Origin of the sequence: Sphingobacterium sp. R2, assembly GCF_040760075.1 — a bacterium.
In the GTDB taxonomy this organism is placed as follows: domain Bacteria; phylum Bacteroidota; class Bacteroidia; order Sphingobacteriales; family Sphingobacteriaceae; genus Sphingobacterium.
In genome coordinates this window covers 519,045-576,715 of record NZ_CP142884.1, presented here as the reverse complement: position 1 = coordinate 576,715, position 57,671 = coordinate 519,045, and the positions used below count along the sequence as shown (strand labels likewise).

Sequence of the window (57,671 nt, the reverse complement as noted above, 5' to 3'; positions counted from 1 at the left end):
CTTTGGCCTGATGGATGGCGCTAACTATTTTTTTAGTATTTGCTTCAAAATTACCGATATGGTAATTTAACTGTGCTAAAGCTATTTTCATATGCTATTGATCGTCTAAAAATAAGATACCTGCTTATGGAGGATCTTCTCACAAATTTATTTCTTTTTTTTGATACTAAGCTTCCTCTTATTCGAATAAAGAAAAGTTAACCAAGAGAAATCGATGTTTGCAACCTGTATGTTACCGATGTGGCAATATATAGGGGTATTTGTAAGGTATACATAGAAATAAGCTAGGGCAATTGAATCGAATGGGGCCGCTTCTTTAAGGCAGCAACAGCCTGTATGCAAATCGGGGGGGCGCGAATGAATAGTTTTAACAGTATGAGATATGCTAAATTGTTTTAACATAATTTTAACAACGTTAAATGCTGTTAAATTTCTTGACATGAAAGCAGATGTATAGTACCTTTGATATATCAAAAGAAACGAAAGATATTAAAAATAATATATAAAGAACTTTTCATAATTTAGGTTAATAATTGGTTAGGTAAAGCTCGGAGTTCCCCACTTCGAGCTTTTTTATTATAAATATTTCATATTCGGTTTTGCCCCAATTCATTTCCATCCCAGCTAGATTTGTTCATGTATAAGAGTGATCCATTTGTTATTTTTTATTCGGAAGTACTAGAATTAATCAAGGTAGCATATCGAAAGTTTGTAGGAAATTACTTCGATGACGAAGATGTAGCTTACATATTGTCTTTGGATAGGTAGCTATGAATCTAGTTAGAATGCATACCGACACATTTAACTTCACGCTGCTTTCAGGCTGAAGTTTTTCAGATCCGATTAATTGGGGGCTGATTGATAGCCGAATCGACTTCTTAAATGCAGGAATTTTTTAAAAGCTATTGGATATTAGAAGGTCAATAGGTATAGTGATTTACGTTCGAGGTGTTGTAAGGTAAATCAGGCTTTTTTCCGAACACGGGTTGATGGATTTAATAATAAATAGCAATGGTGCTTGGATTTTGAATCCTAACACCATTGTATAGAATAGAACTTATCTAGTTAAAATATTTCTATTTTATGTCTACCACTTCAATCACGAAGTCCAAGGGTGAGTTTGCAGGAATTGGTCCTATCGCGCGATTTCCATAACAGAATTTAGAAGGCGCCATGATATGAATTTTAGCACCTTTTTGAAGCCCTTTCGCTGTCAGTCCACCGAGATCTACATCACCTATTTTTTTAGGAGCAAATGCGAATGTCCAAGCTGGTATAAGCGTGCTCTCGAAAGGATAATTATAACCGGTATTGGTGAGGAGCTCAAAGCTAGCCGTTTTATCGGTTCCAGTTTGGTCGAAAATACTGCCATTTAATAAGCGACCAGTATACTTTACAGTTGGATTAACTTTAAAGACTTTAGCATTTAAGGTGTCAACAATTTTATATTGATAATTTCCTGTGCCTTCAGCTAAAATTTCATACCAAATGCCTGTCTCGCTATTGTATTGGGCATCGGGATACTTTTGGCTAACATAATTTTTAAGTGCGACGGAGTCTGTTTTAAATTGTGCAGCTGCATCGTAAATCGGCGCATCATCACTTTTGGAACAGCTAATAACAAGGAAAGCGATCGCTGTAATTCCTAAAAATAATGGTGATAACAATTTTTTCATGGTATTATTTGTTTGTTTTTCATTAAGTAGCCATTTCATTGTAAAATTGGCCTAGCAAATGTATATGATTTTTTTCTTTTTGTATATTTACCCCTAAATAATTAACAAATTGATACAGTAATTTACATTTGTGTATTAAGATCTGCTAAAAAAAGCCATTCTCATTAAGAAAATGGCTTTTTTTTGTACGGCTTATTTGTTTAGTTGGAGGTAGCAGCTCCAATACTTAACAATTCGATTGTATACACAACTGGTGTATTCTTAGGTACTGTCACCTTCTCACTTCCTTTGGTATATTCATTTTGATCAAACGAATAATATGAAGGCGCAATAAAAGTAATTTTATCTCCTTTTTGTAATCCTTTTGGAAGTAATCCGTGTGGATAATAATCTATGCCATTCTGTTTAATTACAGGAGGCGTAAAGGCTCTCATCCATCCTACATTATATATATTGATGGCTTTGTATATATCAGTATAAACAGCTGGTGAACCAACTGGATTTTTATCAAAAACTCTTCCATCCATTAACTCTCCTTGAAAATTGAAAGTTGCCGCAAAAGGTGTAATCGCAGGACCGTTATTTGTTAAAGTGATACCATATGTATAAGGTGTAGCGGTTTCTTTAGCATATTCGATTTTGTACCAAATACCTTTTGATAGCAAAGAGTCTGAACGCTTAGCGTCGTTACCCCACTTCTGTTTCGCGTAAGCTTCCAATAGAGGTGCTTGATCTTTATATAAAGAATCTTGTCTTGCTTTTTCCTTTCTTATTGCTTCTTCTTGTTGTTTGTAATAAGCGTCCCAATCAAAATTATCTTTATTACAAGCTGTAAAAAGAATACCAAGACACAAAAACGCCATTAAAAATTTTGTGATATTTTTCATAATTTCTTAAAGTGTGTATTAATTATAAAACTCAAAACGCAGACTGGACAAACTTCGCTACATCAAATGTTAAATTATTCTAAAAAAGCATATAACTCTTTTGAATTCAAGTATTTTTGTCGTATGCTTTTTAAATGAAATTTAGAGTCCAGCCTTAAAATACTCGGAAATACAAACTGTTTTCCCCGCAGTAATTGTACTGCTAATGGATGGTATTTCCCTACTTTCTTTTTTCTGCTCAGTGACTTCCATATGCTGTTGTCGAAAACAATCTCTTCGGTAGATTCGGCATCGTACTTCACCGCATAGTAACGCCGGTTAATTAATTCAATAATTTCTCTTTTTGTAAAGATTTCTTGCTCCATTTTTCTGCAGTAGCTACACCAATCGGTATGGATGAAAAGCAGTGTTTCCCTTGGCTCAACAGCAAGTAAAGAATCAAGCTGTTCGAAGCTGATCCAATTAATCCGCTCTTGCCCAAAGTGACAGAGCGGATAAAATAGCATCATCGACATAATGTATATTTTGCTGAATTGCTTCATAGATCAGTTATTGTTTTTTTAATGGAAATGGCCAACGCGCAAGCCAAAGGTAAATGTCCGAGGACGAGTCGGACCATAGATATAGTCTGAGTCTCTCAATGGTCCCTTGTCAAAGTCTTTCTGAAAAGCATTGAACATGTTTTGTATACCGCCGAAAATTTCAATACTAAAATCTTTATGTATGGGTAAGGTATAACCCAGCCGCAGATTTAACTCGACGAAGTCGCGTGCGTCTTTCAAGGTCATCATATCGTTTTGGATATGAGGAACAATCATCTTTCCGGTGTAGACTCCGGTCAGATCGATCGCAAATTGTTTGGTCGCTTTTAAATTACTATTCATATAGCCATAAATATTGGGTGTACGGACGTATTTCTTGGTCAGGATATCCAGTCCGGCTTCCCTTCCCTCGTAGATAAGTTGATCTTTTTTATAGCGTGAGCGCTGAATGGTCCCACCGGTTTGGATAGAAAACCAAGATGATGGTGCAATATTGATCTCAATATTAGAGCCATATACCCGGGCACCCTCACCGTTTTGCATCTCCTGGATGATCAATCCGTCTTTTTCTGATGCCATGACATTGACAAATTGATTGTTTAGATCCGTATAAAACCCCTCCACAAGCAGACTCGTCTGTACATTTCCAAAATTTTTGTTGTAGCTAAAGGAACCTGTATACGCATTGGAATACTCCGTTTTTAGATTTTCACCAATCAACACAAATACTTGATTTCCACCAATGGAAGTGACATGCATATCCTCGTTAAATGCCTGGGGCGCACGGAAACCGCGGGCATAGCCCCCTCTAAATTGAAGGTCCTTGGTGATATCATATAAGATGGTCAACCGTGGGCTAAAGGTGCCAAAGCGCTGATCTGAGTTTCGGTCTATACCTGCAAGACTGTATTTGCCATCGACATAGGTATAATCGTATCGCGCTCCGATCAAGGTTTTAAAATTGCTTAAAGGCTTCCATTCGTATTGGGCATAACTGCCTAATCCCCTGTTTTGCTGATCAATGGTTCGTTTGTATCCCGGTATGTCGTCTTGGGTATCGTTGTACGAGAACTCCACTCCGGCGGTAAATACATCGTTTTCAAAGTTGTAGGTATACTGTCCTCCTGCGACCAGCGCGATATCATTTGTCTTTCCGTATGCATTGGCAGCTAATATGCTGTCGGCGAGTGTTGATCCGCCCCCTAGGCCGCCATAGTAGCTGTCACGAACGGTTTTCTGTACAGAGCCGTAAAGCGACATTTTCTGCTTGTAATCGGTAGAGTAATGATCATAGGTGATTCCGCCAACAAGCGAACTGGTTTCCAATTGCTCTGTGATTTGCGTCAAGTGGGGTACTTTATCAAGCTGATCACCACCGCGACGGAACTCATTCACTGTGCTAAAATCTACCGTTATTTTATCTAGATCACTCGGTTTGTAAAATATTTTTGTGCCAAAAGTAGTGTTTCGAAGTTTGGTCATTTCCGAAAAACCATCTCCATTAGCATCATATGCTTCCCGATTACGGTGCATGCCGTAGAACGTCGCACCTCTCTTGAGGTCTTCTGCGACCGTCGAGGTGTTAAAATCAACCGTATTGTCCCAGCTTCTGCCACCTATGAGTGAGTTGGTTGATTTTACCTGCCAGTCATTTTCTACCGGATCTTTTGTAATAATATTAATTGTCCCAGCAATCGCATTGGCGCCAAATAATGCCGAACCGCCACTTCTTACCACCTCAATACGATCGATCATACTGGTGGGAATCTGGTCTAATCCATATACGCTATTCAATGCGGAGAATACGGCTCTGCTATTGATCAATATTTGTGAATAAGGACCTTCTAGACCATTCAGCCGGACTTGTGAAAAACCGCAATTCTGGCAATTGTTTTCTACGCGTACCCCCGGCTGATAATTCAGTGTTTCAGACATGGCGACAGATTGTGTTGCATTAAATAATTTGGGACCTATGACATTCACAACCACGGGAGCATCCTTTCGTTTGACGCCGTAACGTGTAGCAGAAACAACAACCTCATCCAAATTGAGGTTGTCTTCCTCCAGTTGAATATGTAATGGAGCCTTTATTGTATCAAGGGAGATAAGCTTGCTGATTGAGCGGTAGCCTACTGCAGATATGTTTAAGGTTACTTTTTGCAGGGGTATAGCAGACAACTTGAAGTAGCCCGCTGTATCAGATGTGGTCGCAAGCTTGCTGTTTTTTAAAGTCAGGGTGCCGGATGGAATTGCTTGATGGTTTTTATTGAATAAATAGCCTTCAAGTTTCGATTGAGCATATATAGTGGATGTACCCGCCAGTAATGCGGCGAATAAAGTGTATTGATTTAGCATAGTAGTTTTATAAAAATTTTAAAAATACCAGCCTCTCATCCCATTGTCTATAGCGCGCTATGAACAGCATTCAAGGTGTTGAATACGGATAGGAAACAAGAAAATAACTTGTTCTTATATAGGGCTATTGTACCAAGGAGTTCATTGAAACCAATGTAAGGTAGTCCAACGAAGGGTGTCGCCTTGGCATCAACGACAATTTTGGAAAAGGAGGCCAATAAGAAATTGTATCAAAGACGTCGTACCGATATAGACATTCCGTGGTTTAGCAATGCGTTACTGGACGCATACGGTATGTTCCGTTTATTAGCGTCGAGTACTGCCATTACAGACCACTGGTCTTCGAAATCTCTGATGTTGGTTTTATACTATGCTGGGGGGACCACGTAAGTGGTAATGATTGATGGTTGACCTAATCGCTTCCGGACAAAAGGAACTATAGTACGCCTGTCTTACTTCGCGGGGAATTGGAAGTTCAAGGACGGTAAATTCGGTTTGTACGTAGCTGTTGTGATAGATGACATTCAGGTATTCGATTTGGTCATCTGTTTCTTGGGGCTTTTGTTTCTTGGTAAAATCATAAGGGTGGGTGTGCATGACAATTTCACCTGTAGATTTTACCTCTTTGTGCATAAAAACAACACCTGAAATAATAATCAGCGACATTAATACCAATTGGCATAATGCGATAAGCTGACGTGGACTTCTGGTTGTTTTTCGGTACATAAAAAAGCGTTACTTTTTTAGGGTAACGCTTCAAAATTACGATTTTATTTTATCAGTATAAAGCTGTATGGATTAAATAAATATTAAGTATGCCTATTTTTGAAACCTTAATGTTCTCCATCCTTACATTCTAACTATTTAATCAGATGATTGTTGTCGTCTGGAAATACAAGCGAGGGTTGAAATTGTTTAGCTTCTTCAAAATCCATGGTTGCATAGGAAATGATGATGACGATATCGCCAACTTGAACCAAGCGGGCCGCGGCACCATTCAAACAAATTGTTCCCGAACCGCGTTGGCCAGGGATAACATATGTCTCAAAACGTGCTCCATTGTTATTGTTTACGATTTGAACTTTCTCGTTAGCGATGATATTTGCGGCATCCATCAAATCTTCATCTATTGTGATACTACCCACATAATTCAATTCCGCTTGTGTGACCTTAACGCGGTGAATCTTGGATTTCATTACTTCTATTACCATGGCGCAAAGTTAGGGCTTTCTACTGAATTTGAAAGATTTGTCAATTAATTTGACAAATTATTCAGAATCATATTATCAATCAGACGGACCCCCTCAACCCACGCAGTGACCAGGGCAACATGTTGTTTGCTGAAATCGATGTGATCGACCTCCTTTAAGCTGGTACTTTCACATATGGCAAAGTATTCAACGCTCATTCCATCTGTATCTGTTAAAATCTTCAGCGCTTGGTCTTTTATTTCCCCGAGTGCTATAGCATCATTGATGTGGTCTTTTACGTATGTCAAGGAACGTGAAAGGGCCAACGCTATTCTTTTTCCTTCTTCACTTAATCGCATGTTTCTGGAGCTCAAAGCTAAGCCATCTTGATCTCTGATGATGGGGCATATCGCCAATTGAATAGGTAGATTCTTCATTTCAATCATGCGTTTAATAACCATGACCTGCTGAAAGTCTTTTTGTCCGAAACAGGCAATATGCGGTTGTACCAATGTAAATAATTTATAGACGACCTGAGTGACGCCCTGAAAATGTCCTGGACGCTTTTCCCCTTCCCAGATTTGATCCAGTTCGCCCAAATCGATATGCCAGTGTTCGTGTTTGTCGGGGTACATTTCGTCAATGGTTGGCAAGAAAAGAATATCACACCCCACAGCTTCCAATAGTTTGATATCGTTCTCGATTGGGCGTGGATATTTCTCGAGATCTTTTGGGTCATTAAATTGCGTAGGATTTACAAAGATGCTGCAGACGCGAATGTCGCTCAATGGTTTTGCATAATTTAATAAGGATAAATGTCCTTCATGTAATGCCCCCATGGTAGGAATTAAGGCGATTTTTTGATCGGATTTTCGTGCTTCTTGCAGGTATGCTTGGAGAGAGGCTTTCGTTTTGAAAATTTCCACTTTGCTATTTAGTTTTTGTTGGCAAAGTTGCATATTATTTTGGGAATATAAAACGATGATTAATAGTAAATTGCATAGTAAGTATTTTTTTTGTACCTTTGTAGACCGATTTTACTGTTCGAAAATAATAAATAAAAATAACTGGAGATGGCAAAAACGAAGATATTGTTTATTACTCACGAGATGTCGCCTTTCCTCGAATTAACTAAAATTTCTGAAATCACACGTCAACTTCCGCAAGCGATGCAAGAAAAGGGTTTTGAGATCCGAATCTTAATGCCGCGTTTTGGGAATATCAATGAGCGTAGAAATAGATTACATGAGGTTATTCGTCTTTCAGGCCTGAACATTGTTGTGGATAATAATGATAATCCGCTAATTATTAAAGTTGCTTCATTACCTGCGGCCCGTATGCAGGTGTATTTCTTGGATAATGAAGACTACTTTCAGCGTAAAAAAGTTTTTAGTGATGAGCATGGCGAGTTCTTTGCAGACAACAATGAGCGTTCGGTGTTCTTCTGTAAAGGAGCGTTGGAAACTGTGAAGAAATTGGGTTGGTCCCCAGATGTAGTGCACTGTCATGGATGGTTCTCTGCTTTGGTACCGGCGTATGTCAAGACGACTTATAAAGACGATCCGACATTCAAGGATGCAAAAGTGATGTACTCTTTGTTCAATGAAGAGTTTAAAGGTACATTAGGTACGAAGTATGCGGAAATGGCACCAGAGGGTTCATTCAAAGCTGAGGATGCGCAGGTTTACGGAGATGGTAGCTATGAGGCTATCTATAAAGGTGCTTTGCATTTTACCGATATGGTTGTTGTGGCGGATCAAAATGTCAATACCGAAATAGTTGATTTTGCAAGATCAAAAGATATTCAGGTTTTTGAGCCTAACGGCGATCAAGACTATGATGCCTTTGGTGAAGTATATGATCAATTTGCGCCGGAAGAAGTGGAAGTGTAGGCTGTACTTTTCTAAGCGTTAAAAAAAACAATAAAAAAAGGTTATTTCAAAAAAATAGCCTTTTTTTATTCCGCTGGTTTTCATCGAGTCGAATTACTATTTGATTGACTTTAGTCGTGATGCCGATTCCCTAAGTCATTTGTAACAATAAATATAGCTGCGAATTGTTATCTTCGCAGTAATCTGTTATTAGGTATATATATTGATATTTGGAGATTTTAGAGAAGATTTCCTAAGTTTGATTTATAGCGGTTATATGCGCCCCTGACAGCATGTATTGGCTTTGTTTTAAAGGTATATCAATCGTGTGTCTCGGAATCTGCTTCAGGAGGAATAGACACCATAGTTATAATTATTGTCATGAAAATTAAGGTAGGATTTGGATTTGATGTCCATCAGATGAAAGAGGGACATCCCTTTATTGTTGGAGGCGTTCAATTGGAGCATTATGCGGGGGCCTTTGGCCATTCTGATGCAGATGTATTGGTGCATGCGATATGTGATGCCATTTTGGGTGCTGCCAATTTGGAAGATATTGGCTATCACTTTCCAAACACTGATATGCGCTGGAAAGGTATCAGTAGCTTATTGTTACTGAAAGAATGTGTGGCGCTGATTGCGAAGAAAGGGTACACACTCGGTAATATCGATTCAATGCTGTGTTTGGAGGCTCCTAAGATCAAACCTTATATCCCGCAAATGAAAGTTAAATTGGCTGAAGCCACTGGTTTGGATATCGATGATATTTCCATTAAAGCAACGACAAATGAAACCATGGGATTTATCGGCCGTCAGGAAGGAGCCGTTGCCTATGCGGTTTGCTTGATCGAACGTGCGTAGTTCTGCTCAATATTTTCGCGTTTAAATTCTTGCTTTTGGTACAATTAGTAATACCTTTGCCAAGTAAGGATTATTGGCACACTATCTGATAGAGTGAGCATTAATGTCTTAATTGAAGTCTACAAGGGCTAAAATAATGCAGTATTCGAGTGTTAAAATAGCACAGTGGGTGTAAAACCTGAATACGCTTCGTGGCCTTTAAAATGAATAATATTTACGTCTGAAATTTAGTAAATAGATGAAACGAGTATCAAAAAAAAATCAACTGACGGAAGCTGATATCAAACGATATACGTTCAATTTTTGGAAGATTATCGTTGGAATTGTTGCGATAGGTTTTCTTTTCATATTGAGTATACGTCTTGGATTGTTTGGGAAACTGCCATCCTTCAGTGATTTGGAGAATCCAAAAAGCAATTTAGCTTCTGAAGTTATCACTGAAGATCATAAAGTACTGGGGACTTATTATGTTCAAAACCGTTCCAATGTAAAGTATAGCGAATTGTCCCCTTATTTAGTCAAAGCATTGGTGTCTACAGAGGATAAACGTTTCTATGATCACTCTGGTATAGACTATTCGCGTACATTCACAGTCATCTTCCATACCTTGACAGGTAATAAGCAAGGGGGGAGTACGATTACACAACAGCTGGCACTCAATCTCTTCTCGGATGGACGTCAGAAGAATTTTTTAAAACGTGTCATCCAAAAATTTCAGGAATGGATTACGGCCGTTCGTCTGGAAAGAAATTATACCAAGGATGAAATTATTACCATGTATTTCAACACGGTAGACTTTGGAGCCTATAATACCTACGGAATCAAATCTGCTGCGCGGACTTACTTTAATACGACTCCCGACAAATTGACAGCGGAACAGGCAGCCTTGTTGGTGGGTATGTTAAAAGGGCCGGGAGCATATTCTCCGGTGCGTTACCCTGATAGATCTCGCACCCGACGTAATACGGTGTTGAACAATATGGTTGCCGCCAATTTTATCTCGGCAGAAGAGGCAACAAAAGCAAAAGAGAAACCACTTGGTTTAGAGCTTAAGATCGCAAATTACGGCGAAGGATTGGCTCCCTATTTCAGAGCGGTACTAAAAGACGAGATCAAAAAGGAATTTGCCAAGCTTTCTATTACCAAGCCGGATGGTACGCCTTATGATCTTGATCGCGATGGATTGAAAATCTATACGACAATCAACATGTCTATGCAGCAATATGCAGAGGATTCGCAAAAGGAATGGATGAAGCAATTGCAGTCTAAATTTTCCGCGCAATGGAAAAATAGGGATCCCTTTAAAGGCGATAAAGCGAAGCTATTAATCAGCGGGATGAAGCGCTCAGATCGTTACCGGATTTTGAAGGAAGAAGGCTTGAGTGAAGACGAAATCAAAAAGGCTTTCAATGTAAAAGTTCCTATGAATATTTTTACATGGAAAGGAAGCGTCGACACCATGATGACGCCAATGGATTCCATTAAATACAATAAACTCATGTTACGCAATGCGATGATGTCAATGGAGCCGAAGACAGGACATATTAAAGCGTGGGTAGGGGGTATTGACTTTGATCACTTTAAATATGATCAGGTAAAAATGGGAACGCGTCAGGTGGGATCGACGGCTAAACCATTTACTTACGCGGTTGCGATTGATAATGGCTATTCACCATGTTATAGTATTCCAAATTACCAACAAACGTATAACGGATGGACACCAAGGGGAAATGCGCAAGGAGGAAACCCCATTACGTTGGCTAAGGCATTGGCTTATTCTCAAAACTATGCAACAGCCTATTTAGTACACGAAGTTGGTGCTGCCGAAGTCGCCGCATTGACGAAGCGAATGGGTATAACAAGTGATGTGCCTAATTATCCGTCGATTTCTCTTGGCGCTTATGAAGCGTCGGTGTTTGATATGGTAGGTGCCTATTCGGCATTTGTAAACCAAGGAACCTGGATTGAACCGACTGCGATCTTACGTATTGAAGATAAAAATGGTACACCGATCTATGATAAAGCACCAAAGGTCGTAAAAGCCTTAAATAGTGAATCTGCTTATATTATTGTTGATATGTTGAAAAAGGTGGTATCCCAAGGTACGGCGAGACGTATTCAATGGATGTACAAGCTCACCAATCCAATCGGTGGTAAAACGGGTACAACGAATGACAACTCGGATGCTTGGTTTATCGGTATTACGCCCGAATTGGTTACAGGTGTGTGGACCGGGGCGGAAGATCGGGGCATTAGTTTCGATCGCATGGAGTACGGTCAGGGGGCTGCGGCAGCTATGCCAGTATTCGCTTATTACATGCAGAAAGTATATAAAGATTCGAATTTGAAATATACTAAAGGTGATTTTGAACAACCTCAAGGTGGACTCACCCGTGTGATAGACTGTAATCAGTACTGGGGTGGCGGAGGCTCTGATGTAGAAGATGGATCTACCGATTCGAGCAGTAAAGACGAAACTAAACTAAAAGATGACCGCTTAGGTTTCTAAGTTATTTTAAAAAAATACCAGTGGGCCAGACAATAAATTTTTTCGAAATTTGTTGTCTGGCTTTTTTTGCTGAGCGTGCTTGATATTAAAACATAATGGACGTATTTGATTATAGAGAGGAATTAAAGAAGATACCGCATCGGCCTGGAGTCTATCAGTATTTTGATAAAAATAACGAGCTGATATATATTGGGAAAGCGAAAGATTTGCGCAATCGGGTCGGATCTTATTTCGTTAATGAAAATCAGCTGAATGGCAAAACACGTGTTTTGGTCCGTAAGATTAATCGGATATCCTTTACTATAGTTGATACGGAGATTGATGCTTGGTTGCTTGAAAATTCATTGATCAAGAAACACAAACCGAAGTATAATGTCCTTCTTAAGGACGATAAAACCTATCCTTGGATTGTTATCAAGAACGAGCCTTTTCCACGCGTTTTTTGGACCAGGCAATATATTAAAGATGGTTCTCGCTATTATGGGCCCTATCCTTCGGTGGGGATGATGCATATTGTTTTGGATCTGATTCGTGAATTGTTTCCCTTGCGGACCTGCAATTTGGCCCTAACACAGGAAAATATACGGAAAGGCAAGTTTAAGATCTGTCTTGAATACCAAATTGGAAACTGTAAGGGGCCTTGCGAAGGGTATCAATCTGAAGAAGACTATGATCAGAATCTGAGTGATATTAAGGATATTCTGAACGGAAAGATTGCTATGGTGACCAATCGCTTGAAAGAAGGTATTGCTACTGCCGCGCTAGCTCTGGATTTCGAAAGAGCACAATTAATCAAGGCGAAGTTGGATAAGCTAGACAATTATCAGAGTAAATCCACCGTTGTTAACTCATCCATTACAAACGTCGATGTATTTAGCATCGCTTCGGATGAGGGGTATGCTTTTGTCAACTACCTGAAAGTGATGAATGGTGTGATTATTCAGACGCAAACACTGGAAATGAAACGACGTTTAGATGAGAGTGAACAGGAGCTCCTAGCCCTGGCCATACCAGAGATACGGGAACGTTTCAAAAGTCTGTCGCGGGAAATTATCGTACCATTCGCGTTAGATATTGAAGAGAACGAACGGATTCGATTTACAATCCCTAAATTGGGTGAAAAGAAAAAACTCCTGGAGCTTTCGCAAAAGAACGTAGCATTTTTTAGGAAGGAACGTTTGTTGCAATATGAGAAGCTTAATCCGGATGTCCGCACTGAGCGTATTTTAAAACAGATGCAAAAGGACCTTCGGATGAATGTCGTTCCGCAACATATTGAGTGTTTCGATAACTCGAATATTCAGGGCAATTACCCCGTATCTGCTATTGTAGTATTTAAGGATGCCAAACCTTCAAAAAAGGATTATCGCCATTTCAATGTAAAGACAGTGGAGGGGCCTAATGATTTTGCTACGATGGAGGAAGCTGTTTTTAGACGGTACAGAAGATTGTTGGATGAAGATCAGCCTCTGCCCCAATTGATTATTATCGACGGTGGTAAGGGGCAATTAGGGGCTGCTTTAAAGAGTCTGCGCTTATTGGGGATCGAACGGCAAGTAACGGTGATCGGTATTGCGAAGAGGCTGGAGGAGCTTTTCTATCCCGGTGACCAATATCCACTTTATCTAGATAAAAAATCTGAAACCTTAAAGGTGATTCAACATCTTCGGGATGAAGCTCACCGGTTCGGAATCACGTTTCACAGAAATCAGCGGAGCCGAAAAACTTTTGTTTCTGAACTTGAAAATGTGCCAGGCATAGGCAAAACAACAGTGGAGAAAGTGTTAACTGAATTTAAATCGGTAAAAAAGGTGAAGGAGGCGTCTGATGAAGACCTAAAAAAAGTGCTTAATCTCAAACAGATTAAAGCACTTCGTGAATATTTTGCAAAGTAACATTAAAATAGAATAGTGCATCAGCCGAAGGTTTATATATCAAAGTCTTCCGCTGATGTATTCCATACGAATTAGTCATCGTAACCGAAACGTTTAAGGTAATTTTTTTTGCTTCGCCAGTCAGGAATTACTTTAACGAAAAGTTCGAGAAATACCTTTCCGTCGATAAATTCCTCAATATCCTGACGTGCGTAGGTTCCTACTTTTTTGATCATGGCGCCCGCCTTTCCAATGATAATATTTTTTTGAGAGTCGCGTTCAACAATAATCTCGGCAGCAATACGCGTAATATTAGCTTCTTCTTTGTACGATGTGACGATCACTTCTGTACTGTAAGGAATTTCCTTGTCATACAGTTTGAACACTTTTTCACGGATCATTTCGGAGACAAAGAAACGCATGGATTTGTCTGTCAGTTCATCTTTTTCATAATAAGCTTCGTGAATTGGTAACTTGTCCTTTATGTATTGCATTACGGCAGCAACATTATGATTCAGTTTTGCTGAAATGGCAAAAATGGTGTCTGGATTTAATTTTTCCTGCCAGAATTCTATTTTTGCTTTGACCTCTTCTTCTGAAGATTTATCAATTTTATTGATCAGTACAGCAACAGGAGAATTTGTTTTGCGTAATTTCTCGAGGACATCGTTCTCATCGTATTTTTCGTTGATATCTGTCACAAATAGAATAATGTCTGCATCGATCAAAGATCCTTGGACAAAATTCATCATGGATTCTTGCAGTGAATAGTTTGGTTTAATAACACCTGGAGTGTCCGAAAACACAATTTGATGGTCTTCATCGTTTACAATACCGATAATGCGGTGTCTTGTCGTTTGCGCTTTGGGTGTAATGATAGACATTTTTTCACCCACTAAAGCGTTCATTAGGGTGGACTTACCAGCATTTGGCTTTCCGATGATACTTACGAATCCTGCTTTGTGTGACATTTTTCTAAATTTTATTAGGATTACAAAGAAACAAAATATATCTTTGTACTCCAATTCGGAAGGATCATAATCTTGTTTTTTCAAAAGAAAAAAGCAATTTTGTTCAAAAATATATTGCGGGGTGGAGCAGTTGGTAGCTCGTCGGGCTCATAACCCGAAGGTCACTAGTTCGAGTCTGGTCCCCGCTACTAAAAAAAGAGCCGGTTGCAATGGCCGGTTCTTTTAAAGAAATTCAAAATACATTGCGGGGTGGAGCAGTTGGTAGCTCGTCGGGCTCATAACCCGAAGGTCACTAGTTCGAGTCTGGTCCCCGCTACTAAAGAAAGAGCCGGTTGCAATGGCCGGTTCTTTTAAAGAAATTTAAAATACATTGCGGGGTGGAGCAGTTGGTAGCTCGTCGGGCTCATAACCCGAAGGTCACTAGTTCGAGTCTGGTCCCCGCTACTAAAAGGAAGAGCCGGTTGCAATGGCCGGTTCTTTTTAAGAAATTTAAAATACATTGCGGGGTGGAGCAGTTGGTAGCTCGTCGGGCTCATAACCCGAAGGTCACTAGTTCGAGTCTGGTCCCCGCTACTAAAGGAAGAGCCGGTTGCAATGGCCGGTTCTTTTAAAGAAATTTAAAATACATTGCGGGGTGGAGCAGTTGGTAGCTCGTCGGGCTCATAACCCGAAGGTCACTAGTTCGAGTCTGGTCCCCGCTACTAAACGAAAAAGCTGAGATGAATATCTTGGCTTTTTTTATGCGCTACTAATCTATTGTAGCGCATGGTATATCTTCCAAAATAGCTGCACTTTGCTTTCATCTTTTCCCATTGTTTGGTTGTCATCATTTATTTAAAGATCAATTTTTGATACAGCTGTATGCTTCTCCTCCGTTCATGTGTGATAGGTTGTATAATGCGTGTTTATGCAATCGTTTGTCTAATTGGCGCAATCGATTTCGTTGTTTGTAAATTTTGATATCCTGCCATCTTCCTTTAGTTTTAGCAATCATGTACCTAAATTTTGATTAGTAAGCTAATCAATTTTTAAACTAACTATAAAATATTATGATTTCAAAGATTCTTGAAAATCACAAGTTGAGTCTGTTATCAATAGCTTTACTCCTAACAAGTTCGCACAACTTGGCAAATGCTAATGATCTTACAGTTGCGGGCGATAATATATTGCTGCATGGCGCTGTTTATCAACAAAAAGTGAATGGAAAAGTGCAGTCTACGGACGGCCCATTGGCTGGTGCCACCATCAGCGTTAAAGGGAGCGCTAAATCAACATCTGCGGGAGCCGATGGACGATTTGCAATAGATGCCAACAATGGTGACGTATTGGTCATCACGAGTGTCGGTTATAAAGCACAAGAAGTGACCGTGACAGGACTGGTTGTTAACATCAATATGGAGTCCAATAGTGAGGCACTTCAGGAAGTTGTCATTGTTGGTTATGGAACACAACAGAAAAAAGAAAGTTTGACTGGCGCTCTTCAGGCGGTTAAAGGAAACAAATTACGTGATGTCACTACGCCATCGGTTGAAAACATGCTGAATGGTAAAGCTGCCGGGGTATATGTTGCCCCAGGAGCCGGTAAACCAGGGTCAAATGGCGGTGTTGTGATTCGTGGTCAGGCAACATTAAGCGGTACGACCAGCCCATTGTGGGTCATTGACGGTGTTATTGTTGGCTCAAGCCCAGGTGATATTAATCCAGACGACATTGAGTCATTAACCATCCTAAAAGATGCTGCTTCAACGTCAATTTATGGTTCTCAAGGCGCGAATGGTGTTGTTGTCGTTACAACAAAAAATCCTTCGGCATCCAAAACAAGCATTAGCTTTTCTACAAAAATGGGTGTCAACCAACTTTCCAATGGACACATGGAAATGATGGATGGTGCTGAACTCTATGACTACTTTGCGTCATTCTCCAATCAAGATAAAATTAAATTTCCACGCTGGAACCCTGAATTACGCAACAGTAATTTTGACTGGTGGAAATTAGCGACAAAAACCGGGTTTGTCCAAAACCACAATTTGTCTATTCAGGGTGGAAATGATAAATTACAGTCTTATTTATCTTTAGGTTACTACAACGAAGCCGGTGCTGTAAAAGGATATGATTACGATCGTTATAACTTTAGATTACGTACCAACTATAAGCCTTTCGATTGGCTGACCATTAAGCCATCTATTGCGGGATCAAGACGTGCTGTAGATGATCGTCAATATGATGTCAATGCCATGTATGGAAACCTGCCTTGGGACAGTCCTTACGATGCAAATGGAAATTTAGTGCCACATCGTTACAGCGGCTGGGTCAACAATGCAAGTACAAACTACTTGTACGACCTCCAATGGAATCATAGTGCCAATACCAATTATGAATTTATGGGTAACTTAGATTTCGATGTCAAATTAACGGATTGGTTGACCTTCTCTTCTGTCAACAATTATCGCTACAATACGTATTCTGACAGTGGTTATCAAGATCCGCGATCAAACAGCGGTGAAAGTGTAATTGGGCGTGTGACGGATTACCGCATGGAGTTTGCGCGTCGTTATACCAACCAAATCTTGCGTTTCAACAAGACCTGGGATAAACATAGCCTGAATGGATTGGCTGCATACGAATTTAACGACTATTGGACAAAAACCTTAGATGCTTATGGAACAGGTATTGTAAATGGTTTCGAGGTATTGGATGTTGTTGCAAAACCAGAGCGAACCAGAGGTGGAATTTCCGAATGGGCAGTACAGTCATTTTTGTCTAATGCAAACTATGCATACGATAATAAATATTTGGCACAGGTATCTTTCCGTCGTGATGGAGCATCCAATTTTGGTACCAATGCAAAATATGGAAACTTCTTTTCAGTTAGTGGTGGTTGGAATATCAATAAGGAAGAGTGGTTCAAGACTGATTGGGTAGATAATTTGAAACTGAGAGCGGCTTATGGCTCGGTAGGTAATAGACCAAGTTCATTATATCCGCAATATAGTCTTTACTCGGTGTCTGCATCATCAAGTTATAATGGTATACCAGGGGCATTAATTAGCCAAATTGGTAATAAAGATCTGACTTGGGAAAAAACCTACACAACTGGTTTTGGGGTTGATGCATCCTTGTTTAAGAATAGATTGCGATTCAATGTTGATTATTATGACAAGAAGACCGATAATGTACTTTATCAAGTGCCAATCAGCGGTCTGACCGGTGTTACTTCTATCTGGAAAAATATTGGTAAGATGCAAAACCGGGGGATTGAATTGACCATCGGTGGCGACATCGTTCGAAATGACAATGTACATTGGAGCTTGGATGTTAATTTGAGTCACAATGTGAATAAATTGACCGAGCTATTTGCGACAAAAGATGCCAATGGTAATCTAGTTTCAAAACCAATTATCGCAGGTGACGGATCGGGTATCGCTGGATCAGCGCAACGTCTGCTTCAACCTGGTTTTCCGGTAGATACCTATTACTTAAAAGAGTGGGCTGGAGTTAACGTAGATAATGGTTTGCCAATGTGGTATCGATACGAGACAGATGCCAATGGCAATGAAACAAGGACAACGACGTCGAACTATTCCAATGCAACCTTCCGTAATGTAGGAAAAGGCAATCCGGATCTTTTCGGCGGTTTCAGTACGGCTTTAAGTTATAAGCAGTTTGACCTGAATGCAGCGTTCGGTTTCTCCTTGGGCGGTAAATTATATAATTACTCGCGTCAGGAATTTGATTCGGATGGAACCTATACGGATCGTAACCAGATGAAGTTACAGGATGGTTGGAGCCGTTGGGAAAAACCTGGCGATGTTGCCACTCACCCGATTGCAAGATACGATAACCAAGATAAAGGCAATTCACCGTCAACACGCTTCTTGGAAAGTAACAATTTCTTAAAAATGAGATCCTTGACTTTGGGTTACAACTTCGATCTGAAAAAGTATAACATCAAAAATTTACGTGTATTCTTAGCTGGAGAGAATTTGTTTACGATTACAAACTACTCGGGTGTTGATCCGGAGCTTCCATTGACTGAACCAGATGGTAAAGGCGGGGGTGGTCAAATGATCAGATCTACAGGCGTTTCTGTATATCCAATGGTTCGCAAATACATGTTCGGCGCAAGCGTAACATTTTAATTTTAACGTTTAGAAAATCAACAATGAAAAAGATATTAATAGGACTTTTGATCACAACGGCAGTATCCTCCTGCGATATCGATCGTCTTCCTTATACTTCAATGGACGAAGAAAATATTGCAAATAATCCTGATGCAATGGTAACAGGTACTTATGCGCAGTTAAAAGCTTGGTCTGATCCGATGCACCGTCTTGGTGAATACGCTGGTGATAATATGATGATCCGCGGGTCATCGACAGATGCGTTCTACGAATTTATCTCCTATGCGAGAACGCCCAATAATTACCGTTTGCAGAATTTTTGGGATAGCGGTTATAAAGCGATTGCCCAATCGTCGAACCTGATCAAGATGTTTGCTGAAGGTCAGAGTCCAGAAATGGACAATAAAATAGGTGAATGTTATTACATCCGTGGAATGATGTATTTTTACCTTTGTCGCGCATTCGGGAAGCCTTACTACCAAAGTCCAGAAACAAACTTAGGCGTTCCGATTGTCAATGGCACACCTGAAGATGTTTTCAATGATTTGAACTTACCGGACCGTGCGTCTGTAAAAGATACTTACGCGCAAGCGATCAGTGATCTGAAAAAAGCAGAAGCTTTAATGACACTTGATAAAGGGGCAGCATATGCGTCTAAGGGTGCAGCGCAAGCGATGCTTTCCCGTATATATTTGTATATGAGTGGTACGTATAAGAATCCAAATGCGGAATATGCGCGTCTTTCTGTAGAGTATGCAGATAAAGTGATTAACTCAGGTAAATATGTCCTGTTGGGCCGTGAGCAATTTATGAAATACAATACGTTTAGACCTGAAGATAACAAGGAGACCATCTTTGCGGTGAAACGTGTTGCGTCTGAGTTCTCGGGCGATGATCATTATTATGGTATCGGTGGTATGTATTCCAATATTGGTGGTATGGGCTGGGGTGAGATGTATTCCAGTGCCAAGTACATTGATTTATTGAATGAAACTGGTCGCAATGACTGGAGACCTGATCATTATACGATTGTCGACGCACGTGCAGCCTTTATTGAACCTACTTATTCAAAAGATGATGCGGGAAAATACACAACTGTTTTTCGGTTTATTAAACAGGATGTACCCAAAAAAGCAGGCGATCCGGTTACACTAAGCTATGTGCAGGCTCCTGCTACTATAAACGGGAATACCGTGACTTGTAAAGATGGTGATAATGTCTATACATTAACTGCTGTCAATGCTGCGCAGCAAACTTATAAAATTACCTATGCAGATGGTAAAACATATACAGGTATGATTGATTACTATATTTCCTTAAACCGCGCTTATCCGCAGTTTTATATTGTGAAATGCTCGCGTGAAGGGGAGGAGTCTCAATTGCACTCACCTGTAATCAGCCGCTTGGGTGAAATTTATTTAAACCGTGCCGAAGCTAATGCAAAATTAGGTAATTATGGCGCTGCATTAAATGATTTAAATACCATCAGAAATCGTTCTATTGTCAATGGCGGATATACTTCAATTGATGCGGCCAGTGCAAGCAAGCTGATTGACAAAGAGCGTCAGTTGGAATTGGCCTATCAGGCTGAACGCAGCTACGATGTATTCCGTAATGGAGACCCGTTAAACCGTACATATCCGGGGCCACAAAAACAATTTGAAGATATTTTACCGACAGATTTTAGAGTAACTTATTTTATTCCTCAGGATGCGATCAATTCATATCCGGGCAAATTGACTCAGAATCCAACGTCTAACTAGGCGAATATTGATAATTTAAACCGCATAAATGGCTTTACTTCACGGTAAAGCCATTTTTGTTTTTGTGTCGCGATAATCCCTTTTGAATCCGTATCTTTGTTCCCTTAAGTATATTTTTAGCATAAAAGTGCCATCTGCTGCGATAGTGGGTGGATCAAATAAAATAAATATGGCAAATATTGTTGCAATTGTTGGTCGTCCAAACGTTGGTAAATCTACCTTATTCAATCGTCTTACAGAAAGTAGAAAAGCGATTGTTGATGACTTTAGCGGGGTGACGCGCGACCGTCATTATGAAACAGCCGAGTGGATCGGAAAGAAATTTACAGTAATTGATACAGGTGGTTTTGTACATGGTTCGGATGATGTCTTTGAAGAGGCAATCCGTGATCAGGTCTATATCGCTATTGAAGAAGCATCGGTCGTGATCTTTATGGTGGATGTCACTACGGGCATTACCGACTTGGATGACGAAATCGCTGATATTCTGAGAAGAAGCTCCAAACCTGTTTATGTGGTAGCGAATAAAGTCGATCACGCAAAATTGCACCATGAATCGGCTGAGTTTTATGCCTTTGGATTAGGAGAGGTGTTCAATATTTCGTCAGCTACAGGATCAGGTACAGGAGAACTGTTGGATGCTGTTGTTTCTCATTTTGAAGTGGAAGAGGAAGAAGAAGAATCCTTACCAAAATATACCATCGTGGGACGCCCGAATGTGGGCAAATCCTCTTTGACAAATGCCTTGATCGGCAAAGATCGCAATATTGTAACGCCAATGGCAGGGACAACACGTGATTCAATCCGTATCCATTACAATCAATATGGCCACAACTTTTTATTGATCGATACTGCAGGTCTTCGCCGTAAGTCCAAAGTGAATGAAGATATCGAGTTTTATTCGGTTATGCGCACCATTAAAGCGTTGGAAGATTCTGATGTGACTATTTTAATGCTCGATGCTCAAGATGGATTAGAAGCGCAGGACGTTAATATTTTCAACTTGGCAGAGAAAAACCGTAAAGGCATCGTGATCGTTGTCAACAAATGGGATCTGATCGAAAAAGATAATAAGACCATGAAGGCGTTCGAAGATCGCATCAAAGAAAAAATAGCGCCTTTTACTGATGTGCCTATTATCTTCACTTCCGTAACCGAAAAACAACGTGTTCTTAAGGTGTTGGAGGTTGCTGATAAGGTATATGCTAACAAAACAAAGAAAATCCCAACGTCCAAGTTGAATGAAGTGATGCTGGATATTATTGAAAACTATCCACCACCATCCTTAAAAGGTAAATACATCAAAATTAAATATGTAACACAATTGCCAGGAAGAACACCCATGTTTGCGTTCTTCTGTAATTTGCCACAATACATCAAAGATCCATATAAACGCTTTATAGAGAATAAATTACGTGATAATTTTGACTTTAATGGTGTGCCAATTCAAATATATTTTAGACAAAAATAGCTTTCAAGCAGCGATTAAACATGGACCATAATCTCGTTTTATACAATACCCTTTCGCGAACAAAAGAAAAATTCGAACCCATTCATGCCAATCTCGTTGGTATGTACGTCTGTGGCCCTACTGTATACAGTGATGTACATTTGGGTAATTGTCGGACGTTCGTTTCTTTTGATTTGATTTTTAGATACTTGCGTCATCTTGGTTATAAAGTGCGTTATGTGCGCAATATTACGGATGCAGGACATTTGGAGGGCGATCGTGATGAGGGAGACGACAAGTTTGCAAAAAAGGCAAAATTGGAACAGTTGGAGCCTATGGAAATTGTACAAAAGTATACAATAGGTTTTCACGACGTATTGCGCCTTTTTAATACCTTGCCGCCAAGTATTGAGCCTACGGCGACAGGGCATATTTGCGAGCAGATCGAAATGATCGAGCAGATTATGGAAAATGGCTATGCTTACGAGCGGAATGGTACCGTATATTTTGATGTTGAGAAATACGTTGAAACGTATGATTATACGATATTGACCAATCGTAAATTAGAGGATATGCTCAATAACACCCGTGAATTGAGTGGTCAGGATGAGAAAAAGGGACGTTTGGATTTTGCCTTGTGGATCAAAGCAAAGCCCGAAACGATCATGCGTTGGCCTGCTCCCTGGAGCGTTGGCTTTCCGGGCTGGCATATCGAATGTTCAGCTATGAGCAGAAAGTACCTCGGCGATCAATTTGATATTCATGGTGGTGGAATGGATTTGGCTGCTACACACCATACCAATGAAATTGCACAGTCTGAAGCCTGTAACCATACGAGTCCGGCAAAGTACTGGATGCATACCAATATGCTGACTGTAAACGGCGCCCGTATGTCTAAATCTGCTGGAAATGGTTTCTTGCCAGGTGAGTTGTTTACAGGAAATCATCCCTTACTGAATAGAGGATATTCGCCAATGGCTGTACGCTTTTTTATGCTACAGGCGCATTATAGAAGTACCTTGGATTTCTCCAATGAGGCACTGGATGCGGCCGACAAGGGCTATAAACGCCTAATGACTGCCATAAGCTTGTTAGATAAATTGAAGGTGTCGAAAGGTGCTGATTCATTCAATTTGGCTGAAATCCGCCGCAAGTGTTACGCCGCTATGGATGACGATTTTAATAGTCCTGTGCTCATTGCCGAATTGTTTGAAATTGTACGTATCATCAATTCAATTTATGATGGTAAGGCAAAGGTTTCGGCAGAAGGATTGGAAAACCTGAAAGTATTCATGAAAGAGTTTGTCGAGGATATCCTGGGGCTTAGAAACGATCAGACATCCGTATCAGATGATATTGACGATGTTATGAATCTGGTTATTAAGCTACGTAATGAAGCAAAAGCAAATAAAGACTTCGTTACCTCCGATCGTATTCGTGATGAGCTTACTACTATTGGAATTCAATTGAAAGATAGTAAAGAAGGAACACTTTGGAATAAGATTTGATAGAGAAGAAATCGAATTTATTAAAGAGGAAATCATTTTGCGTATGAATTTTTGGAATAGGTTATCTGTTTTTACAGTGATGAGTGTTTTGGGTACAACACTATATGCGCAGATACCCGAGAAAGTTGGCAGCCTACTGCAGGCAGATAAGGATGCAGCAGCATTGGCTAAAGCCTCTACACCGCACCAAGCGTTTCTTTCGATTATTGATAAAGAATCTACGTTTTATGTTCCTTCGGCAGTAAATGCTTATAATTATCTGAATAATAGACCAAATATTCCGGATGTCTTAAACTGGCAACCTACGTTTGCGCTGATTGCGAAGAGTCAGGAGTTTGGCGTGACTTCGGGGTCTATGGATTTTCAGAAGGTGGGTGCGCGATTGCGACATGGAGAATATCTCACGGTATGGAAGCGGAATAAGAAGGGCAAGTGGCTGGTCGATATTCGCGCCGAGGTGGAAAACAATGGGAACGACGGTGAATTTGATTTAGAATATATCGAACCTACCGATTCATGGTATTTGAAACATCGTTCTAAAGTACGCTTAAATCAGCGGGAAGATATTGTTTTAGAAACAGACAAGTTAATGTCGACAGTATTGAAAGCCGATAACCAAACTGCATATAAGGAATTTTTAAGTGAAGATGTCCGGTTTTTGTTTCCCTGGACCAGTCCGATGGAAGGGAAGGCGAATATGATGGCCTATCTCAAAAAGCAACGAATGACAATAGAAACCGTTCCCGAAGAAGTAAAACGTTCTTACAGCGGGGATTTCGCCTATACAAAAGGCACGGCAACGGTGAGACAGAAGGATAAAGTTGTCAAGTATAATTATATTCGTATCTGGCAACTCAGCGAATTGGCGAAAGATGATGTCAAGAAGGCCAATTGGAATATTCTGATTGAGATGATGTTTGAAAAATAATAACGACGGGTGCAAAATAAAAAGGGCTTGAATATCAAATATTCAAGCCCTTTTTGGGTGATAAGTGTTTTAAACTTATTATTTTCTCCATTTTTTCAATTCATCACATGAACCAAATTCATCACTGATATCAATAAATGTTGTTTTGGATTTATCGTCAAACCATTTGCTCAGATTGCGATTGATTTTATCTTGTCTGGCCGCCTCTTTAATTTTGGTAAAATCTTCGTCCAAATTAGCTTTGTGTGGAGGAATACGTGTTTTTAAATAATTGAAGCGATAGCCAACATCGCCCATTTTGTCTGTAAACTGTGCTGGTTTGGAATATTCTCCAGGTTTTAGCTGATCAATTGCTGTAAATACTGATTTCTCCAAGCCATCCATAGGAATTACTGTTGTGCGGCTCGATCCGTCCTGATTGAGGATCATACCACCATTGAATTTACTTTCCTCTGCATCGGAATAATTTGTGGCAGCATGATAGAAATCCATTTTTTTGTCAACTACTAATTTATAAATACTGTCCAGTTTATTTTTGGTCCGTTCTAACGCTGCGGCACCAGGATTAATCTTCATTAGGATATGGCGTGTGTGAACCTCTTCGCCACGTCTTTCGAGTACCTGAATAATATGGAAACCATATTTAGATTCTACAATGGGCGATATTTCTCCAGGTTTTAATTTAAATGCCATCGCAGAGTATTCCTTGACGTAGTTGTCGCGAGTACCGAAACCCAAATCTCCACCGTAGGGCGCTGATCCTGGGTCTTGGGAATATATACGAGCCATTGTACCAAAATCCGATCCCTCTATAATCTGTTTTCGGATACCTTCAATTTTGTCTCGTTGTTCTTTTTTTTCCTCATCTGTCAACTTCGGCATCATGACAATTTCACCAATTTCGACTTCAGTATTGAAATAAGGAAGGCTATCTTGATTCAGGCCTTCAAAATAACGTTTTACTTCCAATGGTGTTACGTCAACTTTTTGAACAATGTTTTGTTGCATCTTGTTGGCTTTCAATTGTTCAAAAACACTTGCACGCATTTCTTCCTTGTATTGTAATAACGAGCGGTTGAGAAATTTCTCAAGACGTTCTTGACCTCCAGCCTGTTGCGACATATGGCGTAAACGGGAGTTAAGGTTGTCGTCGACTTCAGTTTCTGTTACATCAATAGAGTCAATTACGGCCTGCTGGGAAAGCAGTTTCTGAATGATTAATTGCTCAAGTACACCGCATTTAAAGTTTTCATTAGGTTTGTTTCCTTGCGCTAACCATTGCGAATATTGCATATCCACGTCGGACTGTAAGATAATGCCCGATCCAACTGTTGCGACAACACGGTCAATCACCTGACGTTGTGCTAGACTAGCCTGAATTGAAGCTATAAGCAATAAAAACAATATATAAATGTTTTTTTTCATTCGTATAAATTATTTATGATATTTATGAGTGTCCACCATTTGTTTAAATGGGCTCTTTTCACTCGGTCACTTGTTCATGATTTATTCATTATTAAAGGCTCAGGCCTTTGCAGACATGTATGCTAATTATATTCAATATATACTTTTTTGAACAACAGCACAAAATTATCAGATTATATGAATTATTCGTACTTTTATTTAACAATATTTTTGCATCCAAATACTTGAAATGGATAATTTTTGAATTGTTAAAATTGATGCGCTAAAATACGCATTTGACTATTAGAAAGCACTGTTTTAACCAAATTTAACAAGTCTATTGAGGATCTTTGTGGTGACAAGACAGTCGGAGTTTTTAGATCTTTGCGCCGAAGAGTGAATAGATAAGGTTCTGATTTGAAAGATATGTATCAACACGTATAAAGTAATTTCTATGAAAAAAACATTTATTTATTTGATGACAATTTTGCCGCTAGCGAGTTTCGCTCAGCAAATTCCTATGTTTGTGGGTACGTACACCAGTAAAACCGAGAGCAAGGGGATTTATATCTATAATTTTGATGTTAAAACCGGTGACGCAACATTGGTGAGTACACAGGAGAGTAAAGACCCTTCATTCCTGGCAAGGAGTAACAACTTTATCTATGCCGTTAATGAGCTTCCGAATCAAGAAGGGACAGTTTCAGCCTATTCTTTTAAGGACGGTCATTTAACTTTTTTAAATTCGCTTCCTTCAGGGGGTGGGGCGCCTTGTTTCGTCGAGGTACATCCTAATGGAAGCCTGTTGGCCGTAGCAAACTATACAGGCGGATCTGCGGCCCTCTTTGATCTAGAAAGTAACGGAGTATTAAGTAAAAGAGCGCGACTCATACAACATGAAGGTAAGGGAGTGGATCCCGTTCGGCAAGAAAAACCACATGTACATTCTACTTTTTTCTCTAAAAAGGGGGATAAGTTGTATATCCAAGATCTTGGTTTGGATGAGATTTCTATTTATCCAGTTAATAAAACTGGAAATACCCATAGCCTTGCTGAGGAATCGGAAGATATCTTTACACCTGCGGGCGGAGGTCCGCGACATATTGCATTTGATAAGAAAGAGAAATTCTTGTATGTTATATTGGAAATGACAGGTCAAATTGCATTTTATAAGAAAGATGGCAATGCGTGGATGTATCAAAGCACATTTGATATCAATCCGGAAGGTTTTAAAGGAAGTAACGGTGGGGCAGATATCAAGATATCTGCTGATGGCAAATTTTTGTATGCAACCAATCGGGGCGACGCCAATACGATAGCTACTTTTTCGGTAGAGAAAAATGGAGAATTAAAGAAAATAGCCAATATGGCGGTTAAAGGTAAGGGACCGCGTAACTTTAATCTTTCTCCCGATGGTAAATATCTTTTGGTAGCCAATCAATACACGAACAACATTGTTTTGTTTAGCCGGGATACAAAAACTGGTTTGTTAACGGATACCGGTAAAGAAATTGCTGTGCCATCTCCTGTTTGTATTCTATTTTAATCAAGCTAAGAAGATTTTTAAGAAAGGCTAAGTGCACTTTTCTTAAAAATCTTCTTTTCTGCAATCTAATTTACCCTCTTTTTCGAGATCATTTAAGGTGGTTCCCTTCCATGTTTTTACCCGTTGTATGTATGCCGCTCGGCCAATCATGTGTGCTGCAACTGGCGCTGTTAGGATCAGGAAGAAACCAATAGCTATGGCCTTCGTTGTTACAGATACATCCGGGAAAGTCACCGCAGCACAGATGAGCAATAGCCCAACACCCAATGTTGCCGCCTTGACGGTTACGGAAAGACGTAAATAAAAATCCGGCATCCGCAAGATGCCAATAGAAGCAAACAATATGGCCAGTGCCCCTATCGTGCTGAGTATGGCTAAAGTAATATCATTCATCTTTGCTTTGTTTTTCTAAATAAAATGAAAATGCAATTGTGCCGAGAAATGCGATAAGCGCTAATATCATGGCAATATCTAAAAATACTTCCTGGGAAGTTCGTATACTATAAACGGTAATAATGCCAATTCCAATGGTGATAATGAGATCTAAGGCAATGACACGATCAAATATTTGGGGTCCTTTATACAGGCGAATAAAAGCCAATATCACTGAAACAGTCAAGATTGGAAGGATTACATAGTCAAAATAGCTATTTAAAGTCATCTTAAGAGTTCTAAAAGTCTTCGTTCAACATTATTTTTAAGCGTAGAGACAAACTGTTCCCTGTTCTTCATGTACATTACATGAATAAAGATCGTTTTTTTATCTTCACTTACATCGAGAATAAGTGTTCCCGGTGTCAGCGAAATAAAGGTTGAAAGCAGGTTGATTTCTAAATCTGTTTTTGCATCCATGGGATATTTTACAATGGCCGGTTTGATGAAAAATTTTGGTGTGATGACATCATACGCAACCTGAACATTGGCAACGATCATTTCCCACAGAAAAAAAAGAATAAAACTCAGCGTTTTGGGTACCCGATAGAAGTAGCGCTGATCAGCCTCATTTCTGTTCATCAACCAGAGTATACCAAATCCGAGCATAAAACCGAATAGAAAGTTCGAGTAATACATCGACCCCGTCAGTGCAACCCAGATAAAGGATAACATGAGGTTCATTAAAAATTGCTTTATCATATTATTTCTGCCCTCCTAGTACAGCGTTTATGTAAGGTGATGTGTCCAATAATTGTGTGGCAATCTGATCCGCCACGTGAATGATAGCCTCGGCATTGAGTCCGATATACAGGGACGCAGATGCCAAAATAACGACCGGAAGTATAAGCATTGTTTTTTTATACCCAACCATATCTGCAAATTTATCTTCAACTATTTCTAAATCAGGTGTATCTTTCCAGAATACCTGTGCCCACATTTTGGCAATGACAAATAAGGTGATAAAACTACCGATGATCAGGGCTCCCGCAAAGGCATAATTTTCCAGCTGGAATGCGTCTCTAAATAGATAGACTTTAGGCCAGAACCCCGATAGGGGCGGTATGCCAACAAGCGAAAAAAGAACAAGGGCAAAAAGCAAAGAAATTTTGGGGTATTGGGCATATAGCCCGCCCAATTTATTCATATCCATGGTGCTGCGGAGTTGACGTACAACACCAGCAATTAGAAATAAATTGGTTTTAACCATGATATCGTGGATCAGATAGAATATTGCCCCCAGTAAGGCCCATTTACTATATAGGCCTAGCCCGCCAATCATAAACCCGATATGGCAAACGATTAAATAGGAAAACAACCTTCGGATATTGGTTTTGATCAAGGCACCAAAGGCACCAGTCAAAATTGTCAATATGGCTAGTGCGATCAGCAGCTCTTTTGTAAAATGATTAGGAATAAATAGTAAAGAAAATACCCTGAATAATGCGTAGATACCCACTTTCGTCAATAAGCCTCCGAAAGTCGCCGCTACTGCAGAGGGCGGGGTATGATAAGATGATGGTAGCCAGAAGTAGAGTGGAAATATGGCAGATTTAATACCAAAACCGATCAAAAAAAATGTTGCCGTAATTTCCACTAGCGCTTGGTTCTGTATCTTTGGAATACGTAAGGCCAAGTCGGCCATATTCAATGATCCTGAAATACCATAAAGTATGCCTATGCCTGTTAAGAAAAATGTGGAGGCCAGGATATTCATGGCCATATATTTTACAGCACCTTCCAGTTGCGATTTTCTCCCCCCAATGTCATGAGTACGAAAGAAGAAATGATAATTACTTCAAACCATACATACAGGTTGAAGATATCTCCAGTAAGAAAGGCTCCATTCAGTCCCATCATTAAAAAGTGGAAGATAGGGAAGTATCCGTAGAGAATACGCTGGCGGCCTACCCCGACACAGGAAAAGATAGAGACAGCAAGACCTGCAATTGATGTGAGAAGGACGAGGGTGCTACTGAATAGGTCAGCAACAAAGACAATTCCAAAGGGAGCTTTCCAATTGGCGGCATTCATGGTTAAAATACCACCTTCGTAGACCTTGAAGAATAATTTAAAAGCAAGAATAAGGACGAGCAAACTTCCACCAACGCTCAGAAAACGTTGTGCAGTAGATTTGCGCCAAAACATCAGTTGGACAATAGCAATAAATAGGTGCACGATGATCGTGGCAATAATGTGGTTGTCTATCATATATCTTCTTCCTCAGGGGTGTTCAAATCATCCAAATCGTCTGTACCCAGCAATGCATAGACACGTTTGAGTAGAACGATGGCAAAGGAGGTTAAGCCAAAGCTAATCACGATGGCTGTTAAAATAAGAGCTTGCGGAATTGGATCCGCATAAATATCGGTGAATACTTTCAGATCGGGTGCAATAATAGGCGGTTTTCCTTTAATAATATTCCCCAATAAGAAGATCAGTATATTGGTACCATTGCCCAGTAACATAATACCCAACAATAGTTTAACCATGCTTCGACGGAGGATAAGGTATATCCCAGCGGCATATAAAATGCCTATTAATAAAACAAGAATCAGTTCCATTATTCTTCTTCAGTAGTTAATGCAATTGTAAATAAAATTGTAAGTACGACGCCAATAACGACAAAATATACACCAAGATCAAAAAACAAAGCTGTTCCGATCATACCAATGACTGGAATTTTTTCCTCAAGCCACAGTCCCGTCATAACAGGATAGCCAAAGAAAACGGGTAGGAACATGCTTATCGCCGAAACGCCCAGTCCTATGGGAATGAGAGATAAGGGTTTATATTGAATTAATTTCATGGTGTTTTGTGGGCCAAAGGCAAAACTATGCAAAACAAAGGCAATAGAAGCGACCAAGCCTCCCACGAAGCCACCCCCAGGGTAGTAGTGGCCCCTTAATAGCAGGAATACCGAGAAAAGTAAGAGTATCGGTAATAGATATCGCGTAGCGGTCTGTAATATTGTACTGTTCATTTGTTACTATTTAGCTATGCATCATGCTATCCGTTTACGGACCCATAGCTGTTAAACATTTATTATTCTTTATCCGAAGGTTTTAAACGCAATTTTAATAAGCTGTATACTCCCAATGCTGCAATACTCAACACGACAATCTCAAACATGGTGTCGAAGCCTCTGAAATCTACAAGCAGTACATTGACTACATTTTTACCCTTAGCAAGCACATAAGCATAGTCGCCGTAGAAATCACTGATATTAGTCGTTGTTGGTTCATGCAGGACACGGAGTGCTACCATGGATAGCAAAACGCCAAAAATGACAGCGACTATGGCGTCACGAATGACGGTGCGTCTGTTTGCCAGATTCAAGAAGGAAGGGAGTTTAAACAGTACCAAGACAAAGAGTACTACCGTGAGGGTGTCTATGGTAAATTGCGTCATTGCTAAATCTGGAGCACTGTAAAACACGAAAATAAGACATATGGCATAACCTACGACACTAGTGGCTACGACTGCTGTCAACCGGGATGTGGTTCGTATCGTCAATACAATAGCGCCAATTAAAATACAGACCGTCGTTACTTCATAGAAGCTTACGGGCGATAGCGTTTCCCATTTGATGTGGAGTGGCCCCCCGAGATATAGCTGGTAGGCGATCAATACTTCCGCAAATAGGATGATTTTTAATAAATATGAACGCAAGTAGCCGTTGTGCATTTTGTTTGTAAAGAAAGCGGAGAACAGCGCAATTTCCTGTGCACACAGGTTGATCATATATTCTGGAGAAATCTTATTGAATTTCGCGATCCAGGTCAATTTGTTATTACTTGGCTTGTTTGCGAAATAGAGGAGCGTACCGGCAGCAATTGTAATCGCGCTTAGGAGCAGGATTAAATTAAAGCCATGCCAGATTTTTAGATGAAAAACTTCCGTTTTGGCCAGTATACTTACCGCGGTTGGCCCTGCAATCCATTCTCCGATAAGTCCGGGAATACAGCCGAAAATGACACCAAGAATGGCTAAAAGCAACGGGGGGATCCACATGGCTTTGTAAGGCAGATGGATTTTACTGAATTGTTCGGGCAACTTCCCCATAAAAGGTTTGATACCGGCCATAAATCCAGCGGAGACCAATAATATATTTGTTGCGACGGCAGCTGCTGTCAAATAGAGACACAAATCCGGCGCTGCGTGTAGTGTTGCCTCATAGATCAGATCCTTTCCGATAAATCCAAAAGTAAGCGGAATACCAGCGCTGGAAAGTGCCGCAAGAAAACCTGCGATAGCGACAGGCATCAAAACCTTACGTAGTCCCCGCAAAACCGTTAGATCTCTTGTGCTGGTTTCATGGTCTATAATTCCCGTAATAAGGAATAAAGCGGCTTTATATAAGGCATGTACAAGTATAAAGACACATGCTGCAATAATGGCCTCCTTTGTACCAAGACCCAATAAAAAAACCAAAATGCCTAGTGCGGAAATCGTTGAATAGGCCAAAACCCCTTTTAGGTCTGTTCTGAACAGCGAATGAAAGGCGGTGTAAAGCATCGTAAAGCCACCAATGGCCATCAGGGAGTACATCCAAATGGGGTTTCCTCCAAGAATCGGTGAAAAGCGGGCCAAAAGATAAATACCTGCTTTGACCATGGTTGCAGAATGAAGGTAGGCCGACACTGGCGTTGGCGCTTTCATGGCACCGGGTAACCAAAAATGGAAAGGGAACTGTGCAGATTTTGTAATTGCTCCAAGTGCCACCAAGCCAAATACCAAGGGGAAGAGTGGGTGTTGTTGAATGAGTGATACTTTGTCGAGCAATGCTGTAATATGATAAGTACCTGCGATATTACCCAGTAAAATGAAGCCTGCCAGTAGAAAGAAGCCACCTAGCCCCGTGATGGACAGAGCGGTCAACGCGCTTTTGCGTGACTCGTTGTTATCATTGTTAAACCCAATGAGAAAAAATGAGCTGATTGAAGTCAGTTCCCAAAAGATAAATAATAATAACATATTGTCCGATAGGACAAGCCCCAGCATCGCTGACATAAATAAGCAGAGGTAGCCAAAGAATCGATCGATATACCGATGACCTTTGAGATAGGCATTGGCGTAGAAAAAGATACAAGCTCCGATACCGGTAATGAATAGGGAGAAAAGGAGGGATAGCCCATCCAGTTTAAAATCCAGATTGATGCCTAACGAAGGCACCCACGAGGTTGACTGTACAAAATAGGAGCCTCGACCAATAGGTACAATATATTGAGCAAAATATAGAAATAGAAGTACCGGTAAGAATGCGAGAATAAAACCCCATTTGGTTTTTAGGAAACGACCAAATGGAACAATAAGGCTCGATGTTATTAATCCTGACAGAACAGTAAATAGCATTTAGTCTTTTTTTAATTTTTATTGAAGTGTTTGTTTTACTTGTCAATTAGCACCTTCAACATTTCATCTTAGTCAACGCTGATAGGGCGATGAAGGTTTTTTGAAAGTTTACAATATAGTAAAATAACTCGGAAAAACCGAGATTTTTATGTGTTTTGTATCGAATGAACGTAAAAAATATAAGAATGGATTTGCTCGTAATGGAATTTGTTAATGATAAAATGATAGCCGAGATAAATATTTTAGGTTAGTTAACTACGTATTTTCATTGTAATTATCTTGATGGTCTTTGCAAAATAGGTAATAAATATGTTAATAATTGTTAAAATAAGATTAAATCTCTATCTTTATGCTAGACTAGTTTATCGGACTCCGTTAATAGTAACTGATCAATTTTTTTATTACACCCACTTTCGCTTTATCGTATGGGACCTGAAGAAAAGTTATTTAGACAGCATTATAAAAGTTTATGTCATTTTGCATGGAAATTTGTGGGAGAATCTTCTGTTGCCGAAGATCTGGTACAGGAAGCCTTTGTTACCTTTTTCAGAGAAAAACAGCGGATGGATGAATCCGAAGCGTTTGTGCGAAACTATTTATATACTGCTGTGCGGTTTTCTTGTTTAAAGCATTTACGTCATGAAAAAGTAAAGGAAAAGTATTGGACGCGGGTTGAATTCAATGAGGAAGATGAGCATTCCGTTGAGCTTTCCATTATTCATACCGAAGTGATCAATGAAGTTTATCGAATTATTGCCCAAATGCCTTCGGCTTGTCAACAGATTTTTAAGATGGGCTATTTGGAGGGGTTGTCAAATCTTGAAATTACAGAACGACTTCAAATTAGTGTAAACACAGTTAAGACCCAAAAACAACGTGGGATGAAAATCTTGATGGAGAAGCTACATCCCGAGTTTTTACCCCTTATTATTTTTTTGTTAAAATAATTTTAATTTATTGTCACCCTTCGCCATTCTATAGGGTTTCTAACCTATAGATATGAACACCAACACCAATTACATTGCCAGACTCATTAATAAATTGCTTCGAGGTCACGAAACCATAGCGGAACGGGATGCAATTGAACATTGGCGAAAATCTGATAAGCGCAATGATGATTTAATTGAAAGCTTTCAGGACGCAAAGAATATAGAGGGAGATCTTACCTTTCTAGATAATCTGGATGAAAATGTTGCTTGGCGTAACATTCAGCGGACCCCAAAGAGAGTTAAGAAAAATTACATTTCTCTTTTTGGTGCTGCAGCCGTTATTTTAATAATAATGGCGACGTCGCTCTTTTATATCCTCCATGAGGAAGGAATAGTTTCTAGTCAAGCATCATCTGCTCGTTTGGTAAAAACAGATATCTCACCTGCAGAGTCGGGGGCTCTATTGGTTTTGGCTGATGGATCGATTATGCCTTTGGAGAAGACGCACAAAACTGTAGATCCAAAATTCGTTGCAGATAATATGGCTCGCCTGGACGTTCCGACAGAAGACGTACTATTGCAATTTAATACATTGGTTGTTCCCAAAGGAAACTTTTACAAATTATCTTTAGAAGATGGTACCCAAGTCTGGGTGAACGCAAACTCTCAACTTAAATTTCCTGTAAAATTTCCCGATAAAGAACGTCGTGTTATTTTGGAGGGTGAAGCTTATTTTGAAGTTTCCCATGATGCCAAGCGTCCATTTTTTGTAGAATCCAAGGGGAATGAAGTGAAGGTGTTAGGTACACATTTCAATATCAATGCTTATAGTAATAATGTTCGAACGACATTGTCTTCCGGAAGAGTACAAGTAAGTAACTCGGGAGATGTGATCATTCTGGAACCTGGAGAATATGCCAACCTTATTGCTGGCCAGCTTCATAAAGGAACGGCAGATTTAGAGCATGATCTTTCTTGGCATAATAATCAGTTTTATTTTAAGAAAGAGACAATTGTGGAGATCGCTTCCACGCTTTCGAAATGGTATGACATCCAGGTAAAATTTAAGCAAGATGTCGCGTTGAATAAAGTGTACACAGGTAATTTTAAGCGTGATGTCAAGCTATCGCAAGTTTTGGAAATGCTGACCTATGTTTGTGATTTGAAGTTTGAACTTCACGGAAAAGAATTAATTATAGAAAATAAATAAAAAGTGCTTATGTGAAAAATTAATACCTAACCTACGAGCCTTATACAAAAAAAGAACAGGAATGTTGCAGCATCCCCGTTCCGGAATGATTAAAAGGCCTAAAAAATTAAAAATGCGAATTAAGTAAACCCTATTAACCACAAAGAGTAAATGTATGAATAACTTACCATTTGGCAAAACGTGGCGACTGATACCTCATGACCCTCGGTTTTGTAAACCTTTACGTATTATGAAAATTAGTACCTGCCTTCTTTTCGCCTTTGTGACCGGAGTTCAAGCCAACGGCATTGCGCAGAAAGTTACGTTGAAAATGAAAAATGCACGGATTGAAGAAGCGCTCAGTGCGATTTCCAAGCAGTCCAACCTGCAGCTATTTTACGGAGAAAATATCGATTCTAAAGCACGTGTCAGTGTGAATTTGAAGAATGCCTCTGTTGAAGAAGCCTTGAATTCTGTTTTGCGCAATAATCATATCGATTATAAGATTATTGCGAATACGATATCTGTAAATGGTAAAACTAAAGGCGATGCATCTAGCAATATAATTCAGCAAGGGATTTCAGGGACAGTCAGGAGTAAAGAAGGGAGCACCTTAGCGGGAGCCACAGTGTCCGTGAAGGGGACAAATATTACTACGCAGACAGCAGCTGATGGTAGCTTTCGAATAAATGCTGGTTCAGATGCCACTTTGGTTGTTCGCTATGTTGGCTATGAGACTGCCGAAGTTGCTGTTAAAGGGCGAAGCAATGTTGCGATTGTTTTAGCGTCAAATGAAAAGCAGATTGAAGAAGTTGTTGTAACTGGTATGGGACAACGTCTTGATAAACGTTTATTTACCGGAGCTACCTCTCAAATCTCTGGCGAAGCGGCCCAAATTGGGGGGCAGATTGATCCCAGTCGTGGCCTAGAAGGCCGTGTTGCTGGGGTTTCGGTTCAGAACGTAACGGGAACTTTCGGTACAGCACCTAAAATCCGTGTCCGTGGGGCAACTTCTATTTATGGAAGCTCAAAGCCACTTTGGGTCGTTGATGGAGTAATTATAGAGGATGTTGCGGACGTAAACTCAGATGAACTGTCATCTGGTGATGCATTAACGTTAATAAGTTCTGCAGTAGCAGGTCTAAACGCGCATGATATCGAATCCTTTCAGATCTTAAAAGATGGCTCGGCAACCTCAATTTATGGAGCGCGAGCTATGGCAGGAGTTATCGTCATTACGACTAAAAAAGGTAAAGCTGGTCGCAGTTCGCTTAACTATACAGGAGAATACACGACGCGTGCGACACCTCGATATTCTGAATTCAATATTATGAATTCGCAGGAGCAAATGTCTGTATACGACGACATGTACAATAAAGGATATATTGGATTTGCTGATTTACCAGTTGCTAGTAATAGTGGCGTTTATGGCGATTTATATAGGCGCATCCAACGAAGCGAGATCCCAAATGATCTGTTCACCGATAGACATCATGTCAATAACTTCCTTAAAGAAGCTGAATTTCGAAATACAGATTGGTTTGGTCAACTGTTTCAACCAAGCTTACAGCATAACCATTCTGTGAGTATGTCTTCTGGAACTGAAAAATCGCAATATTATTCTTCCATTAGTGGTCTTGTAGATCCGGGCTGGACGAAACGTAGTAAAGTGAATCGCTATACTGGAAACTTGAATGCTAATTATAATATTTCAGATCGTCTTAAGCTTAATATTATTACCAATGGGTCATATCGTAAACAACAGGCACCCGGTACCCTCGGTCAATCTAAAGATGTGGTCTTTGGCCAAGTAAAGCGTGACTTTGATATTAACCCATATGCATATGCGATGAATACATCGCGTACGTTAGATCCAAATACCTTCTACACCCGTAACTACGCTGGGTTTAATATTCTGCATGAATTGGAAAACAATTATATGGATATTGATGTCGCTGATCTACGTTTTCAAGGGGATTTGAAATGGAAAGTTATTCCTGGTTTAGAGTTAGGAGCTTTTGGTTCAGTTCGCTATCAGTCTACGACTCAGCACCACTATATCAAGGATCGTTCGAACCAAGCAATGGCTTATCGCGCGGGTATCTCAGAGCCCGAAAATACGACCATTCGCGATAAAAATCCTTTCCTGTATACCGATCCGGATGATCCTTATGCAAGACCTATTTCGGTATTACCAGAAGGTGGAATTTATAATCGGACTGACTACACCATGTTTGAGCAGCTATTCCGTTTTACTGCTCAATATAATAAGACCTTTGATCAAAACAATATTCTTAATGTGTTTGCTGGATCCGAACTTACCTCATCGCAACGCAACAATACCTGGTTTAGAGGCTGGGGAATCCAATATGATTTAGGAGAAAGTCCTTTTACCGATTATAGGGTGTTTAAGCGTGGTCAAGAAGAGAATTCACCTTATTTTTCCGTCAACCGGAACAATAAAAATGACCCTTCAAATACGCGTTACAAACAAGCTGCTTTTTTTACAAATGTGACCTATTCCTATGCAGGGAAATATACATTGAATGGTACATTTAGATATGAGGGTGCAAATAAATTAGGTGAAGCAACCTCTGCGAGATGGATGCCTAGCTGGAACCTGTCCGGAGCATGGAATGCACATGAAGAAAACTTCTTTGAAAACTTGAAACCTGCTTTTTCACATTTTACTTTAAAAGGCTCTTATAGTTTAACTGGTGATCGAGGACCATCGACTGTCACTAATTCGTATGCGGTTTATCGTTCCTACACTCCATGGCGCCCTACGGCGGGAGATGCCGAATCTGGTTTAGAAATAGCGGATTTGGCCAACAATGGTTTGACTTATGAAAAAAAGCATGAGTTGAATATCGGAACGTCCATGGGATTTTTAGATAATCGGATAAATCTAGATTTTGATTGGTTTAAACGCGATAACTTTGATTTGATCGGTATTATCAATACCCAAGGGTTAGGCGGGCAGATTTCTAAATTTGGTAATGTGGCTGATATGAAATCGCACGGAGCTGAGTTGAGCCTAACTGGCCATATCTTTCGCGATCAGGCATTTAAATGGACGTCAAACTTTATTTATTCTAATGTGAAAACAAAGGTGACGCGTTTGGACACTAGAAGCCAAGTGATGGATCTCATCACAGGTACTGGATTTGCCCTAGAAGGAGGCCCCGTTCGCGGACTCTACTCGATACCATTCGTACGATTGAATGATGAAGGATTGCCGGTCTTTTTAAATACAAATAATCAGGAAACTGTTACGGATTTAAATTTTCAAGAACGGGATAAAATTGGCTTTTTAAAATACGAAGGGCCAAGTGATCCTATTCATACAGGAAGTTTGGGCAATATGTTTAATTATAAAAACTTTGGTTTAAATGTCTTTATTACTTATTCATTTGGTAATGTTGTACGACTTAATCCCGTATTTTCCAACGAATATTCAGATTTGACAGCATCAACCAAGGAGTTTGCGGACCGCTGGATGGTGGCGGGAGATGAAGCCTTCACAAATGTACCTATCATTGCTACGACTGGACAGAACAGAGCATACGCGAATGATTTAAAGTATGCTTATAGTGCCTATAATTATTCGTCAGTGCGTACGGCGAAAGGTGATTTCATTCGCATGAAAGATGTTTCATTAAGCTACGAATTCTCGAAGGATTTAGTGAAAGCGTGGAATATTAACTCCTTAGGATTACGTTTTAATGCAACCAATTTATTCTTGATTTATGCGGATAAAAAGCTGAATGGACAAGATCCGGAGTTTGTCAATGCTGGAGGGGTAGCTGCTCCAATTGCGAGACAATATACATTGACCTTACGTTTAGGCTTGTAACCAAAATTTTAAATCGTAATTGAAATGAAAAGAAATAGAAAATTATATATAGCAGTTGCATTGATTTGTGGCTTGGGTTTATCATCCTGCAATAAGTTTTTAGATGAAATGCCTGACAATCGTGCAACACTTGATACTGAGGCTAAAATTGATAAGTTGTTGGTCTCGGCTTATCCAGAGGTGGCCTATTTGATGAGTGCTGAACTATCATCAGATAATGTCGATGATTATGGCCCTACCAATCCCAATAGTCAGCGTTTTATGGAAGAGTTGTTCCATTGGAAAGATGTTACAGACAATCAGGATGAGGGACCTAAAGACGTCTGGGAAGCTTGTTATAAAGCGATTGCTAGTGCAAATGCGGCATTAAAAGCAATCGAAGAAATGGGGAATCCGGCCAGTTTAAATCCTCAAAAAGGAGAAGCCTTGGCTGTAAGAGCCTATAATCATTTTACACTCGTTAATTTATTTGCGCAGCATTATACGAAAGCAAATGCGGCAACAGATTTAGGAGTTACTTATATGACCACCGCAGAGGAAGATCTCGACCCGAAATATGAACGGAATACAGTCCAGGAAGTATATGACTATATCGTAGCTGATCTAGATGAAGCTATTCCGCTGATTGATGATTCTTCGTTCGGATCCACCCCCAAATATCATATGAACTCTAGGGCTGCAAACGCTTTACGCGCTCGAGTCGCCCTATATATGCAAGATTGGGAAAAAGCCGTCAGTTTTGCCAATGCAGCGATTGGAACGAATCCAACGAGTTTACTTCGTAATTATGAAAGGATTGCCGCTGACGCAGTAGGGAGCAGAGGATTTCCAAATGGAGCAATATCTTATACAAAAAGTGAAGAAAAGGCCAATTTAATGGTAGCGACTGCCGCAACGCAACATGGTGTAATATTTGGCCCCTATACCTATGGTTCGAGATATTCCCATGGCGCATTTTTGGCAAACAATGAAACAGCCATGGCGCAAGGGCCTTATGGGAAATTAGGTGCAACTGGCTATGTACTACGTGTTTCTGTTTATGCGGGAACAAATTTAGATAAAGTATTGTTTCCCCGTGTTTCGTATATGTTCGAGTATACAGACCCTGTCGCAGGAATTGGATATGCCCGTGGTGCTTATGTACCATTTACTACAGAAGAAACGATGCTGGTTCGTGCTGAAGCTCTTATTCACCTGAAACGATACGATGATGCTGCGGTCGATATGAAACGTTGGGTTGACAATACCCTAGTAAGACCGCCAGTAAACTTTACGGTAGCTAGTATCAATACATGGGCAAATGGAATAGATTATTCTTCTGCTCAATCACCCACAGCAAAGAAAGCATTGAATCCGCAGATGATTCCATTTGAGGTTGGTACACAGGAGAATATGCTCCATGCACTGTTGTTTTTACGTCGTGTAGAAACTCTTCATATGGGACTGCGTTGGTTTGATGTTAAACGCTATGGTATTGAAGTAGAAAGACGTGTATTGAGTTCTTCTGGTGCAGTAGCTTCCGTAGAAACAGATACAAAATTAATTGCGCGTGACAAAAGGGCGGCTTTGCAAATTCCTGCTGAAGTTATTGCCGCCGGTTACACACCTAATCCAAGATAATTATGAAAATATTAAATAAGATTAATGTATTGTTGTTTTCTTCGGTGCTCTTATTTTCGTGCTCTGAAGAAAAGCTGAACCCTGAAAGTATATTTGTGGATCAGAAAGTGGAAAAAAATGAACTGGACAATTATATAGATCAAACCTATACGAAGGATTATAATATTGCAATTCTTTATAAATTTGTTGAAAAGGAGTCTGATTTAGATTATAATTTGAGTCCTGCAAGTTATGAAAGTTCCGTCAGAATGACCAAATTATTATATCATCTCGGTATTGAGCCTTATGATAAAATCACTGGTAGTAAGGATTTTATTCGGAAATATTTTCCAAAATTATTGAATTACATTGGTTCACCGGCTTATCGAAATAATGGAACATTTGTATTGGGAACAGCGGAAGGTGGGGTTAAGATTACCCTCTATCTGTTGAATAAATTGGATGCCAACACAGGAAAGGATATTGCCTTTTTAAATAATACATACTTCCATACTATGCATCATGAGTTTGGTCATATTTTACATCAGACTAAAGGGTATCCCGCTTCTTTTGAACAGATTACAGGTAGGAGTTATGTATCCGATGCCTGGAGTGATGTCTATGAGAGTGAAGCAGAAGCTACCGCATTGGGGTTCGTTTCTCCATATGCTTCCAAAGAACCCAATGAAGATTTTGTAGAGACTTACTCCTTTTATATTACATTGTCGCCAGCACAATGGAACCAGCGTATCAGTAGAGGAGGAGAGGAAGGGAAAGCATTGATTGAGGCTAAACTTGACATCGTACGTACTTATTTCCAGAATGTTTGGAATATTAACTTAGATGAGTTACGTGATGAGATTCTAGCGAGGCAAGCGGATCTACCTAATTTTGATCAAACATCTTTAAAATAAGGAATCATGAAATTAAAATATTTAATTGTCTTAATATTACTTCCGTTTTTGTTAGTTACTTCATGTAAGCGAGACGAGGATCGGATATTTGATGCGAATGCAACAGTTAGGATGACCGAGGCTGTAGAAAAAACCTATACTGTTTTGCAAGCAAATAAAGCTGGTTGGATAATGAAGTTTTATCCAAGTAATAATCAGGAATTTGGAGGGTATACAGTTTTTAGTAAATTCATATCCAATGCTGAAGTTACGGTCGCTTCTGATCCTTTTTCTGGATCACAGACCAGTTCATACGCAGTTTCTCCGGAATCGGGACCTGTATTAACATTTAACGGTTACAATAAAAACATTCACTGGTTTTCTGAGCCGGGTAAAGATAACGGTGGGATAGGTGCCGATGATAGTGGTATGCGTGGTGATTTTGAATTCATTGTACTTAATGCAAGCGCAGACTCCGTGGTTTTGAAAGGTAAGAAAAGTGGTAGTTACTTAGTGATGTTACCTTTGAAAGATGGCGAGTTTGAAACCGAGTCTAAAGCTTATCAAGAGGCAGCGGCTAAGTTTAAGCAATTTGGCGTATTTAATTTGGAAACAAAGGATGGTAAAGTTGTACCTATGGGGTATAGTCCCAAAATTCGTGTCTTTACCAATCCGCTTGATCAGGCCGCTAAGGAAATGGCTTTTCGCGTTGTGCCTGGTGGGCTTGAGTTCTATGAAGAATATACAATGGCGGGGGCAAGCTTTGATCATTTAAATTATATTGAGCCAACAAGTGCCTATCCCTATGGATATTATTCGGATAAAGGAAATACATTTAAGATTGTTCCTGATGTAACCCCAATTAATTTATGGTTTAAAACTAATCTATGGTCCATGTCTTATAGTAATGTTGGCCCTACTGGTCAAGTATATTGGAACAATGCAAGGACTAAGCTGAATGCCAACGGTATTACCTTAAATAACATGTACATTGGAAATGCAGGAGTGGAAGTCGTATACTATGTTCTTCAGAATGGAGCTGTTGAAGGAGCTGTAGGACACAATATTACGCTTGTACCTGGAACGATAGATCAAGTCAGAATAATTTTTGCAGGCACATTATATGAGGGTGTAGGCTTTAGTGCGGCTTACTGGACTGGTGGATTAAATGAATTTACAACACCACTGAGTGGACGTACATTCAAAATTACAGCAGATGAGCTGAGTGAACCGTCATCAGTATTATTAACTGATATTGCTATTCCAACGAACACATTTAGGGTTTTCTTAAAGGATATTAATGATCCGTTAAATAACTAATAACAATATTGTTAAGCCAATTTTAGTTGTTAAACAGAGACATCCCCAACTGAATGTTGGGGATGTCTTTTACTTTATTTTAATATATATTATAAATATGTAATAAAAAGTGATTATAAATTGTCTTTCTCTAAAATATAGTTCAATTTAAAGTATTTGATTTAATGTTTCTGATTTTATGAAGTATACAATTAGCCTTTTATTTCTTTTTTGGGTAAGTGCCCTTACAGCACAACAAGACACGGTAAGAAAGATACGTCTGCCACTAGAAGTCATCTATTTCGGAGGAGTCCAATTTAATAACGCAAGTAATCTGAATAGAATCTTAAAGCAAGAAGGTGCTGGAAAATTCCCTGGATTTGGCTGGAATGCTGGAGCAGGCATAGCTTACCGTATTAAGCAAACATTAATCGGAGGGAGTTTTAGTTTATCCACAAATAGTAAAAAAGATAACATTTTGAACACCGGCGATTTTGTTTTGCACGTGGCAAGCAATGCAGCTCGCGCAGGCAATTTTATATTGAGTCCACAACTTGGTGTTGGAGTCCAATGGTCCACTTTTACAATTCAAAAGCATGGTCAATCTGGTTCATTTGATGACTTTTTAGATTCCAATTCTAATCAGACCCAGATGGAATATAACGCAGCTATTGTAGATTTTAATATTACACTGAAATCAATGAATAAAAACAGGACAGTGTTTTATCCTGAATGTAGAGTTGGTTATAAATCTGCTATTACGAAGAACGAATGGAAGCTTATTGGTACGAAAGCCACGAATGTACCTACAGATAGGCTAGGAAACCTCTATTTACAACTTGCTTGGGGAATTGGACGATAATGAATATTATGTTCTCTGTAGTGCTAATCATTCTAGCGTGCTTAAGAGAACTGTTGTGTTGGAAGGTCATGAAAACCTAGAGAAAACGGTAAAGTATGTTTCGGTAGGATAGAAGTATAGTTTATGTTTAATGGCTCTTCCAAAGACTACTTGGAGGGGCCATAATTTTATAAGATTATGCACAATATTCCTTTCTATTTTGAAAAACGGTGTTAGTTTTTGTTACTTTCTCTTATGGTGAGCATAAAACTATTTTTTTGACAACCTTTTTTCGATATCCTGATATATTTCGTTTTAATCGGGTTGACACTATTTTCTTTTGTTGCTTATTTTTAGAAAAAACTCTATTTATAGGTGCAAAAAATGTAATCCAAATAATATTTTTTATTTTTTTGCAAATAATAAAAAATATTAGCCATTTTTATAGCACAATTATTAAACATCTCAACGCAGGAGATGTCCTAAATATCCACCTATAGAATACAATAAGTGGCAACGAAGAGAGCTAGCGATGCAGAAAGAAGAAATATTATTCAAAACACACTATAATGGATTATGTCATTTTGCATGGAAGATATTAGGTGATCTTATAGTAGCGGAGGATCTGGTTCAAGATGCTTTTATTGCTTACTTTAAACATACGGATCAAGTAAGTGATAATGAGATTGCCATAAAAAATTATCTATATAGTTCTGTAAGATTTGCTTGTTATAATCACATTCGTCATGAGAAAGTTCGTCAAAAATATTGGAACGTCGTAGGTTTTACAGAGGAAGACGATACAGCTCTAGAGCTAAATATAATCCATAGTGAGCTTATTCAAGAGATTTATCGGATTATTGAAGAAATGCCTTTTGCCTGTCAACAAGTTTTTCGTTTAGGCTATCTAGAGGGTTTGTCTAATTTGGAGATTACCAAAGAACTACAGATTAGTATCAATACCGTGAAAACACAAAAGCAGCGTGGAATGAAAATGCTGTTAAAACGATTAAATCCTGAATTTATTCCCCTTATTATATTTTTGTTAAAAAATATTTAAATTCTTGTCACCCCTTTTTTTGTCTTGCGTTTCTTTAGTGTAGTATATGAAAGAAAACAAAGGACATATTTCAAAAATTATACAAAAGTTTTTGAGCGGTCGGCTTACAGCAGAAGAGCAAAAACAATTGGATGTGTGGCTGAACCTCAGTATCCAGAATAGAAAACTCTTGGAATCATTTCGCCAAGCGAAGAATATCGAAGAGGATTTATTCGTTGTTCGTAAATTGGATGCTAATAAGGCTTGGAATAAACTTAACAATAAACATCGTACTGGAATAAAATCAATTAGAAAATGGTCTTTTGGGATTGCCGCTTCCATTACATTTTTAGTTGGAAGCTTCGTGGTATGGCGAACAGAATTTGTTGCGGGTATCCCAAAAGAAAGACCTGTTTTGGCTGAACAAAAACAGGATATCGCGCCAGCAACAAGTGGGGCAATTTTAGTGCTTGCGGACGGAACGAAGATCGCACTGAATAACGATTCTACAAAAATACTCACTAAAAACAATAATCTTGTTGGTAATAACAATGAGCTTATTGTCAAGGGAACAGGCCAGACTATTCCTGTACAATATAATTCATTAATAGTCCCAAAGGCGAGTTTTTATAGAATGACGTTGGTTGATGGTACCAAAGTTTGGGTCAATGCTCTTTCCCAACTGAAATTTCCTGCACAGTTTTCAAAAACAGAACGCCGGGTCTTTCTTGATGGCGAAGCTTATTTTGAAGTAGCACACAATCCAAATCAACCCTTTATTGTCGAGTCCAAAGGAAATGAAATCAAAGTGTTAGGGACACATTTTAATGTGAACTCATATACAGCGCAAGTTCGTACAACTCTTGCGGAAGGAAAAGTGGAGGTTAGGAGAAATAACCAGCATGTGGAACTATCACCAGGAGAGTATGTATGGTCTTCAACGGATAATCTGATCAAAGGGGAAGCTGACCTGCAGCGTGATCTTTCTTGGCACAATAATGAGTTTTATTTCAAAAAGGAAACGATTGTGGATATCGCGCATCAATTATCAAGATGGTACGATCTCGATGTGAAATTCAGGGGAAATGTACAGCTGGATAAGGAATATACCGGAAGTATCGAGCGTGATGTTAAATTGTCTCAAGTGCTAGAAATGCTATCCTATGTAAGTAATCTCAAATTTGAAGTGGATGGAAGAAAACTTATTATAGAAACAAAAAGCTAAAATAATATTGAACTAAACCCAAACCGATTGCTTATGACAAATTAATACCTACCCAAAAGACCTTAGAAAAGAGAACAGGAATGTTGGCGCATCCCTGTTCAGAAAATGTGATTATCAGGTCCTAAATTAAAAAGTGAACAATTAAACCCCAATTAACCACAAAGTGTAAATGTATGAATAACTTACCATTTAGCAAAAGGTGGTTCTTGATCCCTCAAGATCCACGCTTTTGTAAACCCCTGCGTATTATGAAAATTAGTACATGTCTTCTATTCGCATTTGTTACCGGTGTACATGCTAAAGGCACTGCCCAGAAAGTCACCTTAAACATGCGAAATGCACGCATTGAAGAGGCATTATCTGCAATCTCCAAGCAGTCTCATCTGCGTGTACTATACAGTGAAAATCTGAATTCTAAAGCCCGAATTTCAGTCGATGTCGAGAATGCAACTGTCGAAGAGGCACTTAACGCTGTATTGAAGAGCAATAATATTGAATACAAAATTATTGCTAATACAATCTCGGTCAATAGTAATTCAAAGAATGTCAGTATGAAGGTACCACTGGACATGCAGGAATCTGTTTCTGGCACTGTTAAAAGTCAAGATGGCAAAGGATTGAGTGGAGCTACAGTAACCGTAAAAGGCACTTCTATTTCAACACAGACTAATGATATAGGACATTTTAAAATTAATGCTTCTTCATCGGCTGTTTTGGTAGTACGGTACGTTGGGTTTGGCACCAAAGAAATTCCCGTGGATGGCAAGTCAAGCGTGAATGTGGTGCTTACGGCTGATGACCTTAAGTTAAAGGAGGTTAATGTTGTGGCTACAGGTTACCAAAATTTGGACCGTAAATTATTCACTGGAGCATCATCCAAAATCGACGCTAAGGAAGCTGAGCGTGCCGGTGTTCCAGATATTTCTAGGATGCTGGAAGGGCAAGCGGCAGGTGTCTCTGTGCAAAACGTCTCTGGTACATTTGGTGCGGCTCCGAAAATCCGGGTTCGTGGGGCAACTTCCTTAACGGGAGATAATAAACCTTTATGGGTGATCGACGGAGTTATTTTGGATGAGGCTGTCAATATCTCCAACGAAGCATTATCCACTGGTGATGCAAATACCTTACTGGGGTCCTCTGTAGCGGGCTTGAATCCCGATGATATTGAGTCGATCACGGTCTTGAAAGATGCCGCTGCAACAGCGATGTATGGTGCAGCAGCAATGAACGGTGTAGTCGTGGTAAATACGAAGAAAGGACGTAATACTGAGGGAGTTGTTAACTTTAATTATTCAGGCAACTTTACAACCTATATAAAACCCAATTATAGCCAGTTCGATATCATGAATTCTGCGCAACAGATGCAATTAATTATTGATATGGAAAATAAAGGTTACTTGAATCATTCGCAAGTCTCCCGTTCTCCTACAGGCGGAGTCTTTAATAAGATGTATAATCTCATGTATCAGTATAATCCAGCTACGGATTCTTTTGATCTGAGAAATGATGCTCCTTCACGCTATAATTTTTTACAGCGTTATACGAATGTCAATACCGACTGGTTTGATTTATTATTTAAACAGTCTCTGGTTCATGATCATTCTTTAAGTATGTCTACCGGGACTACCAAGAGCCAAACGTATGCTTCTACGAGTTTTATGAACGATTCCGGTTTTACAATAGGTAATAGCGCGAAACGGTTTACGGGCAATATTAGAAACAATTATAAAATTAGTGATAAACTAAGTACGGAATTCATTTTTCAAAGTAATATCCGCGATCAGCGTACACCAGGTACTTTAAATAGAGTTTCAGATGCTGTTTTCGGGACTTACTCGCGTGATTTTGATATTAATCCATACTCTTATTCTCTTAATACTAGCCGTATCATCACTCCTTATGATGAAAACGGAAACTTGGAATATTTCAATCGAGATTATGCCCCTTTTAATATCTTAAATGAAATTGATAATAACTATATCAAACTTAAATTGATGGATATCAAGGTGCAAGGAGGGATAACTTACAAAATTCTACCTTCCTTAACCTATTCTGCAAATGGAATGTACCGTTATTATAATTCAGAAAGACAGCATACGATAACAGAAAATGCAAATTTGTCGAAAGCGTATCGGGCAAATGGCGATCAAACCGTTAATGCAGGAAATCGCTTTTTATATGCCGATCCGGATTTTCCGAATACAGATAAATATGTTCTATTGCCTAATGGAGGATTCTTTAATGTCGCTAACAATAATATGATTAGCTATTACATGCGACATAATTTAGAATATAATCAAAAATGGAATGATCATAGTTTAAATTTATTTGGAACCTATGAATTGCAGTATGCCGATAAGCAAAACCATGATTTTAATGGCCCAGGCATCGAATATGATAATGGAAATCTTGTTATGCCTACTTATCGGTATTATAAGTATGCTATTGAAAGTGGAAATGTACCCTTCGGAATGGCCTACAATTACGATCGAAAGTTAGCTTATGCAGTCCGTGGAGCTTATAATTATAAAGATAAATACTCTTTGAACTTTACCACACGATATGATGGCTCCAATAAAATGGGACACACAAGCGTCGCACGGTGGTTGCCAACCTGGAATATATCGGGAGCCTGGGATATTGATCAAGAGAATTTTTTTAATAAGAATAGTAATATTCTTTCTCATGTACGTTTGCGCGGTACATATGGCCTAGTCGCCAATATGGGGAATGCTTCAAATTCATCTGCAGTGTTTTACAATGCAGTGGCTTATCGGCCGTACGAGTCAGAAAAAGAGGGGAAGATAAATATTAGCGGTTTAGAAAATTCGGAGCTGACTTGGGAAAAAATGTATGAGCTCAATGTTGGTACCGATTTGAGTTTCTTAAAGAACCGAATAGATCTGAATGTTGATTATTACAAAAGGAATATTTTTGATCTGATTGGTCCTATCCGAACCTCAGGAATAGGAGGTCAATTTGAGAAATATGGTAATTACGCGGATATGAAAAGCCACGGTGTGGATATTCAAATTGGAGGTTATCCATTTAAAGATCCGCAAGGCTTTACATGGAGAACGCAATTTACATTTGGGTACAATAGAACCGAAATTACTAAGCTGAATGTTACCAGAAATATTTGGGATTTGGTGTCCGCGGAGGGGGGAGCTAAACTTGGAAATCCGCATCGCGGATTATACTCCATTGATTTCGATAAGCTTAATGCGAGAAGCGGTTATCCGATGTTCATTGGTACTGACGGTACGCCCGGAACGACCTATTTTTGGCTTCAAGATAATGAAACAGATTTCTTGAAATATGAAGGACCAGTAGATCCGACCATAGCCGGTGGTTATTATAACCGAGTGGAATATAAAAATTTCAGTTTTTCTTTTTTACTGAAATTTGCTTTTGGTAATAAGGTCAGATTACAACCTAGTTATTCATCGTCTTACTTGGATATGTACAATGTATCGAAAGATCTCGTAAATCGCTTTATTTTTCATGGGGATGAATATTTAACCGTAATCCCGTCGACACTTGATCCTTTGTCCGCCGAATTCGATGTTAAGAACTTTTTAGGCGAAAGGAATGCTGCTAATTACACGTATAATGCTTATAACTATTCATCTGAACGAGTGGCTAAAGGTGATTATATCCGTTTGTCTCAACTTTCTATAGGCTACAACGTACCCAAGGAATTGGTGTCACGTATAAAATTCAGGACTGCTCAATTTAATCTAGTGGGCAATAATTTATGGCTATTACATGCTGATAGGAAATTGAATGGCGTGGATCCAGAGTTTTACAGCAATGGAGGTGTCGCTCTTCCAGTGCCTAAGCAAATTACATTATCGGTGAAGTTAGGATTCTAAATAATTATATTATGAAATTAAATACGATTAAATATATATTGCTAACGTCTGTTTTTCTATTTAGCGGATGTAGTAAATATCTGGATCAAGAGCCGGATATGCGTGCTCAGATCAATACGGTAGATAAAGTTAAAAGATTAGTGGCATCAGCCTATCCTGGAAGAAATTCATTGGCCATGGCTGAGACCTACTCTGACAATGTGGAGGACAAAGGTGTTGGAGGTATTTATCAACCGGTACCTGCTCTTTATGAATGGAAAGATATCATAGGTGATGATACGGACTCTCCTACAGCGTACTGGAATTCCTGTTATGAAGCAATAGCTGCAGCAAATCATGCCCTAGCAGCTATAGAAAAAAATAATTTTGGTGACGAGGTTCTGGCCTATAAAGGAGAAGCACTTGTGGCCAGGGCTTATTGTCATTTTATGTTGGCGATTTACTTTGCTAAAGTATATGACTTCAAATCGAATGCATCGAATGATTCTCCAGGAATACCGTATGTGAAAGATCCAGAAACGGTTTTAATAAAGCAATATGATCGAGGTACAGTTAAGTCTACATATGACAATATCCGTAAAGATTTAGAAGAGGGATTGGCCTTATTGGATCAAGGGAATGGTTTGTGGGATGTTCCGAAGTACCATTTTACGCCCGAAGCCGCGCATGCTTTTGCTTCTCGTTTTTATCTGTTCACAGGCGAATGGCAAAAAGTGGTGGATAACGCAAATAAGATTTTTGGAGGTAATTATGTAGGCAAGCTTGTTCCTTATAACTCAACTTTAAAATCATTAGGCTTTGAGGCTGCCCGTACAGAGATTACCAAGGCTACACAACCCTATAATTTGTTGATTACAGAAACGTATAGCGGTTATCAGCGCTGGTGGGACAATCGCTATGCTATGGGAATTAGTGTCGTACAAAATATTTATAATAGCATGACTGCTGCAGGAGCGAAGCTCTACAATTTTGGTGTAAGTTATGGCTCTCCACATTACACAACCTATATATGGAAGGAATTTTGGTATGTAACGAACCCTACCGCCAATACAGGGTTCCCTATGTTAATGGTTCCGGTACTAATGTCAGATGAGGCTTTATTAAATCGAGCTGAAGCTTATGCCGAATTAGGCAATGTAAACGGGGCACTAGCTGATCTCAATTTATTTGCACGCAATAGGATCGACAACTACAATTCAACTGATTATGCTGTTACAGTGGCTAAATCAAAGCAATTTTTCGACGTCACTGATGACAAAGAAGCTCTTGTTAAAACAGTATTGCAATTTAAACATGTTGGATTTATGTCCATGGGACTACGGTGGCTTGACATTATTCGTAAAGGGATAACGGTCAAGCACAATGTCATAGGAAGCGATGAACGAGAAACATTTATTGAATTAAAACCCGATGATCCTAGAAGGGTATTCCAAATCCCTCAGGAAGCTAAATTAGCAGGTGTTGAACTAAACCCAAGATAAGTCATGAAGATCATTTTTAAACTATTTACAGGGATTGGTCTAATTGGATTAATTTTTTCCTGTTCGAAAGAAGATAAATTAAATTATACCTTACAAAATTACGATACTTTCGTTCCTGGTACTATCGACAATTGGATCAGCGCGAATCTGACAGATCCATTTAACATCGAAGTTATTTATAGATATCAGCGGAATATGCATGATATTAATAAAAATATAGCACCGGCCGATGAATCGAAAGTAATCCCGCAAATGAAAATCGTACTCAAGGGATTTTTAGAGGTATATGGTAAAATTGGCGGCTCTAAATTTATTAAACTCTATACGCCGAAGCAATTTGCACTTTTTGGATCTGGTGATTATGATCCTGATGGCTCTGTGAAAGGAGGTACGGCAGATGGGGGAAGAAGAATTACATTGTACGGTCTCAATGGACTGAATGATAACGATGCCAGTTCTGTGATTGGAAATCTACAGGTAATACACCATGAATTTACACACATATTAAATCAAAATCGGTTTATACCAGGCGAATTTGGTTTAGTCTGTGTAGGAGATTATTATGCAGATTGGACTGCGGCTGAAAATACCGAGGCAAAAGCTAGATCTTTGGGATTTATCAGTCCGTATGCGCGTAAGTCGATTGGTGAGGACTTTGCTGAAACACTTTCACATCTGGTCGTTCGAGGACAAAAGTTTTATGATGATTATGCATCACAATCGGGTGAAACAGCTTATAAGAAATTCAAGGAAAAGGAGTCTATTGTAAGAGATTATATGATAAAGTATTTTAACATTGACGTCACGCAATTGCAAAATGAATTTCAAAGGGTCATGGTTGAAGAATATCATAGCACGGATTATACTTCTGTATTGATTTCATCAGGTAAATATGATCCTTTTTGTACTGATTTCTATACTGAATATACTTTGAGTATGAATAGGTATACGAGATTGAATTCTTACTTATTTGGCCAATTAACCTAGAAAATTACCGTATGAAAAAGATATTTTATGTTATATTTTTGGTTTTACTGACAGTAAGTTGTAATAAGCCGAAAGAAGTTGCTTTGGAATTTGAAAAGGATCCTGACTCCCGTATTGCAGACACACTTTCTTATGTCAGAAAGATGCTTGTCGAATCTCCTTATGGTTGGAAGGGATCATTAGTAACCGAGTATGCCGGAGCCTATGGTTTTTATATGCAGTTTGGTAAAAATGACCGCGTGAAAATGGTTGCTGATCTAGATGAAGAGACGGCTTCAAAAGAGAAAGAGTCGACGTACCGGATACGTCAAATCATGACTTCTACACTTTCTTTTGATACCTACACCTATTTAACTATGCTTGAAGATCCGAACCCAGCTACCTACAATGGGCAGCCAGGAAAGGGGATGGGAAGTGATATCGAGTTTAATTATATTAAAACTCATGGAGATACGTTATTTTTTGAGGGACGTAAATTTCAGAAATCAATGATCTTGGTGAAAGCAACCGCCAGTGAGAGTCAACAGTATCTGAGTAATGGCTTTGGTAAAAGCAGAAGTCAACTGCTAAATTATACAGATGCTAATCCCAACTTATATATACAAATTCCCTCACTAGAAAGTAAGATTTCGGTATCGTTTAGTGATGAGAGTAGGACAGCCTCTTTTACATATATTTCAGGTAAGGAAATTGTTTCCAAGATTGGTAAATACAATTTTGATCTAGGTGGACTAAATTTTGCTGAGCCTGTAGTGTTGGGCGATTTGACGATTGTAAAGGCAAAGATGCAAGATGGCAAGTTTATGTTATTAGATTCGTCCAATAAACCCTATGAAATTAAGTCGAACGCTGTACCTGTATTGCCAATTACGGCGTTTTTTGGTTATCGCGACACCTACAATTCTATTCAAATTGATGGAGCAACTTTGCCTGGTGGCATAAATTCGGCTTTTAATGATATATGGGCAAAGCAAATCAATACCTACAACGGATGGGGTGTGAAAATGGTTTCCATGACCTTCCGACTCGTTAGTTCGCAAAAAGCTAAATTAGAAGTGTGGTTTTTTTTTAATGGTTATAATTACCGCGTTGACGTCGGCTACGATTATGTAATGACTGATAATATAATTAAACTATCCAACGAAGTTCAAAATGACTTAGGATGGATACATAGTGATATTAAGAGCTATTTCAAAAATGCTGAATTTAAGCTGGATTATGTCGCGAGTTCAGATCCCAAAGTAAGAGGAGTGGGAGGATTGATAAAAACAAATAATCCGAATTCGTTTTTCTATGGAAAATTAGTGAAACTAAGTAATTAATTATGTATTAATATCGGAAAATCAGTATTGTTTCTAATGCTTATAGAGACAATACTGATTATAAGAATTCAAATTTTGATGAAATACAGCTTGTTATTATCTTTTTTTCTCATGTTTACTCGTTGCGAAACTTCTGGTCCATGGAACTTAAGCGGTGAATTTAATGTTTCGCCCCCTATTTATGTGGATCTTTTTCAAGTCAAAACAGGGCGAAAAGTGTTGTGTGATACGATAAGATCTCTGAATTTTGCGTTAAGAGTAAAGAATTTGGAAAAAGGTATCTATCAAATTATCCTTTCATGGGATAGGGATATTGTAAGGCCTCAAGAGATGGAAAGATTTGCTCGTCAGCCCAAGCTCGGCACACCAAAATATTATATGTCAACTACATTTTGGTTGGATTCAAAAGAGTCCAATAATTATAAACTGTTACTTGATAGCGTCTATCACCAAGAGCAACTACAAGAACTGTTGTTAGCTAAGAATGGAGGCGAATCAATTAAAATGGCGGTCGTATCCGATGGAGAAAACAATAAACTCTATAATGAATACTTAACTTTATTGGATTATTATAAGGCAAAAAATCGACAACAGAAAGACAGTTTTCGGCAAATAGCAATTCATTGCAATGATCTTAAATTATTCGAGGATTCAGAGCGATTGAACGTGCTTCTAGCAAAAGATTGGTTGCCAAATGTTAAAACAGCTCTGTTACGTGAAGAATTAAATTTTTTAAAAGATAATATAGACAGCGAGGTCATTCCTCATATCTATCATATTCAGGTTAATACGAAAGAAGATTTCGAACAATATCGTGAAGTATATAGTTTATTTCCGCTTAAAATTCGACGAGAGCTCGCTGTTTGGAATAAAAATAATTGATCTATTAAAAAATCATTCGTTATGAAAGATGTCTTTAAAACACACATAAACTTTGGTAGTTATATTTGGGGTATTGCCATGATCATATTCATCGTAGTGATATCTTATGAAGGAATTGAGAAGGGGCTCTATACGGGCACGTTACCCATGTTTCTCGTATTTGCATTAACTTGGTATTTCACTTTCTTCTATAAACGTTATTGGATTGAAGATAATAAACTTTTCATAAAGAGTATTTGGGGTATAAAATCTGTGGATATCATGTCGGTACGTAAATTAGAGACAGAAAAGGTGGATTGGTTTGGCAGAATGCGACCTACAATTTTGAGACCCTATAGGAAAGGTATAATACTGCATTATAATTTGGCTGATGATGTATTCATCGATCCTGAAAATGCTGCCGAATTTATTGATAAATTAAAGCAAATTGCTCCCAAAATCCATGTTATTGAAGGTAAATGGTACGTTTTCTCTATAAAGTTTCGTCAATACTAATTGGTTGCTCGTTGCTTCAGGTGAAGTTTTTCGTAAATCTTTTATAGATGTAATGAATCTGTTATTTCAGTTGTGATAGTTAAAGGATATAGGCAGTCTTATTAATAGAGGATATTAATTTTAATATTAGTTTTGGATAGTTTATTGCTTTAGTAGACATGAATAATAGTTACCACTTATAGATCTTTATGAAAACACACCGAAAGTTATTTTTTATCTATTGCCAGATCATGTTAGTAATTATACTAAGTCAACAATTTATAGACGTTTACTTTCGAGATGAAGTGACAGAATTTACCGTCGGTAGAATAGTTGCAACAGTTCTGTATTTGATAATCGGGGCGCTGGTACTCACATTTGTGGAAATTAAAACTAAAAAAGTTAAATAATTTCGAAGTTTTAAGTATATCTGTTGTTATAGCAGGATCTTGAATCCTTAAAAACATAGGAAAGCAGACTATTTAATCAAAACAAATGATGAAAATTTTTGCTCTCCTGACCAAATTTTTATTAAGGGCTGTCAGAAAGGAAAAGTAGATATAAATCCGTTTCTGAAAAGGACCTATCTACACCCTAATTTGTTCCCAATTAAAGTTCTGCGAGAGCTCGTTGTTTGGAATAAAAGTTAACTATTTCTCGTTTCTAATTTTTGAGCTTCTTTTAGAGAAAATGCCGATATTCAATTGTGCCACAATAAATAGGAGTGCAATCCAAATGGTTAAATGGTGCCTATCCTTTATTCCTATAGCCAATAGAATGAAGGAAATTATTATTTTGAGCCATCCGCCTAAAGATATTCCGAAGATAGTTGCTGTGGTGAAGAATTGATAGATCTTTAAGAAAATTGCGTTCATTTTGTCATTTAATAATCGATTTAAGTATTCTATTTTTTATGAATTGTTTTCATTTCTAGAATTTTATCCGATCAAAGATAAGTCTATATAAAGAATAGATAAGAATTGAAACAGCACAGAGATCAACTAATATTACCGATATAATTTTTAGAAGAGTACTATCGTGTTGTATTAGGATATTTTGAGGCATCTGATTGATTAAAAATAACGCTGTAACAATATTCGATACAAATACTAATGGAGATTTTTTGTTTAGATATGCCTTCATAATTTTGATTATTATTTTGCGTTTTGAAATTAAACTCTATTAAAGATAGTTGTTTTTTTTTTGAATTGGAGCGGTTGAATCAGATTTTTTATCAATGCTATTGTGGTGATTTCAAAAGAGGATGCTAATCATTTTTTAGAAGAAAGGGAAATCAAGACTATCTATAACTAAGTATACGGATCCTATTGCTGAACTAAAAGAGGCAAAAGCTGATGTAAATACATTTTTGTCAAAGAAATACCCATCGACATGTAAACCACTGCTTGTTTTATGCAGTTGATAATGTCGCATTGATAATATTATAAAAACATTCACGGTTCCAGAAGATGATGGATAACTTTATGCAGCCTCGGATAAGTCTAGCAGCAATAGAAAAACATCAATAGCCTAGGAGCTAGCTAATAGGGGCGAAGGCAATATTATCATTTTTCAAACTACTGCACGCAGAAACTTGATTATGTTAACGGTACCTTTATTCGAATAAAATAGATGGTTGGGAAAAATTACATGGACGCAATTGTTTCATCAATGTCTTGACTTAATTCATTTGCCAATAAGTTGTACGTAATATTCTCGCGTATCTTTTAATAGGGGAGCTTGCAAATGAAGTAAAACTTCAGTTTTCCACATAATGTTAATAACGATGTGGAAAACGCTTTCAGCGTTCGCATCGAAAATCGCAAACTCATCCACTGTGGTTCCAAGCATACAATCATACCTTTTCTTTCAATTTTAAAGAATGAGAATTTGAAGAAGTAAGCAATGATGAATGGGAGATTGATATCTTTTATAGGCAAGATCCCAATTCAAGGAAATAAATCAGTATTGGATGCATCAATTTTGCGGGCAGCCCAATGCTAGCGGGATTTACACTCATATATCTTCAATTTTTTCAATCCTAGCCGGTATGCATTTACCGCTCCTTTACCTCCATTTACCGACTTTTTTATTCCGTTGATCTAAATGTAATAAAATGGAACGCTGCGTTGTCTTACTTTTGAATCAGAATCTTAAAGGAAATGATGCAACATAATCAAGATCCTTACGACAATAAGAAAAGAAGCAAAAAACTAACACTATAAAGTACAATATTATGAAAACTTTAGTAAAGACATTCGCAGCAGCAGCATTGATTACAATATCAACTTTCGCAGTGGCAGTTACCGATCCTGGAAAAGCATTGAACCTTTCCACAGCTGATCTGGCCATCGATAGTTATGTGTCCGTAATGACGGAAGGTGCTTCTCAGGGCATAGAAAAGTTATTCGCTCAGGAGTTTAATCAGAAAATTCAAGGAAAATCAGTTCGTACCAACAGCCGTTCGGAAGTAATTTCCTTTCTGAAAAAACAAAAAGGTGAAAAATTGAACTGCAGTACGCATACTGAAGTTCTGG

44 protein-coding genes and 5 tRNA genes (2 of these 49 cut by a window edge) are annotated in these 57,671 nt (G+C 38.8%); 31 read left to right on the top strand and 18 right to left on the bottom strand.

What is annotated here, in order from left to right; genetic code table 11:
* From VXM68_RS02590 to panC, 8 genes are all read right to left on the bottom strand, one after another.
* On the bottom strand, window positions 1–91 hold the 5' portion of the coding sequence (locus VXM68_RS02590) for an NAD+ synthase (RefSeq protein WP_367210350.1). 1,553 nt of this gene lie to the left of the window's left edge; only the first 91 of its 1,644 coding nucleotides appear in the window; it begins with the start codon at window positions 89–91; its stop codon lies off the left edge, out of view.
* 985 nt (window positions 92–1,076) lie between these two features.
* Complete coding sequence (locus tag VXM68_RS02585; RefSeq protein ID WP_294185446.1) at window positions 1,077–1,676, bottom strand: FKBP-type peptidyl-prolyl cis-trans isomerase; 600 nt, start codon at window positions 1,674–1,676, stop codon at window positions 1,077–1,079.
* Window positions 1,677–1,876: 200 nt separating this feature from the next.
* The gene (locus VXM68_RS02580; protein WP_293956903.1) at window positions 1,877–2,563 is read right to left on the bottom strand and encodes an FKBP-type peptidyl-prolyl cis-trans isomerase; all 687 of its coding nucleotides are present in this window, start codon (window positions 2,561–2,563) and stop codon (window positions 1,877–1,879) included.
* Window positions 2,564–2,637: 74 nt separating this feature from the next.
* Window positions 2,638–3,105 carry a thioredoxin family protein gene (locus VXM68_RS02575; RefSeq protein WP_367210349.1) on the bottom strand — a complete coding sequence of 156 codons (468 nt, stop codon included), beginning with the start codon at window positions 3,103–3,105 and terminating at the stop codon, window positions 2,638–2,640.
* 18 nt (window positions 3,106–3,123) lie between these two features.
* Entirely contained in the window at window positions 3,124–5,460 is a 2,337-nt protein-coding gene (locus tag VXM68_RS02570) for a TonB-dependent receptor (protein ID WP_367210348.1), read from the bottom strand.
* A 363-nt stretch (window positions 5,461–5,823) separates the two neighbouring features.
* Window positions 5,824–6,186 (bottom strand): hypothetical protein, encoded by a 363-nt coding sequence (locus VXM68_RS02565; protein WP_294185449.1) that lies wholly within the window; start codon window positions 6,184–6,186, stop codon window positions 5,824–5,826.
* Between the two features lie 134 nt (window positions 6,187–6,320).
* On the bottom strand, window positions 6,321–6,671 hold the full coding sequence (panD, locus tag VXM68_RS02560) for an aspartate 1-decarboxylase (protein WP_293956899.1): 351 nt from the start codon (window positions 6,669–6,671) through the stop codon (window positions 6,321–6,323).
* Window positions 6,672–6,715: 44 nt separating this feature from the next.
* Window positions 6,716–7,576, bottom strand: coding sequence for a pantoate--beta-alanine ligase (gene panC, locus VXM68_RS02555; protein ID WP_367210347.1), 861 nt, complete (start codon window positions 7,574–7,576; stop codon window positions 6,716–6,718).
* Window positions 7,577–7,723: 147 nt separating this feature from the next.
* On the opposite strand from panC, the gene VXM68_RS02550 reads away from it, so the two are divergent.
* From VXM68_RS02550 to uvrC, 4 genes are all read left to right on the top strand, one after another.
* Entirely contained in the window at window positions 7,724–8,542 is an 819-nt protein-coding gene (locus tag VXM68_RS02550; RefSeq protein ID WP_294185451.1) for a glycogen/starch synthase, read from the top strand.
* Between the two features lie 360 nt (window positions 8,543–8,902).
* A complete protein-coding gene (ispF, locus tag VXM68_RS02545) occupies window positions 8,903–9,382 on the top strand; it encodes a 2-C-methyl-D-erythritol 2,4-cyclodiphosphate synthase (RefSeq protein WP_294185452.1) in 480 nt (159 codons plus the stop codon).
* Between the two features lie 238 nt (window positions 9,383–9,620).
* A complete protein-coding gene (locus tag VXM68_RS02540; RefSeq protein ID WP_294185453.1) occupies window positions 9,621–11,891 on the top strand; it encodes a penicillin-binding protein 1A in 2,271 nt (756 codons plus the stop codon).
* A 95-nt stretch (window positions 11,892–11,986) separates the two neighbouring features.
* Window positions 11,987–13,786, top strand: a complete 1,800-nt coding sequence (uvrC, locus tag VXM68_RS02535) for an excinuclease ABC subunit UvrC (protein WP_294185454.1) — start codon at window positions 11,987–11,989, stop codon at window positions 13,784–13,786.
* A 71-nt stretch (window positions 13,787–13,857) separates the two neighbouring features.
* Here uvrC and era read toward each other — a convergent pair whose 3' ends face one another.
* Window positions 13,858–14,736, bottom strand: a complete 879-nt coding sequence (era, locus tag VXM68_RS02530) for a GTPase Era (protein ID WP_293956894.1) — start codon at window positions 14,734–14,736, stop codon at window positions 13,858–13,860.
* Window positions 14,737–14,851: 115 nt separating this feature from the next.
* On the opposite strand from era, the gene VXM68_RS02525 reads away from it, so the two are divergent.
* The 10 genes from VXM68_RS02525 (at window position 14,852) to VXM68_RS02480 (ending at window position 24,506) form a co-directional block, all read left to right on the top strand.
* Window positions 14,852–14,924, top strand: a tRNA-Met gene (locus tag VXM68_RS02525).
* Window positions 14,925–14,979: 55 nt separating this feature from the next.
* Window positions 14,980–15,052, top strand: a tRNA-Met gene (locus VXM68_RS02520).
* A gap of 55 nt (window positions 15,053–15,107) precedes the next feature.
* Window positions 15,108–15,180 (top strand) — tRNA-Met (locus tag VXM68_RS02515).
* A gap of 56 nt (window positions 15,181–15,236) precedes the next feature.
* A tRNA-Met gene (locus VXM68_RS02510) sits at window positions 15,237–15,309 on the top strand.
* Window positions 15,310–15,364: 55 nt separating this feature from the next.
* Window positions 15,365–15,437 (top strand) — tRNA-Met (locus VXM68_RS02505).
* A 348-nt stretch (window positions 15,438–15,785) separates the two neighbouring features.
* The gene (locus VXM68_RS02500) at window positions 15,786–18,875 is read left to right on the top strand and encodes a SusC/RagA family TonB-linked outer membrane protein (protein WP_367210346.1); all 3,090 of its coding nucleotides are present in this window, start codon (window positions 15,786–15,788) and stop codon (window positions 18,873–18,875) included.
* Between the two features lie 23 nt (window positions 18,876–18,898).
* Window positions 18,899–20,620: a RagB/SusD family nutrient uptake outer membrane protein gene (locus tag VXM68_RS02495; protein ID WP_294185457.1), complete on the top strand. Its 1,722-nt coding sequence runs from the start codon at window positions 18,899–18,901 to the stop codon at window positions 20,618–20,620.
* A 169-nt stretch (window positions 20,621–20,789) separates the two neighbouring features.
* Window positions 20,790–22,091, top strand: a complete 1,302-nt coding sequence (gene der / locus VXM68_RS02490; RefSeq protein WP_294185458.1) for a ribosome biogenesis GTPase Der — start codon at window positions 20,790–20,792, stop codon at window positions 22,089–22,091.
* Window positions 22,092–22,111: 20 nt separating this feature from the next.
* The gene (gene cysS / locus VXM68_RS02485; RefSeq protein WP_367210345.1) at window positions 22,112–23,578 is read left to right on the top strand and encodes a cysteine--tRNA ligase; all 1,467 of its coding nucleotides are present in this window, start codon (window positions 22,112–22,114) and stop codon (window positions 23,576–23,578) included.
* Window positions 23,579–23,621: 43 nt separating this feature from the next.
* Complete coding sequence (locus tag VXM68_RS02480) at window positions 23,622–24,506, top strand: DUF4440 domain-containing protein (protein ID WP_367210344.1); 885 nt, start codon at window positions 23,622–23,624, stop codon at window positions 24,504–24,506.
* 78 nt (window positions 24,507–24,584) lie between these two features.
* Here the strand turns inward: VXM68_RS02480 and VXM68_RS02475 are convergent, their stop codons facing one another.
* Window positions 24,585–25,931: a peptidylprolyl isomerase gene (locus VXM68_RS02475; RefSeq protein WP_294185461.1), complete on the bottom strand. Its 1,347-nt coding sequence runs from the start codon at window positions 25,929–25,931 to the stop codon at window positions 24,585–24,587.
* Window positions 25,932–26,364: 433 nt separating this feature from the next.
* Here VXM68_RS02475 and VXM68_RS02470 point away from each other — a divergent pair, with 433 nt between their 5' ends.
* Window positions 26,365–27,456: a lactonase family protein gene (locus VXM68_RS02470; protein WP_367210343.1), complete on the top strand. Its 1,092-nt coding sequence runs from the start codon at window positions 26,365–26,367 to the stop codon at window positions 27,454–27,456.
* Window positions 27,457–27,498: 42 nt separating this feature from the next.
* Here the strand turns inward: VXM68_RS02470 and mnhG are convergent, their stop codons facing one another.
* From mnhG to VXM68_RS02430, 8 genes are all read right to left on the bottom strand, one after another.
* Window positions 27,499–27,849: a monovalent cation/H(+) antiporter subunit G gene (gene mnhG / locus VXM68_RS02465; protein ID WP_209580360.1), complete on the bottom strand. Its 351-nt coding sequence runs from the start codon at window positions 27,847–27,849 to the stop codon at window positions 27,499–27,501.
* Window positions 27,842–28,117 carry a monovalent cation/H+ antiporter complex subunit F gene (locus VXM68_RS02460; protein WP_293956882.1) on the bottom strand — a complete coding sequence of 92 codons (276 nt, stop codon included), beginning with the start codon at window positions 28,115–28,117 and terminating at the stop codon, window positions 27,842–27,844. Before VXM68_RS02460 ends, mnhG begins: the two co-directional genes overlap by 8 nt.
* A complete protein-coding gene (locus VXM68_RS02455; protein ID WP_293956881.1) occupies window positions 28,114–28,590 on the bottom strand; it encodes a Na+/H+ antiporter subunit E in 477 nt (158 codons plus the stop codon). The genes VXM68_RS02460 and VXM68_RS02455 overlap by 4 nt, the downstream gene beginning before the upstream one ends.
* 1 nt (window position 28,591) lies before the next feature.
* Window positions 28,592–29,611, bottom strand: coding sequence for a proton-conducting transporter membrane subunit (locus tag VXM68_RS02450; RefSeq protein WP_367210342.1), 1,020 nt, complete (start codon window positions 29,609–29,611; stop codon window positions 28,592–28,594).
* Window positions 29,612–29,616: 5 nt separating this feature from the next.
* Window positions 29,617–30,099: a hypothetical protein gene (locus VXM68_RS02445; RefSeq protein WP_367210341.1), complete on the bottom strand. Its 483-nt coding sequence runs from the start codon at window positions 30,097–30,099 to the stop codon at window positions 29,617–29,619.
* Window positions 30,096–30,452, bottom strand: coding sequence for a Na+/H+ antiporter subunit C (locus VXM68_RS02440; RefSeq protein ID WP_209580376.1), 357 nt, complete (start codon window positions 30,450–30,452; stop codon window positions 30,096–30,098). The genes VXM68_RS02445 and VXM68_RS02440 overlap by 4 nt, the downstream gene beginning before the upstream one ends.
* Entirely contained in the window at window positions 30,452–30,871 is a 420-nt protein-coding gene (locus tag VXM68_RS02435) for a Na+/H+ antiporter subunit B (RefSeq protein WP_293956878.1), read from the bottom strand. Before VXM68_RS02435 ends, VXM68_RS02440 begins: the two co-directional genes overlap by 1 nt.
* 62 nt (window positions 30,872–30,933) lie before the next feature.
* Window positions 30,934–33,243: a putative monovalent cation/H+ antiporter subunit A gene (locus VXM68_RS02430; RefSeq protein ID WP_367210340.1), complete on the bottom strand. Its 2,310-nt coding sequence runs from the start codon at window positions 33,241–33,243 to the stop codon at window positions 30,934–30,936.
* 425 nt (window positions 33,244–33,668) lie between these two features.
* Between VXM68_RS02430 and VXM68_RS02425 the strand changes: the two genes are divergently transcribed.
* The 16 genes from VXM68_RS02425 to VXM68_RS02350 form a co-directional block, all read left to right on the top strand.
* The gene (locus VXM68_RS02425) at window positions 33,669–34,190 is read left to right on the top strand and encodes an RNA polymerase sigma-70 factor (RefSeq protein ID WP_367210339.1); all 522 of its coding nucleotides are present in this window, start codon (window positions 33,669–33,671) and stop codon (window positions 34,188–34,190) included.
* A 52-nt stretch (window positions 34,191–34,242) separates the two neighbouring features.
* A complete protein-coding gene (locus VXM68_RS02420) occupies window positions 34,243–35,382 on the top strand; it encodes a FecR family protein (RefSeq protein WP_367210338.1) in 1,140 nt (379 codons plus the stop codon).
* A gap of 229 nt (window positions 35,383–35,611) precedes the next feature.
* Window positions 35,612–39,217 carry a SusC/RagA family TonB-linked outer membrane protein gene (locus VXM68_RS02415; protein WP_367210337.1) on the top strand — a complete coding sequence of 1,202 codons (3,606 nt, stop codon included), beginning with the start codon at window positions 35,612–35,614 and terminating at the stop codon, window positions 39,215–39,217.
* 24 nt (window positions 39,218–39,241) lie between these two features.
* The gene (locus VXM68_RS02410; protein ID WP_367210336.1) at window positions 39,242–40,837 is read left to right on the top strand and encodes a RagB/SusD family nutrient uptake outer membrane protein; all 1,596 of its coding nucleotides are present in this window, start codon (window positions 39,242–39,244) and stop codon (window positions 40,835–40,837) included.
* Window positions 40,838–40,839: 2 nt separating this feature from the next.
* The gene (locus VXM68_RS02405; protein WP_367210335.1) at window positions 40,840–41,730 is read left to right on the top strand and encodes a putative zinc-binding metallopeptidase; all 891 of its coding nucleotides are present in this window, start codon (window positions 40,840–40,842) and stop codon (window positions 41,728–41,730) included.
* 6 nt (window positions 41,731–41,736) lie between these two features.
* Window positions 41,737–43,029 carry a DUF4302 domain-containing protein gene (locus VXM68_RS02400; RefSeq protein WP_367210334.1) on the top strand — a complete coding sequence of 431 codons (1,293 nt, stop codon included), beginning with the start codon at window positions 41,737–41,739 and terminating at the stop codon, window positions 43,027–43,029.
* 178 nt (window positions 43,030–43,207) lie between these two features.
* On the top strand, window positions 43,208–43,870 hold the full coding sequence (locus VXM68_RS02395) for a hypothetical protein (protein WP_367210332.1): 663 nt from the start codon (window positions 43,208–43,210) through the stop codon (window positions 43,868–43,870).
* A 511-nt stretch (window positions 43,871–44,381) separates the two neighbouring features.
* A complete protein-coding gene (locus VXM68_RS02390; RefSeq protein WP_367210331.1) occupies window positions 44,382–44,909 on the top strand; it encodes an RNA polymerase sigma factor in 528 nt (175 codons plus the stop codon).
* 46 nt (window positions 44,910–44,955) lie between these two features.
* Window positions 44,956–46,113 carry a FecR family protein gene (locus tag VXM68_RS02385; RefSeq protein WP_367210330.1) on the top strand — a complete coding sequence of 386 codons (1,158 nt, stop codon included), beginning with the start codon at window positions 44,956–44,958 and terminating at the stop codon, window positions 46,111–46,113.
* A gap of 248 nt (window positions 46,114–46,361) precedes the next feature.
* On the top strand, window positions 46,362–49,988 hold the full coding sequence (locus VXM68_RS02380) for a SusC/RagA family TonB-linked outer membrane protein (protein ID WP_367210329.1): 3,627 nt from the start codon (window positions 46,362–46,364) through the stop codon (window positions 49,986–49,988).
* Between the two features lie 11 nt (window positions 49,989–49,999).
* Window positions 50,000–51,469, top strand: a complete 1,470-nt coding sequence (locus tag VXM68_RS02375; protein ID WP_307184843.1) for a RagB/SusD family nutrient uptake outer membrane protein — start codon at window positions 50,000–50,002, stop codon at window positions 51,467–51,469.
* Between the two features lie 3 nt (window positions 51,470–51,472).
* On the top strand, window positions 51,473–52,456 hold the full coding sequence (locus VXM68_RS02370) for a substrate import-associated zinc metallohydrolase lipoprotein (protein WP_307184844.1): 984 nt from the start codon (window positions 51,473–51,475) through the stop codon (window positions 52,454–52,456).
* Window positions 52,457–52,467: 11 nt separating this feature from the next.
* The gene (locus VXM68_RS02365) at window positions 52,468–53,778 is read left to right on the top strand and encodes a DUF4302 domain-containing protein (protein ID WP_367210328.1); all 1,311 of its coding nucleotides are present in this window, start codon (window positions 52,468–52,470) and stop codon (window positions 53,776–53,778) included.
* Window positions 53,779–53,853: 75 nt separating this feature from the next.
* Complete coding sequence (locus tag VXM68_RS02360) at window positions 53,854–54,660, top strand: hypothetical protein (RefSeq protein ID WP_367210327.1); 807 nt, start codon at window positions 53,854–53,856, stop codon at window positions 54,658–54,660.
* A gap of 21 nt (window positions 54,661–54,681) precedes the next feature.
* Window positions 54,682–55,155, top strand: a complete 474-nt coding sequence (locus VXM68_RS02355; RefSeq protein ID WP_367210326.1) for a PH domain-containing protein — start codon at window positions 54,682–54,684, stop codon at window positions 55,153–55,155.
* 2,215 nt (window positions 55,156–57,370) lie between these two features.
* A protein-coding gene (locus VXM68_RS02350) for a nuclear transport factor 2 family protein (protein ID WP_367210325.1) crosses the window boundary here: on the top strand, window positions 57,371–57,671 show its 5' portion. It continues 131 nt past the right edge of the window; the window shows 301 of its 432 coding nt (coding positions 1–301); its start codon is at window positions 57,371–57,373; its stop codon lies beyond the right edge, outside the window.

Coding starts and splice junctions, on each gene's coding strand:
- VXM68_RS02475 (WP_294185461.1), bottom strand. CDS start 25,931: ATGAAAAAAAACATTTATATATTGTTTTTATTGCTTATAGCTTCAATT.
- VXM68_RS02570 (WP_367210348.1), bottom strand. CDS start 5,460: ATGCTAAATCAATACACTTTATTCGCCGCATTACTGGCGGGTACATCC.
- VXM68_RS02460 (WP_293956882.1), bottom strand. CDS start 28,117: ATGACTTTAAATAGCTATTTTGACTATGTAATCCTTCCAATCTTGACT.
- VXM68_RS02370 (WP_307184844.1), top strand. CDS start 51,473: ATGAAGATCATTTTTAAACTATTTACAGGGATTGGTCTAATTGGATTA.
- panD (WP_293956899.1), bottom strand. CDS start 6,671: ATGGTAATAGAAGTAATGAAATCCAAGATTCACCGCGTTAAGGTCACA.
- mnhG (WP_209580360.1), bottom strand. CDS start 27,849: ATGAATGATATTACTTTAGCCATACTCAGCACGATAGGGGCACTGGCC.
- VXM68_RS02415 (WP_367210337.1), top strand. CDS start 35,612: ATGAAAATTAGTACCTGCCTTCTTTTCGCCTTTGTGACCGGAGTTCAA.
- era (WP_293956894.1), bottom strand. CDS start 14,736: ATGTCACACAAAGCAGGATTCGTAAGTATCATCGGAAAGCCAAATGCT.
- VXM68_RS02495 (WP_294185457.1), top strand. CDS start 18,899: ATGAAAAAGATATTAATAGGACTTTTGATCACAACGGCAGTATCCTCC.
- VXM68_RS02355 (WP_367210326.1), top strand. CDS start 54,682: ATGAAAGATGTCTTTAAAACACACATAAACTTTGGTAGTTATATTTGG.
- VXM68_RS02440 (WP_209580376.1), bottom strand. CDS start 30,452: ATGGAACTGATTCTTGTTTTATTAATAGGCATTTTATATGCCGCTGGG.
- VXM68_RS02380 (WP_367210329.1), top strand. CDS start 46,362: ATGAAAATTAGTACATGTCTTCTATTCGCATTTGTTACCGGTGTACAT.
- VXM68_RS02435 (WP_293956878.1), bottom strand. CDS start 30,871: ATGAACAGTACAATATTACAGACCGCTACGCGATATCTATTACCGATA.
- VXM68_RS02450 (WP_367210342.1), bottom strand. CDS start 29,611: ATGGCCATGAATATCCTGGCCTCCACATTTTTCTTAACAGGCATAGGC.
- VXM68_RS02405 (WP_367210335.1), top strand. CDS start 40,840: ATGAAAATATTAAATAAGATTAATGTATTGTTGTTTTCTTCGGTGCTC.
- VXM68_RS02385 (WP_367210330.1), top strand. CDS start 44,956: ATGAAAGAAAACAAAGGACATATTTCAAAAATTATACAAAAGTTTTTG.
- ispF (WP_294185452.1), top strand. CDS start 8,903: ATGAAAATTAAGGTAGGATTTGGATTTGATGTCCATCAGATGAAAGAG.
- VXM68_RS02410 (WP_367210336.1), top strand. CDS start 39,242: ATGAAAAGAAATAGAAAATTATATATAGCAGTTGCATTGATTTGTGGC.
- VXM68_RS02540 (WP_294185453.1), top strand. CDS start 9,621: ATGAAACGAGTATCAAAAAAAAATCAACTGACGGAAGCTGATATCAAA.
- VXM68_RS02375 (WP_307184843.1), top strand. CDS start 50,000: ATGAAATTAAATACGATTAAATATATATTGCTAACGTCTGTTTTTCTA.
- VXM68_RS02395 (WP_367210332.1), top strand. CDS start 43,208: ATGAAGTATACAATTAGCCTTTTATTTCTTTTTTGGGTAAGTGCCCTT.
- VXM68_RS02550 (WP_294185451.1), top strand. CDS start 7,724: ATGGCAAAAACGAAGATATTGTTTATTACTCACGAGATGTCGCCTTTC.
- VXM68_RS02585 (WP_294185446.1), bottom strand. CDS start 1,676: ATGAAAAAATTGTTATCACCATTATTTTTAGGAATTACAGCGATCGCT.
- VXM68_RS02365 (WP_367210328.1), top strand. CDS start 52,468: ATGAAAAAGATATTTTATGTTATATTTTTGGTTTTACTGACAGTAAGT.
- VXM68_RS02480 (WP_367210344.1), top strand. CDS start 23,622: ATGAATTTTTGGAATAGGTTATCTGTTTTTACAGTGATGAGTGTTTTG.
- VXM68_RS02580 (WP_293956903.1), bottom strand. CDS start 2,563: ATGAAAAATATCACAAAATTTTTAATGGCGTTTTTGTGTCTTGGTATT.
- VXM68_RS02420 (WP_367210338.1), top strand. CDS start 34,243: ATGAACACCAACACCAATTACATTGCCAGACTCATTAATAAATTGCTT.
- der (WP_294185458.1), top strand. CDS start 20,790: ATGGCAAATATTGTTGCAATTGTTGGTCGTCCAAACGTTGGTAAATCT.
- VXM68_RS02430 (WP_367210340.1), bottom strand. CDS start 33,243: ATGCTATTTACTGTTCTGTCAGGATTAATAACATCGAGCCTTATTGTT.
- VXM68_RS02400 (WP_367210334.1), top strand. CDS start 41,737: ATGAAATTAAAATATTTAATTGTCTTAATATTACTTCCGTTTTTGTTA.
- VXM68_RS02565 (WP_294185449.1), bottom strand. CDS start 6,186: ATGTACCGAAAAACAACCAGAAGTCCACGTCAGCTTATCGCATTATGC.
- VXM68_RS02575 (WP_367210349.1), bottom strand. CDS start 3,105: ATGAAGCAATTCAGCAAAATATACATTATGTCGATGATGCTATTTTAT.
- VXM68_RS02500 (WP_367210346.1), top strand. CDS start 15,786: ATGATTTCAAAGATTCTTGAAAATCACAAGTTGAGTCTGTTATCAATA.
- cysS (WP_367210345.1), top strand. CDS start 22,112: ATGGACCATAATCTCGTTTTATACAATACCCTTTCGCGAACAAAAGAA.
- VXM68_RS02425 (WP_367210339.1), top strand. CDS start 33,669: ATGGGACCTGAAGAAAAGTTATTTAGACAGCATTATAAAAGTTTATGT.
- VXM68_RS02455 (WP_293956881.1), bottom strand. CDS start 28,590: ATGATAAAGCAATTTTTAATGAACCTCATGTTATCCTTTATCTGGGTT.
- VXM68_RS02390 (WP_367210331.1), top strand. CDS start 44,382: ATGCAGAAAGAAGAAATATTATTCAAAACACACTATAATGGATTATGT.
- uvrC (WP_294185454.1), top strand. CDS start 11,987: ATGGACGTATTTGATTATAGAGAGGAATTAAAGAAGATACCGCATCGG.
- VXM68_RS02470 (WP_367210343.1), top strand. CDS start 26,365: ATGAAAAAAACATTTATTTATTTGATGACAATTTTGCCGCTAGCGAGT.
- VXM68_RS02445 (WP_367210341.1), bottom strand. CDS start 30,099: ATGATAGACAACCACATTATTGCCACGATCATCGTGCACCTATTTATT.